Raw genomic sequence first — 54,691 nt, forward strand, 5'->3', positions numbered from 1 at the left:
TTACCGCTTCCGCGGCTGCTTCACGCCATGCGCAGCGGTCCGCTTCGACGCCGGAGCTTCACTGCGCCACTGCGGGTGTCCGGGCATCTTCGGTGTCTTCTCGCCGTAGAGCCACGCCTTGAGGAACGCGGAGAGATCGCGGCCCGAGATGCGTGACGCCAGGGCGGTGAAGTCCGCCGTCGTCGCCGTGCCGTCCCGGTGTTCGGCGACCCAGGCCCGCTCCAGGGTTTCGAACTTGTCCTTCCCGATCTCCTGTCGCAGTGCGTACAGGACGAGGGCGCTGCCGTCGTAGACGATGGGCCGGAACAGGCCGAGCTGCTGCCCGGGCGCAGCGGGCTTCGGGGCGGCCGGCGGTCCTCCCGCCGCCCGCCAGCCGTCCGACTGCGCGTAGGCCTCGCGCATGTGCTTCTCCAGGGACCGCTTCGCATGCTCCTCCGCGTACAGCGACCCGTACCAGGTGGCGTGTCCCTCGTTCAGCCAGAGATCCGACCAGCTTCGGGGCGAGACGCTGTTCCCGAACCACTGGTGGGCCAGCTCGTGCACCATGACCGAGTCGACGTACCACTGTGGGAACTCGCCGCGGGTGAAGACCGACTTCTCGAACAGCGAGAGCGTCTGGGTCTCCAGCTCGAAACCGGTGTCGGCCTGCGCCACCAGCAGTCCGTAGGTCTCGAACGGATAGCGCCCGACCTTGCTCTCCATCCAGGCCATCTGCGCCGGGGTCTTCTTGAGCCAGGGCTCGAGCAGCGCACGGTCGGCGGTCGGCACGACGTCGCGCAGCGGCAGCCCGTGCGGCCCCTCACGGTGGACGACGGTCGACTTGCCGATGCTGACCTGGGCGAGTTCGGTCGCCATGGGGTGCCGGGTGCGGTACAGCCAGGTCGTGGACCCGCCGGTCCGGGCGGTCGCCACCGGAAGACCGTTGGCCACCGCCGTCAGTCCGGCCGGAGCCGTGATCCGGAAGGTGAAGAGGGCCTTGTCGGCCGGGTGGTCGTTGCAGGGAAAGACACGGTGGGCGGCGTCGGCCTGGTTGGCCATCGCCAGACCGTCGGTGGTACGCACCCAGCCGCCGGCCTCGCCGTTCGGGTCGCTGGTGTGGGTGACGGCGATGGTCAGCGGCTCACCCGTGTCGACGGCTTGCCGGGGGGTGATCACCAGGTCCTCGCCGGCGGCCGCGAACTCGGCACTGCTGCCGTTCACCTCGACGGTCCGTACGGTGCCGTCGGTGAAGTCGAGGTTGATCCGTTCCAGGCGCTCGGTCGCCCGCGCGTCGATCTTCGTGACGGCGTCCAGCGGCTTGGTGTTCGGGCCGCGATAGGTGAAGGCGATGTCGTACGTGAGGACGTCGTACCCGGGATTGCCGAGGTGGGGGAAGAGCGGGTCTCCGATGCCGAGCGGTTCGGGAGCGGGAAGTACGGCCGCGACGAGAGTGGCCGAGGCGGCGACGAGCAGTGCGGCCCGGAGGCGTCGAGAGGTGAGCAGCATGCATCACCGCTATCAGCGCGACGATCGCGGAGCGTGACGGCTCGCTCCGCGCACACCCGAACGGCGTCAGAGGGATGGGGCGAGCCCGGACGCGGGGCCCGAGTCGGAGCGATCACGCCGCGACGCAGCGGCCGGATCGGTCGGCCGGTCCGGGACGCCGCGATCGGTGGAGACGACCGGGACAGACCCGGCCGCGGAGCCCGTGCCCGGGTCGCGGATCAGATGGTGCCGACCGGGTGCTGGGCCCGGCTCACGTCGTACACCCCTGCCACATCGCGCATCGCCCGCATCAGCGCGGGAAGTCCGGCGGCGTCCGGTAGCTGCAGCGTGTACGTGTGCCGTACGCGCTGCTCGCTCGGTGGTTCCACGGTGGCGGAGACGATCGCCGCGCCTGCCGTCGCGATGGTCTCGGTGAGATCGGCGAGGAGACGGGTCCTGCCGAACGACTCGGCGACCAGGGTGACCCGGCAGGCGGCCGCCCGGCCCCACCGCACCTCGACCGGCTCCCGTCCCATGGCACGCATGCGGGACACGGCGGGGCACTCCTCGCGGTGCACGGTGACGACTCCCCCGCGCACCGCGAATCCGGTGATCGCGTCCGGCGGCACCGGGGTGCAGCAGCCGGCGAGGCGGGCGGTCGCCTCGGGGAGGCCGGGCAGCTCGGCCACCGCGTTCGCCGCGGCCCGGCGGCCCGCGGTCGAGGCGACGGGTGCGCGCGGCGCGGCGGCCGGCGGTTTGACCCCTTCGGGATGCTCGGCGAGCCAGCTGGTGATCGCGATCCGCGCGGCGGGGGTGCGGGCATGGTCGAGCCACTCGGGCGACGGCCCCGACGCGGCGTCCTGGGCGAGCAGCAGTTGCACCGTGTCGCCGTCGCCGAGCCGGGTGCCGAGCGCGGCGAGCCGGCCGTTGACGCGCGCGCCGATGCAGGCGTGCGCCTCGTCCCCGTACTGGGCGTAGGCGGCGTCCACACAGCTCGCTCCCGCCGGAAGTCCGAGGGCGGTGCCGTCGGCGCGGAAGACGGTGATCTCACGATCCGCGGCGAGATCGGCGCGCAGCGACGTCCAGAAGGTGTCGGGGTCGGGGGCGGACTCCTGCCATTCGAGCAGCCGGGAGAGCCAGCCGGGCCGGGTCGGATCGGCCCGTTCGCCGTCACGGTGACGCTCGCCGTCCGCCGCTTCGGGAGCCGCGGCCGCGCCGGATCCGTCCGGTGCGTCCACCGCCGTGTAGGGATTGCCGAGGGCGATGACGCCGGCCTCGGCGAAGTTGTGCATCTGGTGCGTGCGGATCAGGATCTCTGCCACGGCCCCGTCGGCGCCGGCCACCGCCGTGTGCAGTGACTGGTACAGGTTGAACTTGGGTGCGGCGATGAAGTCCTTGAACTCGGAGATCAACGGGGTGAAGCAGGTGTGCAGTTCACCGAGGACGGCGTAGCAGTCGGCGTCCTCGCCGACGAGGACGAGGAGACGCCCGAAGTCCGTTCCGGACAGCTCGCCCCGCTTGATCCGGACGCGGTGGACGGAGACGAAGTGCCGTGGCCGGATGAGGACTTCGGCGTGGATCCCCGCCTCCCGCAGCACCGCTCTGACCCTGTCGGCGACGGCGGCGAGTGCGTCCACGGCGTCGGCGTTGTCCGCGATGAGCGCACGGGTGCGCTCGTACTCCTCGGGGTGGAGGATCGCGAAGACCAGGTCCTCCAGCTCGGTCTTGAGCGCCTGGACGCCGAGCCTCTCGGCGAGCGGGATCAGCACGTCGCGGGTGACCTTGGCGATCCGGACCTGTTTCTCGGGGCGCATCACGCCGAGCGTGCGCATGTTGTGCAGCCGGTCGGCGAGTTTGATCGACATGACCCGGACGTCGTTGCCGGTGGCGACGAGCATCTTGCGGAAGGTCTCGGGCTCCGCGGCCGCGCCGTAGTCGACCTTCTCCAGTTTGGTGACGCCGTCGACGAGGTAGCAGACCTCCTCGCCGAACTCCGCCCGCACCTGTTCAAGCGTCACCTCGGTGTCCTCGACGGTGTCGTGGAGCAGGGCGGCGGTCAAGGTCGTGGTCTCCGCGCCGAGTTCGGCGAGGATCAGCGTCACGGCGAGCGGGTGGGTGATGTACGGCTCACCGCTCTTGCGGAACTGTCCGCGGTGCGAGTACTCGGCCAGGACGTACGCCCTGCGCAGGATGGCGAGATCGGCGTCCGGGTGGTGGGCGCGGTGCGCCTCCGAGACATGGCCGATCGCGTCGGGGACCCGGTCCCGTGCGGTGGGGCCGAGAAGCGCGACCCTGCCCAGCCGACGGAGGTCGATCCTGGCGCGGGCGCGTCGGCGGCTGGGAGCACCAGGGTTGGTGGCCTCTGCACTCATGGGGCACCTCCGGCAGCGTCGACCGGCGGTGGGAAGAGCAGGCGTGCCCTCCCGGCCGGTGCTTGATGCTACCGAGCCCACCACGTGCCGGAGTTCACCTCTCGCTCAGCGTGAATCGGATCACCCATTCGAGCGATGGTTCAGGCGATGCCTGTTCCCCTCGGCCCTGCGGCACCTCTCCGGACGAGTCCGGAGAGGGAGTGGGAGCGGGTGGGCGAGGAGTCCTTGACTAGGACGGTGCCGTCGCGAGCCAGGCGGGGTCGAGGTGTCCCTCGGCGACGATCACGGCCGGGCCGGTCATCTCGATCTCGCCGTCGGGGTGTTCGGTGATCACCAGCCGACCTCCCGGGAGGTACACCGTGTACGTCACCGGAGCACCGGTGACGCCCGGGTCGGCACCGTCCCTGCGCGCCGCAGCGACGGCCACGGCGCAGGCGCCGGTGCCGCACGAGCGGGTCTCGCCCGAGCCGCGCTCGTGCACCCGCATGGCGACATGGCGCGGGCCGCGGTCGACGACGAACTCGACATTCACGCCGTCGGGGTACACGGACGAGGGGGAGAACGGCGGGACGGACAGCAGATCGCCCGCGTGGTCCAGATCCTCGACGAACGCGACCGCGTGCGGGTTCCCCATGTTCACATTGCGGGCGGGCCAGCTGTGGCCGCCCACGGTGACGGTGACGCCGTCCTCGGGGAGGACGGCGCGGCCCATGGCGACCGTGATGTCGCCCTCCTTGTCGATGTGGACCCGCTTGACGCCGCCTCGCGTCGCCACCGCGACATCGCCCGTGTCGACCAGACCGGCGCGCTGCAGGTAGTGGGCGAACACCCGCACCCCGTTGCCGCACATCTCGGCGATCGAGCCGTCCGCGTTGCGGTAGTCCATGAACCACTCGGCCTCGCCGGCCAGGGAGCGCGCCTCGGGGTGCGCGGCGGAGCGCACGACGTGCAGCAGCCCGTCACCGCCGATGCCCGCGCGGCGGTCGCAGAGCGTCGCGACGACGGAGGCCGGCAGCTCGATCGTGTTGTCCGGGTCGGGGATGATCACGAAGTCGTTCTGGGTCCCGTGGCCCTTGAGGAAAGCGATCGGCGAGGTTGCGGAGATGGTCACGCGACCATCGTACGGGGCCGTTCGGACACTCACCCGGGCCGCCGGCCGAGCCGCACCTCCGGCGGTCAGCGGAGCCGCGCCACCCGCCACACGGCGAGCGCGACCAGGGCCGCGGCCACGGCGACGTAGAGGGCGATCACGCGCCAGTCGGGGCGCTCACCGGAGCCGCGCTCGGGCAGGCCCGGCCAGGTGTGGCCGACGCGCCGGGCGGCCATCATGCCCCAGCCGGCGGCGCAGCAGCTGATCAGCAGCCCGAGCATGGCGACGACCGCGCCGCCGTCCCCGGAGCCGAAGGCGAGGGGGAACGCGAACATCAGCGAGCCGACCGCGGCGAGCCCCACGATGGGGGCGAGCTGCCAGATCCTGAGCCGCCGCTGCGGGCGCAGCTCGACCTCGACCTCGGCCGCCCCGCCCGACTCGTCCGCGAGCAGGTCGGGGGTCTCGTCAGGGCCGTCGGGGCTCAGACGGGGCAGGTCGTTCCCTGCCTGCTGTTCTCTGTCACGAGGGCCGGCCTCCATCGCCACGCGCCCTCCCAACTCGGACTCCGCTTGTCGATCGATGCTCGATGATGGCACGGTCCCGGGCACCGGAATGACGGGCAGGGCGTCCCGATGCCATCACGTGATCAGGCTGTAACCGGTCGTTCGACCAACGTGAGGGCACGCCGCGGCAGTTCCGCGCGGTCGGCGAGGGCGCCGCTCAGCCAGTGGACGCGCGGGTCGCGACGAAACCATGAGTCCTGGCGGCGCGCGAAGCGTTTGGTGGCGCGCACGGTCTCGGCGCGCGCCTCCTCCTGCGTGCATTCGCCCGCGAGCGCCGAGAGCACCTGCTGGTAGCCGAGTGCGCGGGAGGCCGTGCGCCCCTCGCGCAGTCCCCGTTCCTCCAGGGCGCGCACCTCGTCGACGAGGCCCGCTTCCCACATGCGGTCGACGCGGAGCGCGATGCGCTCGTCGAGTTCGGGGCGTGCGACGTCGACGCCGATCTGAACGGTGTCGTACACGGCGTCGTGACCGGGCAGGTTCGCGGTGAAGGGCTTGCCGGTGATCTCGATCACCTCCAGCGCGCGGACGATGCGGCGGCCGTTGCTGGGCAGGATCGCGCGGGCGGCGTCGGGGTCGGCGGCGGCCAGCCGGGCGTGCAGCACGCCGGAGCCGCGCTCCTCCAGCTCGGCCTCCAGCCGGGCGCGCACGCCGGGATCGGTGCCGGGGAACTCCAGGGCGTCGATCGCGCCGCGCACGTACAGTCCCGATCCGCCGACGAGGACGGGCGTGCGGCCCTGGGCGAGGAGCCGGTCGATCTCCGCGCGGGCCAGCTTCTGGTACTCGGCCACACTCGCCGTCTCGGTGACGTCCCAGATGTCGAGGAGATGGTGCGGGACACCTCCGCGCTCCTCGGACGTCAGCTTGGCGGTACCGATGTCCATCCCCCGGTAGAGCTGCATCGAGTCGGCGTTGACGACCTCGCCGCCGAGCTGCTGGGCCAGGTGGACGCCCAGATCGGACTTTCCGGCCGCGGTGGGGCCGACGACGGCGATGACCCGCGGTGCGGGGGATGCGCTTCTCACCGACCCAGTCTCCCAAACGTCACGGGTGGTCCCCGAACGAGCTACGTGACGGCACCTCGGCGGGGTCGTTGCCTGTTGCGAGGTTCCGGCCGCCGGTTTTTGAACCGGCGCCCCCGGGCGGCGCAATGGGACGCCCCCGGGCGGCGCGGAATTTCGCCCACACGAGTACGCTATGGAGTAGATATGGGCGTTTTTGCAAGGTTTCGCCGGAAGGTCAAGGGAACTGCCGAGGCGTCTGCCGAGGAGAGCACGGCCGGCACCACCGAGGCCGCATCCGCCGAGGAAGGCGTTACGGAGGGCGTTGCCGAGGGACCTGCGGAGGGCGCCGTGAAGGGGCCTGTGGAGGTGTCTGCGGACGGTTCCGCCGGCCCTGCGGAGTTCCTGGAGGCCGGCGCGGACGACGGTGAGGCCACGGGTGACGCCGAGGCCGAGTCGGGGTCCGGTTCCGGATCCGAGTTGCCGGAGGCTCCCGCTGCTGCCGTACCCACGGCGTCCGGTCCGTCGGACGAATCCGGACCTTCGGATTCGCCGGATTCCGCGGATTCCCCGGTCGCGTCGGGCACGGAGTGCGTGGAGATCCCCAAGCAGCAGTCCGCCGAGGAGGCCGCGGACAGCGAGGCCGGTGAGGGCGCCCGTAAGTAGATCCGCACGAGCGAAGGTGGCCCATGAGCATCCTGGAGACTCTGAAGGCAAAGCTCGCCCCTGCCAGGGAGAAGGTCTCTGACCTCGCGCATCAGCACGGGCACAAGATCGAACACGGTCTGGACAAGGCCGCGCGTACGGTCGACGAGAAGACCAAGGGCAAGTACAGCGACAAGATCGAGTCGGGAACCGGCAAGGCCAAGGGCGCCCTGGACCGCCTCGCCCACAAGGACGACGGCACACCGAAGGGCGAGGCCGCCCCAAAGGACGAGGGCACCCCGCCTCCGGCCTCCTGAGACTCAACGGCGGACGGCCGCGGAGCAGACGCTCCGCGGCCGTCCGCCGTGTCAGGACCAGGCGGCGACGAAGTAGCCGACTCCGTACGGAGCGTCCTCGTAGAGCAGCTGCCCACCCAGGTCGGCGCCTTCGGCGGCGCCGGCGAGGACCTGCCAGGGCGCGCGGCCGGCCGCCTTCAGCTCCTCCGCCAGGGACACGTCGAGCGCGGCGAGCGCCGCAATGTCCGCCGCGCCGAGGGCCCGGGCGGCCTCGGCGTCGAACGGCGCGGCGCGCTCGTCCAGATAGCCGGGTGCCTTCAGGGTGCGGCAGGCGCTGCCGTCGCCCATCACCAGCATCGCGACCCGCCCCGCGCGGGCGGCGAGCTGTCTGCCGCTCTCCGCGCAGCGCTCGGCGGACAGGGACGTGTCGACGCCGAGGCCTTCGACCGGGGCATCGGCCCAGCCTGCGCGGTCGAGAATCCAGGCGGCGACGGCGAGCGAGACGGGCAGGGCCCGTCCCGACGCGGGGCCTTCGGACGCCGCCAGACGCACGCCGATGCCCACGCCGAAGCCCGCGAACGAGCCGGGCGTCCCCTGGGCGTAGGGACCGGGCAGTTCATCGGCCCCGGCCGGGCCCACCACGATCAGCACGTCGGGGCGGGACGCGGCGAGCACGCCGAGCGCGTCCGCGCAGGCGGTCCGTGCGGCGTCCAGCTCGGGGGCGGCGCCGGCCGCCACGTCGGGCACGAGAAGCGGAGGGCTGGGGCAGACGGCGGCGGCGACAAGCATGATCGCAGCCTAGTGCGTGAACCGTCGGCGCGAGGGTCCTGCCCGCACGCCGACGGCTTCGCGGCTCAGCCGACCGCCGAGCAGCCGCCCGTCGGGGCCGGCAGCGGGGCGGGGACGCCCACGGTGGGGAGGCCGAGCATGACACCGGCCGGCTGCTGGGGGGCGGCGTTGCGCTTCTCCCAGGCGTCGCCGGCACGGGTGCGGCGGACGGAGGTCGTCTCGCCCTCGGCGAGAAGGTGGTGCGGCGCGGCGTAGGTGATCTCGACGGTCACCACGTCACCCGGCCGAACGTCCTCGGCGGGCTTGGTGAAGTGGACCAGACGGTTGTCCGGTGCCCGCCCGGACAGCCGGTGCGTCGCGCCGTCCTTGCGGCCCTCGCCCTCGGCGACCATGACCTCCAGGACCCGGCCGACCTGCTTCTTGTTCTCCTCCCAGGAGATCTCCTCCTGGAGGGCCACCAGACGCTCGTACCGCGCCTGGACGACCTCCTTGGGGATCTGCCCGTCCATCTCCGCGGCCGGAGTGCCGGGCCGCTTCGAGTACTGGAAGGTGAAGGCGTTCGCGAAGCGGGCCTCGCGGACCGCGTGCATCGTCTGCTCGAAGTCCACCTCGGTCTCGCCGGGGAAGCCCACGATGATGTCGGTGGAGATGGCGGCGTGCGGGATGGCGGCGCGGACCTTCTCGATGATCCCGAGGAAGCGCTCCTGCCGGTACGAGCGGCGCATCGCCTTCAGCACCGTGTCGGAGCCGGACTGCAGCGGCATGTGCAGCTGCGGCATCACGTTCGACGTCTCGGCCATGGCGGCGATCACGTCGTCCGTGAAGTCGCGCGGGTGCGGCGAGGTGAACCGGACGCGCTCCAGCCCCTCGACCGACCCGCAGGCGCGCAGCAGCTTCGAGAACGCCTCACGGTCGCCGATGTCGGACCCGTACGCGTTGACGTTCTGGCCGAGCAGTGTGATCTCGGAGACGCCCTCCGCGACCAGGGCCTCGACCTCGGCGAGGATGTCACCGGGCCGGCGGTCCTTCTCCTTGCCGCGCAGCGCGGGCACGATGCAGAACGTGCAGGTGTTGTTGCACCCGACGGAGATGGAGACCCAGGCCGCGTAGGCGCTCTCGCGGCGGGTGGGCAGCGTGGAGGGGAAGGCCTCCAGCGACTCGGCGATCTCGACCTGCGCCTCTTCCTGGATGCGGGCGCGCTCCAGGAGCACCGGCAGCTTGCCGATGTTGTGCGTTCCGAAGACCACGTCGACCCACGGCGCCTTCTTGACGATGGTGTCGCGGTCCTTCTGCGCCAGGCAGCCGCCGACGGCGATCTGCATCCCCGGCCGCTGGGCCTTCATGGGGGCGAGCCGGCCGAGATTGCCGTACAGCCTGTTGTCGGCGTTCTCCCGCACCGCGCAGGTGTTGAAGACGACGACATCGGCCTCGCCCTCGCCCGTGCCCTCGGGCGCGCGGACGTACCCCGCGTCCTCCAGCAGTCCGGAAAGCCGCTCGGAGTCATGGACGTTCATCTGGCACCCGTAGGTGCGCACCTCGTAAGTCTTCGCGCTCATCTCGCACACCAGGGTACGGGGTGGTGAGCCCCGGCCGCCCCGGTGTTCCCGGGCCGGGCCTGGCCATCACCGGGAGTGAACTGGCAGGATCGCGCCATGCTGTCCGCCCTGTCCCGAATCAGTCGTCGCCGTGCCCTCCAGGGAGCCACGGCGCTGGCTGTCGTGTGCGGGCTCCTGCTCTGGTGGCTGCTGCCGATCGGCGAGAGCGCCCCGAGCGGGCGCCTCACGTTCAGCACGGGCGTGAACTCCGGCGTGTACCAGCGGTACGGCGAACTCCTCAAGGGTGCGCTCGCCCGTGATCTGCCGAAGGTCTCGATAGACCTCAGGACCAGCGAGGGGTCGCAGCAGAACCTCGCCCGGGTGGCGAGCGGCGAGGCCGATTTCACCGTCGCCACCGCCGACGCGGTGGCGAAGTACCAGCGGGACGCGAGGCCGGGCGCGGACCGGCTGCGGGGCTGTGCGCGGTTGTACGACGACTACGTGCAGCTGGTGGTGCCGCGGGGCTCCCCCGTGCGTACCCCGGCCGATCTGCGCGGCAAGCGGGTGGGCGTCGGTCAGGAGGGCTCGGGGGTACGGCTCATCGCCGACCGGGTGCTCACGGCGGCGGGCCTGGACGCGGTGCGCGACATCGACCCCGTCTCCGCGGGCATCGACACGATGCCCGGCCTGCTGGAGCGGGACGAGCTGGATGCCTTCTTCTGGTCGGGCGGTCTCCCCACGGGCGCGGTCCAGAATCTGTCGGATCGCTTTCCGGTCCGGCTGGTGCCGGTCGACGACGAGCTGATCCGCCGGGTCCATGCCACGGGTGAGGCGACGCGCTACTACCACTCGGCGGTGATCCCCTCGGACGCCTATCCGAAGACGAGCGCCAGGGCGCCGGTGCAGACCGTGGCCGTGGCGAATCTCCTCGTCACCACCGATCGCGCGGACCCGGAGCTGACCGAGCGGTTCACCCGCACCGTGATCAACAGCCGGGACCGGATCGGACGCGAGGTGCATCCGGCACAGCTGGTGGATCTGCGGACGGCGATCTACACGGACCCGCTGCCGCTGCACGAGGGGGCGCGGCGCTACTACGCGTCGGTCAAGCCCTAGGGTCGAAGGCCGGCGGGGCCGCCGGGGGTGTGCGCGGCAGTGTGACCGTCACCCGCAGGCCGTGCGGCTCGTGGTGCGCGTACGCGATCGAGCCGCCGCCCGCGAAGAGCAGCGCACGGGTGATGGAGAGGCCGAGTCCCGAACCCTTCACGTTCTGATGGCGGCCGCTGCGCCAGAAGCGGTCGCCGATGCGGGTGAGCTCCTCCTCGGTGAGCCCGGGGCCACCGTCGGTGATCTCGATCGTGGAGGTCTCCCCGCCCGCGGAGGCGGTGACGGTGACCGTCTCTCCTCGCGGGGTGAACTTCAGGGCGTTGTCGATCACGGCGTCCAGTGCGCTGGACAGCGCGATCGGGTCGGCCCAGGCGGTGACCGCGGGGCCGTCCCCGGTGAGCCGGACGCCCTTCTCCTCCGCGAGGGGGCGCCAGGCGGACACCCGCTCCGCCGCCAGCTCGCCGATGTCGGTGAGCCGGATGTCGGCCGAGGCATGCTCGGCCAGCGCCAGGTCCAGCAGGTCGTCGAGGACCTGGGCGAGGCGCTTGCCCTCGGTGCGGACGGAGGCGATCTCCTCGTTTCCCTCGGGCAGTTCGAGGGCGAGGAGCTCGATCCGCAGCAGCAGGGCGGCGAGTGGGTTGCGGAGCTGGTGCGAGGCGTCGGCGACGAAGGCGCGCTGCTGCTCCAGCACTTCCTCGACGTTGTCGGCCATCTCGTTGAACGAACGGGCCAGGCGCCTGAGTTCCGGTGGCCCGCCGGCCGGCGCGACCCGGGAGTTGAGCCGGCCGGTCGCGATGTCGTGGGTGGCGGCGTCGAGGACGCGTACGGGCCTCAGCACCCAGCCGGTGAGCCGGACCGCCGCGCCGACGGCGAGCAGCATCGCCGCGGACTCGCCGGCCGCTATGAGCAGCCAGCCCTGCAGAATGCGGGAACGCAGCTGTCCCGTGGGCGAGTCGGTGACGACGACGGCGACGACGTCGCCGTCGCGCACCACCGGCGAGGCCACGACGATCCGGCCGTCCTGCTGCCAGGGCCACACCTGCTGCGGATCGTGGCTGCGACGCCCCAGCAGCGCCTCGGCGAACGCCTGCCGGCCCTGACCGGCCGGCGGGACCTCCCAGTACCAGGGTGCTTGGGCCATGGGGACGTCACCGCGGTAGAAGACGCCGGCGTGGATCCCGTACACGTCGTTGTAGCGGGTCAGCTCCTCTTCGAGGGCGGCGCGGCGCTCGTCCTGCCCGGGGACGCCATCGGTGACGAACTGCGCCTGGGCCGCGAACCGTGCGGCGTCGTCCAGCCGGTCGACCACGACATTCTGCTGCTCCGCGGCCGCCAGACTCACCGCGAGGGGGAAGCCCAGGGCGAGCAGCACGCCCGCCATGAGGACGATGAGGAGCGGGAGGAGACGGGTACTCAACGGGAGCGGTGGCCTTTACGCGGCGGACGCGACCAGGCGGTAGCCGACGCCGCGCACGGTCTCGATGAGGTCGGGCATGCGGAGCTTGGAGCGCAGCGACGCGACATGCACTTCGAGTGTCCGTCCCGTGCCCTCCCAGCTCGTGCGCCACACCTCGCTGATGATCTGCTCGCGGCGGAAGACGACACCGGGGCGCTGCGCGAGCAGCGCCAGCAGGTCGAACTCCTTGCGGGTCAGCTGGACGTCCGCGCCGTCGACGCTGACGCGGCGCGTGGGAAGTTCGATGGTGACCGCGCCGATCCTGAGCGCGCTGTCGGCTGCCTGGGCCGACTCCTCACCGGGCGCGGTGCGGCGGCTGACGGCGTGGATACGGGCGAGGAGCTCGCCTGTGTCGTACGGCTTCACGACGTAGTCGTCGGCGCCGAGGTTCAGCCCGTGGATCCGGGAGCGTACGTCGCTCCGCGCCGTGACCATGATCACCGGTGTGGCGGTCAGCTTCCGGATCTTTCCGCACACCTGATAGCCGTCCTGGTCGGGCAGACCCAGATCGAGCAGGATCACACCGAAGGGTGGTTTTCCCTCGGTGACCGCGGGGAGCACGGCGTGGAGCGCCTCCTCGCCGCTGCGGGCGTGGGTGACCTGGAAGCCGTGCCGGGCGAGCACCGCGGACAGGGCCGCGGCGACGTGGTCGTCGTCCTCGACGAGCAGTAGTCTCATGGCCCCCCTCCGGGCGTAGCTCTCGCGTTGTTACCTGGGCATAAAGACCGATCCTCGCAGGGCGCGTCAAGAGGGTTCCTGTTAACCCGGGGTTTCCGTTACCCACCCGGTACGGCGACGACCACCCCGTTCACCCTGAGTGTCCGGTTGAAGCCGGATCGTTATGCTCAAATTCGGCTCAGATGTAATGACGCTGGTCGCACTCCGTCATTAAGGTCCTCCCAACCGAGGAGGACGGAGCAAGAAGCCGATGAGCGGAGTTTCAGTGACCAAGGGTGCCGAGGACGCCGTACCGGCTGCGACGGACCTGGTCGTACTGAGCAACGTCAACAAGCACTTCGGCGCGCTGCATGTGCTCCAGGACATCGACCTGACGATCGCGCGCGGCGAGGTCGTGGTCGTCATCGGGCCCTCCGGGTCCGGTAAGTCCACGTTGTGCCGCACGATCAACCGGCTGGAGACGATCGACTCCGGCTCGATCTCGATCGACGGGAAGCCGCTGCCCGAGGAGGGCAGGGAGCTGGCACGGCTGCGCGCCGACGTCGGCATGGTCTTCCAGTCGTTCAACCTCTTCGCACACAAGACGGTGCTGGAGAACGTCATGCTGGGCCAGCTCAAGGTCCGCAGGACGGACAAGAAGGCCGCGGAGGAGAAGGCGCGCACGCTGCTCGACCGGGTGGGCGTCGGCTCACAGGCCGACAAGTACCCGGCGCAGCTCTCCGGCGGTCAGCAGCAGCGCGTCGCGATCGCGCGGGCCCTGGCGATGAACCCCAAGGTCATGCTGTTCGACGAGCCCACATCCGCGCTCGACCCCGAGATGATCAACGAGGTGCTGGAGGTCATGCAGCAGCTCGCGCGGGACGGCATGACGATGGTCGTCGTCACCCACGAGATGGGCTTCGCCCGCTCGGCCGCCAACCGCGTCGTGTTCATGGCGGACGGCAAGATCGTCGAAGAGGCAACGCCCGAGGAGTTCTTCAGCAATCCGCGCAGCGACCGGGCCAAGGACTTCCTTTCGAAGATCCTGCACCACTGAACCCATTCGCACCTGGGCATCGTTGGCCCGGGGCAGGGTTCTGCTGATCGCCCACATCACGTCTAACCAAGGGAAGTTCACCATGAAGCTCCGTAAGGCCTCCGCCGCCGCAGCCGCTGCCGTCGCGCTCGCCCTCACCGTCTCCGCCTGTGGTTCCGGCAAGAAGGACGACGCGGCCGGCGGCGGCTCCGCGGGCGGCGGCGGCAAGATCACGATCGGCATCAAGATCGACCAGCCGGGCATCGGCCTGAAGACGCCGGACGGCAAGTACGAGGGCTTCGACGTGGACGTGGCCCGCTACGTGGCCAAGGAGCTCGGTTACGAAGAGGGCGACATCGTCTTCAAGGAGACCAAGAGCGCCGACCGCGAGACGGCGATCGAGCGGGGTGACGTCAAGTTCATCGTCGCCTCCTACTCGATCAACGACAAGCGCCTGGCCAAGGTGGACTTCGCCGGCCCGTACCTGCTCGCCCACCAGGACATCCTGGTCCGCGCCGACGACGACTCGATCAAGTCCCCGGAGGACCTGAACAACAAGAAGCTCTGCTCGGTCACCGGCTCGACCTCCGCGCAGAACGTCAAGGACAAGCTCGCCCCCAAGGCGCAGCTCCAGGAGTACGGCGGCTACTCCGAGTGCCTCACCGGCCTGGAGAACAAGGTCATCGACGCGCTCACCACCGACGACTCGATCCTCGCCGGCTACGCCTCGCAGGAGTCGTTCAAGGGCAAGTTCAAGCTCGCCGGCTTCAAGATGAGCAACGAGAACTACGGCATCGGCCTGAAGAAGGGCGACGCCGAGCTCAAGGACAAGATCAACAAGGCGCTGGAGAAGATGGTCCAGGACAAGTCCTGGGACAAGGCCGTCGAGGCTCACTTCGGCCCGGCCGGCTACAAGAACGAGCCCGCGCCGAAGATCGGCAACATCGTCAAGTGACGCTCGGCTGACCGGGCGCGCCGCCGCTGACGGCGGCGGCGCGCCGAGTCCTTCCCACACGCAGACGCGGAAGCGCGGGAGATCGTGTTCGACTTTCTGAATATGGACGCCCTGCTGGGCGCCTTCTGGGTGACGGTGAAGCTCACCGTCTACTCGGCCATCGGCTCCCTGATATGGGGAACGCTGCTGGCCGGCATGCGGGTCAGCCCGGTGCCGCTGATGCGAGCCGTCGGCACCGCGTACGTGAACGTCGTGCGTAACATCCCGCTCACCGTCGTCATCCTCTTCGCCTCGCTGGGTCTCTACTCGACTCTCGGGGTCACCCTGGGCGGCGACGTCATCTCGGTGATCAACTTCCGGCTGGCGGTGCTGGGGCTGATCGCCTACACCGCGTCCTTCGTGTGCGAGGCGCTGAGGTCCGGCATCAACACCGTGCCCGTCGGGCAGGCGGAGGCCGCGCGGGCCCTAGGGCTAAGCTTCACCCAGGTGCTGACGCTCATCGTCCTTCCGCAGGCCTTCCGGTCGGTCGTCAACCCGCTGGCCAACGTGCTGATCGCACTGACCAAGAACACCACCGTCGCTTCGGTGATCGGTGTGGCGGAGGCCTCGCTCCTCATGAAGTCCTGGATCGAGACGTACGCCGCCCTCATTCCGATCGTCGCGGTCTTCGCGTTCGGCTTCATCTGCCTCACGCTGCCGACCGGACTGGTGCTCGGATGGGTGAGCAAGAAGGTGGCGGTGAAGCGATGACCTCCGTTCTCTACGACGCCCCGGGCACCCGTGCCAAGCGGCGCAACATCGGGTACACCATCCTGTTCACGGCCGTGCTCGGCCTGATCGTGTGGTGGGTGTACGACGGTCTCAGCTCCAAGGGCCAGCTCGACTGGATCAAGTGGGAGCCGTTCTTCACGAGTTCCCAGCCGTACACCACCTACATCTGGCCCGGTTTGCAGAACACTCTGATCGCGGCGTCCCTCGCCCTCGTGATCGCGCTGCCGCTCGGTGCCGTCTTCGGCATCGCCCGGCTCTCCGACCACCGGTCGGTCCGCGCTGTCGCCGGCACGGTCGTGGAGTTCTTCCGCGCCATCCCCGTGCTGATCCTGATGCTGTTCGCCAACCAGGCGTACGCCGACTTCACGAACATCAGCAGCGACGTGCGCCCGCTCTACGCGGTCGTCACCGGTCTGGTGCTGTACAACGCCTCGGTGCTCGCGGAGATCGTCCGGGCCGGCATCCAGTCCCTTCCGAGCGGCCAGACGGACGCCGCGAAGGCGATCGGCATGCGCAAGGGACAGACGATGCGGCACGTGCTGCTTCCGCAGTCCGTGACGGCCATGCTCCCCGCGATCGTCAGCCAGATGGTGGTCATCGTGAAGGACACCGCGCTCGGTGGCGCGATGCTCTCCTTCTCCGAGCTGCTGGCCTCCGTCCGCCCGATGAGCGCCAACTACGGTGCGAACACGATCGCCAGCTTCACGGTCGTCGCCGTCATCTTCGTCGCTCTGAACTTCGCCCTCACCTCGGTCGCGGGCTGGCTGGAGCGCAAGCTGCGGCGCGGCAAGAAGAGCACGGGCACGGTGGTGCACGCCGGGCCCGGCGGCGGGCTGGAGGCCGTAGGCCCCGGCGACAGTATCTCGACGTAAGGCGACTTCACGTCGGGCGCCAGAGGCGGCGACATCTGACCCGACGACAGTCGAGGCTCACCGAGGGGCGACGGCGCGAAGGCGCCGTCGCCCCTTCGTCGCTTGACGGGGGCACCGGCAGTGGGTTGCATACGTTCTGTGATCGCGCACCGGGCCCCAACCGGCCCAACCCCACTGTTCGCTCTGTCCCTGCGGGTCTCGGGAGCAACGCCGTGGACCCGGTGATCGTCGTCGGCGCGGGCCCCGTGGGGCTCGCGCTCTCGCTGGCCCTGGCCGCGCAGGGCGTTCCCTCCGTCGTCCTCGACGAGGGCGCGGGGAAGGACGAGCCGCGCACCGCGCGTACGGTCGTCCTGCGCGCCGACACGGCGGCCCTGATGGAACGGCTCGGCTGCGCCACGATCCGTGACGAGGGTGCCCGCTGGGTCGGCTGGCGGTCACTGAGGCGCAAGCAGGAGTTGCGTACGCTGCGGCTCGGCGGAAACGATCTGCCTGCCCCGGTGCACATTCCGCAGCACGCTCTGACGCGGGGGCTGCGGGACGCCGCCGCCGCCGTCGATCTGGTGCAGATCGCCACGCACAGCCGGCTCGACGCACTGGAGCAGGACGTCGGCGGGGTCACCGCGCACACCCGCGGACCGGGGGCGACCTGGTGGCGGGGGAGCTATCTGGTCGGCTGCGACGGGGCACGGTCGACCGTGCGGAAACTGCTCGGCATCCGCTTCGCCGGCCGTACCGCGGTGGAGCGCCATGCCGTCGCCGCTCTGCGTACCGAACTGCCCTGGCCGGACGAGGCCGTGCTGCACCGGATGCCGCCGTGGCGCGCGGTCGGCGAGGAGGTGACCGCCAGGGCGCTGCCGGACGGCGCCTGGCGGCTGGACTGGCTGCTGCCGGCCCGCGGCGAACTGGTGACGCCCGACGCGCTGGTGTCCCGGGTACGGGACACGCTGTCCGGCTGGTGCGACGGGCCGCCGCAGTACGACCTCATCGACACCGGCGTCTACACCCTGCACCACCGGCTCGCCCGGCGGTGGCGCGTGGACCGCGCGTTCCTCGCCGGGGACGCCGCCCATCTCCTCGGTGCCGTCGGCACCCAAGGGCTGGACGAGGGGCTGCGTGACGCCGAGAACCTGGCGTGGAAGCTGGCCCAGGCCTGGCACCACGGAGCCTCGGACACCCTGCTCGACAGCTACCAGGCCGAGCGGCGCACAGCGGTGGCCGCACGGCTGCGCGCCGCCGACCAGTCGCTGCCGATACTGCGCGGAAGCGGAGGGCTGCGGGCATGCCTGCCGGGTGCGGCACGCGGCCACGACACCCTCCTGACCGACGGGCACCTGGGGCTCGGCGCGCTGGGTGCGCCCCCGGCGTACCGGCACTCCCCCCTCGCGCCTCCACACGCCGAGGCGCACGCGGCTGTCGGGACCCCGATCGGCGCACCGGTCGCCGATGTGCTCGTCATGGCGCCGGACGGCACGACCGTACGGCTCTGGGACCGGCTGGGGCGGGGCCGGATGCTGGTGGTGCTGGTCGCTCCGGGCACGGGGGTGTGGGACCGACGGCACTGGATGACGGCGGGTGTGATGCCCCGGCTCGCCTCCGCCGTGTCGGCGCTGCCCGCTCCGGCGGAGCTGCTCGTCGCCGAGTCCTATCCGGGGGCCTCGGCACACACGGTGCTGCTGGTTCGGCCGGACGGGCATCTGGTCACGGCTTTCGGGGGCGTGCGCCCTGCCGAGCTGTACGCGGCGGCGGACGCGGTGCGGGGCGGTGCGCCAGGGTCCTCGCCGCGGCGCGAGGAGAACGCCTCCGGCCTGTCGGGGCGGGCCTTCGACCGTACTGCGGACATCAATTGACCGACGCGGGCGCACATGGTGTACTCCGGGCATGACCGACACCGATGTGCGCCTGTGGCGGAGGGTCCATATGGATCTGCTCCGCTATGCGGGCTGCGTGTGTCGCCCGTCCTGCTGACTTCGCCTTCCTTCTCCTCCTCGCGGCCACGTCCGTGCGCGATGCGTACGCGCATGCGTACATACGCACTCACGTCGGCGCATCCACGCCTGCGTGCCTGCGTACGCCGGGGCCGCGCGCACCACTGCGAACTCCCAGGACGGTTCTCGTGCCCCAGTCTGTTCCTGTACGTACGGAAGAGGCCGCGCCCACCGCGGCCGAGCTGCTCGACTTCGTGCGGCACACCGCCGCCGACACCGAACTGATCGCCTCGCTTCCCCTCGACCCCGAGGGCCGCACATGGGTGCGGCTGAACGGGCCTGGCGGCAGTGAGGCGTGGTTGATCGCCTGGCCGCCGGGCACCGGCACCGGCTGGCACGACCACGCGGAATCGGTCGGTGCCTTCGCCACGGCGTCGGGCGAACTCAAGGAGAGCTCCCTCGCCGTACGGCTCCCGGCGAGCGGCTGGAGGACCCTGGAGCTGGCCGAGGACGTGGACCGCGAACGGCGGCTCGGCCCGGGGCAGGGGCGGGCGTTCGGCCGGCACCATGTGCACGAGGTGCTCAACGCGTCCACGGCCGAGCACGCGGTCTCGGTCCACGCGTACTATCCGCCGCTGCCGCTGATCCGCCGTTTCAGCAGGACCGGCGCGGTGCTGCGTCTTGAGCAGGTCGAGCGTCCGGAGGACTGGCAGTGAGCGAACGATCCCTGGGCATCGACGAGTTGCTGGAGCGGGTGCGGGAGGGACTGGACCGTGTCGGGCCGCGCGAGGCGTTCGAGGCGGCGGCGGACGGGGCGCTGCTGGTGGACATCCGCTATGCGGCGCTGCGCAACCGGGACGGGCTGATCCCCGGGGCGCTCGTCGTCGAACGCAATGAACTGGAGTGGCGGCTGGACCCGCTGGGCAGCCATCGCGCACCGGAAGCCACCAGCCACGATCTGCGGGTCGTGGTCGTCTGCAACGAGGGGTACGCCTCGTCGCTCGCAGCGGCTTCGCTCAAGCAGCTCGGACTGCACCGCGCGACGGATCTCGCGGGCGGCTTCCAGGCATGGCGGGCGGAAGGGCTGCCGATCCGGGTGCCGGGCGCAGTGGCGTAGGCGGCCCCGGACCGCGGGCCCGTGCACCGGACAGGCCTCGGTTGAGACCCCTCAGCCGGGCAGGCCTTGGCGATCGGTCCCCAGCAACTGGCTTTGTGCACGAGTTTGGGTCCTTGCTCAACTTCTGTGACGCGGCCACGCTGACTGGACGGCTGAGCTTCTCCGGGCAGTAGGAGAAGTCGCCCGAAAATGAGCCCCCGGCCTGACCCGTCGGCACGGTCAGCGGACCGAGCGGCTGCGCGCGACGCTGGCAGCGGTCGGTCACGCCCTGGCCGGCCGGGCCGGCGTCCGCCTGAGCTCCGCGCTCGGGGTCTGCGTCAGCCGGAGCACCGTCCTGCGCCTGGTCGACGCGCTGCCCGAGCCGGAAGTGCCCGCCCTGCGTGTGGTCGGCGTTGACGAGTACGCCACCCGCAACGGCCGCCACTACGGCACCGTTCTTGTCGACGTCGAGACCCGCCGCCCTGTCGACCTGCTGCCCGACCGGGAGGCATCGAGCCTGGCGGCCTGGCTCGCCGATCGGTCCGGCGTCGAGGTTGTATGCCGGGACCGGGCGCCGTTCTTCGCCGAGGGCGCCACCGCCGGTGCACCGCAGGACGTCCAGGTCGCGGACCGGCGGCATCTCTGGCACAACCTCAGCGAGACCGCCGAGCGGAGCGTCGCCCAGCACCGTCGCTGCCTCCGCACTCTGGTCCCCGCGGTCCCGATCCCGATCCCGGTCCCGGTCCCGGTCCCGGTCCCGAGGCTGTTCCGGCCGCGGACTCGTCCGGTTCTCCTTGGCCGCGCGGGCACCGATTCGCCGATCGGCCCCCGGGCCCGGCATGCCGCCGTCCATGCACTGCTGACGGCGGGACACAGCCGGCGCTCGGTCCAGCGTCAGCTCGGGATGACCTACCGCACCGTCAAGCAGCTCGCCGACGCCGCGACGGCGGAGGGGCTGTTTGCCGGTCAGTGGCAGAACCGGCCCTCCGTCCTCGACGACTACAAGACCTACCTGGACGACCGCGGGAGCGAGGGCTGCACCACCGCCTGGAAGCTGTGGGAGGAGACCGTGCCACTCGGCTACAAGGGCAGCTACCAGCGCGTTCGCGCCTACCTGCACGATAGGCGCACCTCACCGCAGCCGGTGACCGCCCGGCCGCCCTCGCCCCGGACCGTCGCCGGATGGATCCTCCGCCGTCGCCGGCTTGCCCCTGCCCTGGAGCTCGGGCGTTGTCGAAGGCCATGTCAACCGGTTGTCAGGCAGTCTGCTGCGGGTTCAGGTCGAGTGCGATGTGCGGGATGAGCGCGTGCAGGAAGTCAGAGGCGTCGAAGATCTCGCCGGCGGCGGCAACGCCAGAGGTCTTGATGCGGCCGGTCAGGACGCGCTCGAGGGCCTCGGCGACAAGGGGCGCGGTGACGGCGTAGATGTCCTGGCCGCCGGCCGTGGCCCGGCGTTCGGCTCCGCCTGAGCGCACGACGACGTCGACGAGGAAGGTCTGGTCGGAGCGCCCGCTCTTGTCGGCGGCGGTCGGGGCTGGCGTGTGTGTGGCGGCAACGTCGCGGACCGCCTCGGCGGTCATATAGGTGGTCACGTCGGGGATGGACAGGTGCTGGGGAACGGTGACGACGTCCGCCATCGTGAACTCCCCGATCACCGGCCGGGGTCCCATCGGATCCGGGAATCTCCACTCCAGGGTGGGCGCCTCATCGGTGCGACGTTCCCACTGTCCGCCGCTGAAGCGCAGGCGGCTGGCGCCGCGACGCTCGCGGGAGACCGCGCCCGAGAGCCGGGTGCCGGCGGTGGGATGCCAGCTGCTGAGCGCGTAGGCGATGTGCGCCTCGTCGGCTTCGGTCCAGTCGCCCATCGCCGCGGTGGCGAGCAGGTCGCCGAGACCGCCGAAGAAGGCCATGGCCGGGACGATCACCGCTCCCGCGTCCCGGGCCCGCTCGCGGTAGTGGGCGAAGGTGTCGAGGTTTGCCTCGAGTTCGGCGGCCACGTCCAGGTACGGGATGCCCGCGCGCAGCGCGGCCTCGATCACGGGGCCGGTGGTCGAGGCGAAGGGGCCGGCGCAGTTGATGACCGCTGCCGTTCCCGCCAGGGCCCGGTCCAGGGAGGCCGGGTCCTCGACCGACGCCACCCGGGCCTCCAGCAGGTGCTCGTCGGCCAGTTCCTCCAAAGCCTGCGCGTTGCGCCCGGATGACACCGGGACGAACCCCCGCGCGGCCAGCTCCGCCACCACGAACCGCCCGGTGTGACCGTACGCACCGAACACCGTCACCAACTGGCCTGACCCCATGAGACTCCTCCCGTGCACGTGAAACGCCTGCTGCGATGTCGATCCGCTGCGGCCTGACACCCGCATCCTGTCCTCACGGCAGCACCCCGCACGAGTGTCGGAAACGACGTGACACGTACAGTTCCGGACATGCCCACTGTCGCGCTGGCCGTCACCGACGGCATGCTCCACTACGAACTCTCCGTGGCTGTCGAGGTCTTCGGGGCTGACCTGGCCCACATCGTGGACCCTTGGTACGACTTCTCCCTCTGTGGGAGCGGTCCGGTGCGCCTCGACCGCTTCCGTCTGGAACCCGACCACGGACTCGACCACCTCGCGCACGCGGACACGGTGATCGTCCCCGGCTGGGCCGACACGGATCGTGAACCGCCCGCCGAGCTGGTCAAGGCAGTGCGCGCCGCTCACGCGGCCGGCGCCCGCCTGGCCTCACTGTGCACGGGCGCCTTCGTCCTGGGCGCGGCAGGACTGCTCGACGGCAGGCGTGCCACCACACACTGGGCCCACACTCGGGAACTGGCTCGGCGCCACCCAGCGGCCACCGTCGATCCAGACGTCCTCTACGTCGACAACGGCGACGTCCTCACCTCCGCGGGCAAGGCCGCCGCCATGGACCTGTGCCTGCATCTGGTCCGCCTCGACCACGGCTCGGCCATAGCGAACAAGATCGCCCGCCGTCTCGTCATCCCGCCACACCGCGACGGTGGCCAGGCTCAGTTCATCGCAACTCCCGTACCCGCCCCGGGCAACCACCCTCTGGGCGAGCTCTTTCCCTGGGCGATGGAGCGACTGGACCAGCCGCTCACTGTTGAGGATCTGGCCCGCCAGGCCCGAATGAGTTCACGCAACCTCGGCCGCCACTTCAAGCACCTCACCGGGACCACGCCCCTGCAGTGGCTCCACACCCAGCGCATCCGCCACGCCCAGGAACTGTTGGAGACCACCAACGCCACCGTGGACACCATCGCCGTGGCCACCGGCATGGGCACCGCCACCACCCTGCGTCGACACTTCCACCGCAGCGTCGGCGTCCCACCCGACACCTACCGCCGCACCTTCCGCTCCTGAGGAGTAGTCCCAAGGCCCCACCAGGCAATCGAACAGGGCCATAGCACGGTGCTGTCCGACGTGCTGAACAACCGCTGCCCAAACTCGTGAACCAAGCCAAGCAGCGGTACAGAGCGGCTTGCGGCCTGAGCACGGAAGCGGGCCGGTGTCCCGGGGCGCGGTCTCCCTCGCCCCGTCCCCTCCGGGGACACCGGTCCGCTCCTGTGGGTCTTTTCGATCCGCCCCCACGGGCCGGGCGGGCCGGGCCCTCTGGGCTGTGTCTGACACGTCCCGCCTGACGCGCTGCGGGCGGACGGTGCCATTCCGTCAGTTCTGAACCTAGGACAGACCGTCCTCCAGGCCGTCCAGTCCTTCGGTGTCCTCGCCCTCTTCTTCCAGGGCCCGACGGACCACCCGCAGGGCCATACCCTCCGGGTATCCCTTGCGGGCGAGCATGCCCGCGAGACGGCGGAGCCGGCGGTCCCGGTCGAGGCCGCGGGTGGAGCGGAGCTTGCGGGCGACCAGCTCGCGGGCCGTCTCCTCCTCCTGATCGGAGTCGAGCTGCCCGACCGCTTCGTCGATCAGCGCCGAGTCGACGCCCTTGGTGCGCAACTCGCGGGCAAGGGCGCGGCGGGCCAGGCCCCGCCCATGGTGCCGGGACTCCACCCAGGCGTCCGCGAACGCGGCGTCGTCGATGAGGCCGACGTCCTCGAATCGGGACAGGACCTCCTCGGCGACCTCCTCCGGGATCTCGCGCTTGCGCAGCGCGTCGGCGAGCTGCTTGCGGGTGCGCGGGGTGCCGGTGAGCAGGCGCAGGCAGATCGCCCGCGCCCGCTCGCCGGGATCCTGGGGCGGCAGCTCGTTGTCGGCCCTCGACGATGCGGAGCTGCCGCCCGGCCTGTCCGCGGTACGCCGCGTGCTGGGGTCGGGCACGGTACCGGTCAGCTCTTGGTCGCCGTAGCCGCCTTGGTGGCCTTGGTCGCCTTGACGGCGGGCGCGGGCACCGACTTCGCGGGCGCGTCGGTCGGGCTCGCCGCCGCGTCCGCAGCCGGCTCGGCCGCCGGGGCCTCGGGGCTCACTCCGACGCCCAGCTTCTCCTTGATCTTCTTCTCGATCTCATCGGCGAGATCGGGGTTGTCCTTCAGGAAGTTGCGCGCGTTCTCCTTGCCCTGGCCGAGCTGGTCACCCTCGTACGTGTACCAGGCGCCGGCCTTGCGGACGAAGCCGTGCTCCACGCCCATGTCGATCAGGCCGCCCTCGCGGCTGATGCCCTGGCCGTAGAGGATGTCGAACTCTGCCTGCTTGAAGGGCGGCGCCACCTTGTTCTTGACGACCTTGCAGCGGGTGCGGTTGCCGACGGCCTCCGTGCCGTCCTTCAGGGTCTCGATGCGGCGGATGTCGATACGCACCGAGGCGTAGAACTTCAGCGCGCGGCCACCGGTCGTGGTCTCCGGCGAGCCGAACATCACGCCGATCTTCTCGCGGAGCTGGTTGATGAAGATCGCCGTGGTCTTGGACTGGTTGAGCGCGCTGGTGATCTTCCGCAGCGCCTGGCTCATCAGCCGGGCCTGAAGACCGACGTGGGAGTCACCCATCTCGCCCTCGATCTCCGCACGCGGCACGAGCGCGGCGACGGAGTCGATGACGATCAGGTCGAGCGCGCCGGAGCGGACGAGCATGTCGACGATCTCGAGCGCCTGCTCGCCGTTGTCCGGCTGGGAGAGGATCAGATTGTCGATGTCGACACCGAGCTTCTTCGCGTACTCGGGGTCGAGGGCGTGCTCGGCGTCGACGAAGGCGACCTGGCCGCCGGCCTTCTGCGCGTTGGCCACGGCGTGCAGCGTCAGGGTCGTCTTACCGGAGGACTCCGGCCCGTACACCTCCACCACGCGGCCACGCGGCAGGCCGCCGACGCCGAGCGCGACGTCGAGCGCGGTCGACCCGGTGGGGATGACCTCGATGGGCTCGTTCGGCCGCTCGCCCAGGCGCATCACGGCGCCCTTGCCGAATTGTCGTTCAATCTGTGCGAGCGCGGCGTCGAGCGCCTTCTCGCGGTCGGTTCCTGCCATGGGTTCCACCCGATTTGCTTGAGTCGATCGCTTCACGTCAAAGACGCTATCCCGTGCCACTGACAATGCGCCCCGGCGTCCCTCCAGCCTGCGGATAACCCGGCGAAAACCCCGGGATTCCAAGGCCGGACTCCCATCAGAATGGATGTTCGATTTTGGTGTCAAGCGCACCACACGCACCAGGGCGGAGGTGCCGTGGCCGAGCGTCGTGGTCGGCCAGTGAGCGTGGTGGCCGGCCACTCTGAGCACCGACGCTCGTTCAGGTCAGGGACGCCCGCACAGCCGTGCCCGCACCATGGAGGACACGGCGTCACCCTTGCCCCCGACGCGCCGGAACAGGCATATCCGCAGGTCAGACGGTGTCCGGCGGATCACGCTCCGTAGGCTCGGGTCCATGCATGCCACCCTGACGGATCGCGCCCGATGCGTTCTCGGGGAGGCCCCCTTGTCCTAGCGAGTGGCAACGGCCCGGCGGCCTGCCTGACGGTGGACTGGGAGTTCGTACATGCCGCCCGATGCTGATGGCGAACATGCGGTGGTTGTCGCGCTACCGCAGGCCTCGGTGTCCGTGCCGGGACGCCGCTCGATGGCAATCGGTCGAAGTCCAGAGCAGGACGGCAGGCGCGCCGCGGACGGGGAGCCTCAGGCGCCGCTCTGCTCCGGAGGAGGCGTCTCGTCCCGCTTGGTGCGCAGCGCGCGCTGGAGGCGGGCGAGGACCGCCTCGCCGTGGCGCCGGTGGCCGTGGACGCGCGGGTCCTCCGTCACGGCGTACCGCTTCACATACGCGCCGAGGAAGGCCTGCAGCGTGGCGACCGCGGGAATCGCGATCAGCGCGCCGACGGCGCCCAGCAGCGCGGTGCCGGCGATGACCGAGCCGAACGCGACCGCAGGGTGGATGTCCACCGTCTTGGAAGTGAGCTTGGGCTGCAGCACGTAGTTCTCGAACTGCTGGTAGATCAGGACGAAGCCCAGCACCCACAGCGCGTACCAGGGCTCGATCGTGAACGCGATCAGCATCGGCAAAGCGCCCGCGAGGTAGGTGCCGATCGTGGGGATGAACTGCGACACCAGTCCGACCCACACGGCCAGCGCCGGGGCGTACGGCACGCCCAGGAGCGCCAGCAGGATGTAGTGGGCGACGCCGGAGATCAGCGCCATGAGCCCGCGCGAGTAGATGTAGCCGCCGGTCTTGTCGACCGCGATCTCCCAGGCCCGCAGCACCTCGGCCTGCTTGGACGGCGGCAGCACCGAGCAGAGCGCGCGCCGCAGGCGGGGTCCGTCGGCCGCGAAGTAGAAGGAGAACAGGAAGATCGTCAGCAGCTTGAACAGTCCGCCGAGCACGGTCGCCGAGACGTCGAGCACCCCGCTCGCGCTGTTCTGCACGTACTTCTGCAGCCAGTCGGAGCGCAGCAGACTGTCCTGGATCGCGACCCGGGACAGTTCGCTGTGGAACGTCTTGTTGATCCAGTTGATCACCTGGTCGAGGTACTGGGGGAATTCCTCGACCATCTCGACGATCTGGCCGGCCAGCATCGAGCCGAGCAGCACGACGAAGCCGACGCCGGCGATCAGCACGGCGATGAAGACGAGGAAGGTGGCGACGCCGCGGCGCATGCCGCGGGCCGCCATCCGGCCCACGGCGGGCTCGATCGCCAGCGCGAGGAAGAACGCGATCAGCACGTTGATCAGCAGGCCGATGAGCTGGTGGAAGGCCCAGCTCCCGAGCTGGAAGCAGCCGTAGAGCGCCAGCGCCAGCACCATGGCGCGGGGCAGCCAGCGCGGCATCCGCCCCGGCCCGCCGGCCGTGACGGCACGCCCGCCGGTCCCGGCCCCGCCGTCCGGAGCGGTGGCGGGCGCGGGGACCCTGGCCGGTGCCTCGGGCCCGGCAGCCGGGCGGCCTGCGTCGTCGTCGAGCCGCCCGGCCTCCGCGTACTGGGTGGTCGGGCGGTTCTCGTCCTGGGCGGTGTCGTCAGTCGGTGCCACGGAGCCAGTCTCGCCTACCGCGGCGGCAACCGGCGCGGGCCTGTGGACAACTTCCGGATACGGGCGCTCAACGCTTGTCCGCGGGGATGCCGACCGCGGCGCAGACCCCGCGCCAGACGTCCTTCGTCTCCCAGCCGGCGGCCAGCGCCTCGTGGACCGTGCGGCCCCCGAGTTCGGCCATCACATGGTCACGCGCGAAGGATTCGGCGTACGCCGCGCCGAAGTGCTCTTCCATCCGTTCCCAGAAAATCGTCAACCGCATGACACCAGTATCCGCCCCCTGAGAGTGCAGCCTTGCCCGTACGCCTTGCCGAAACCCGTTTCCGCCCTACCGTCGGAGCATGGCTGGAACACCTCTGGCGCGGGCCGAGCACTTCGTCTGGCTGACGGCCCGCGTGCTGGAACAGCGGCGGTTCGCGTACCACTTCCTGGGTGCGGCGGCGGACCCGGTCGAGGCGGCGCTGACCGCGTACCTCAACGAGGACGGCGGCTACGGCCACGCCCTCGAGCCCGATCTGCGCGGCCCCGTGAGCCAGCCGCTGCACACGGCGCAGGCCCTGCGCGTCCTGGACTCCGTGGGGCGCTGCGGCGGGCTGCGCGTGGAGCGGATGTGCCGCTACTTCACGGACGTGGCCACCCGGGACGGGGCACTGCCCGTGATCCATCCCTCGCAGCGGGGCTACCCGACGGCTCCGTTCATCCCGATCGTCTCGGAGCCGCCGAGCGAGCTGCTGGCCACCGGGCCGGTGGTCGGCCTGCTGCACCGCAACCAGGTGTGGCACGCGTGGCTGTTCCGCGCGACCGACTTCTGCTGGGCCGCGGTGGAGGGGCTGAAGAAGTCGCATCCGTACGAGATCCAGGCGGCGATCGCGTTCCTGGACGGTGTCCCGGACCGGTCGCGCGCCGAGGCGGTGGCGGACCGGCTCGGGCGGCTCGTCCGCGAGCAGCGGCTCGTGGTGCTGGACCCGCGCCGGTCGGACGACTACCCGGTGGCGGCCGGGTACGCGCCGGGCGAACACCACTTCGCGTACGACTACGCGCGCGTGCCGGATTCGCTGGCGCGCCGCTGGTTCACGGACGAGGAGATGGAACGGTCCCTGGACCATCTCGCCCGTGAGCAGCAGGAGGACGGCGGCTGGCCGGTCCGGTGGCGCCAGTGGGCGCCGAGCACCGCCCTGGAGTGGCGTCCCATCGTGACGATCGAGGCGCTGCGGACGTTGCGGGCGCACGGACGCGTGCTGCGCTGAGGCACGGGCGGTGCGGCGCCTCAGCCTCCGAGCGCCCGTACCCCGGCCGTGACGAGCACGGCGGCCGCGACGACAAGGAGGAAAGGCGCTCGCAGGACCAGCGCGATCGCGGCTGCGCCCAGACCCGCGGCCCTGGCGTCGAGCACCAGCGCGTTCCCGGCGCTGAAGGTCTGCTGGGCGGTGAGCGCGGCCAGCAGGGCCACCGGCAGCAGGGCGGCGAGCCGCTGGACGAGCGGGCGCTCCAGCGCCCCCGCAGGGACCAGTAGCCCGACCAGTTTGACCAGGTAGCACGCGACGGCGGTCACGCCGATCGCGATCCAGACGTTCAACGGTCCGCTCCCTTCCGCTTGTTCATGATCGTGCGGCCCTGCCACCACAGCACGGCCGGTGCGGCGAGTGCCGCGACGAGCACCGGAACTCCGGCGGGGAGCACGGGCAGCAGTCCGAGGCCCAGGACGACGGCGATGCCCGCTACCGCCCGCTCGGTCGTCGTGCGCAGCATGGGGGCCAGCAGGGCGAGGAACACGGCGGGCCCGGCCGCGTCCAGGCCCCAGGCGTTCGTGTCGCCGATCGCCTCGGCGCCGAGCGCGCCGAGCAGCGTGGTGAGGTTCCACAGCACGTAGAGGGTGAGGCCGGTGGCGGTGAATCCGAGGCGTGCGGCCCGGCGGGTGGGCTGGGCCAGGGCGACGGCGGTGGTCTCGTCGATGACCCAGTGGGCGGCGAAGGGACGTACGGACCGGGGCAGGGCGAGGAGCTGGGACAGCCTGAGGCCGTAGAAGGCGTTGCGGGTGCCGAGGAAGAAGGCGCCGGCAGCGGCGGTGAACGGGTTGCCGCCCGCCGCGAGCGCGCCGACCAGCGCGAACTGAGAGGCGCCGGTGAACACGAGCAGGCTGAGGGCGCAGATCTGCAGGACGTCGAGACCGGCGCCTGCGCCCGTCACCCCGAAAGCGAAGCCGGACAGGCCGACGGCGACGCCGACGCCCAGGGCGTCCCGTACGACGGCGGAATCCGCCTTCAGCGGTGCGCCGTGGGCCGCGTCCCGGCCGGGCTCACCGGCCACTGCACGGGGTTCGCCTTCCCGGGGTATCTCTGCTGATGCTGTCTGTTCTGCCACGCCCTGGACGTTACGGGGGCGGCGCGTCCCGGGTCTTGTACGTTCTTGCACCCAAGCGGGGTCGAGGCCCAGGCGGCGTCGAGGTCCTGGGTGGCTCGGCTCGTTTCAGCGGGCCCTGCCGACTCCGCGTCCCCGCTGGTACGCGCCGGGCGGCACACCCACGATCCGCGTGAAGTGCCGGTTGAGATGAGGCTGATCGGCGAATCCCACGGCGACGGCGGTCTGTGCCGGGGCCGTGCCCAGGTCCAGCAGCCGACGGGCCCGGCGGACCCGCGCGTCGGTGAGCCAGGCGTGCGGAGGCATGCCGTAGCTGTTGCGGAAGGCCCGCAGCAGGGCGAACGGACTGGTGCCCAGCTCCGCGGCCAGGACCTGGAGGGTGGGCGGATCGTCCATCCGCTCCTCCAGCAGTGCACGGGCGCGTGCCGCGTCGCGCGCGCCCGACGTGCGCGGTTCGCGCGTCGGCAGGGTGCTTCCGTAGTGGCGCAGCATGCGGGCGACCATGATCCGCAGGACGCTGTCGGCGGCCAGCGCGTTGCCCTCCTCGGCCGCGCGGTGGACCTCCCGGATCAGCCGGGCCGCCTGGTGATCGACCACATCCGTCTCGGCGAAGCCCGCGGTGCCACGGATGGTCGTGGTCTCCTCGGCGATCTCGGCGACCACCTGCGCCGACGGATAGAGGGTCGAGTACACCCAGCCCTCGGGGGTCCCGGCCCTGGCGCTGTGCGGGACCTCCGGATTGATCATGACGACGGTGCCGGGGCCGGCGTGCACGACGCCGCCGGGCAGTCCGACCTCCTCGACACCGCCGGTGATGGTGGCGAAGACGTAACCCTCGTGGCTGTGACGGGGGAAGGTGTGCCGGACGTAACGGGCTCGCAGCAGATCGATGCCCGGCAGCAGTTCGGGCTGCCAGTACCGCGCCCACTCACCCTCCGCCATGAGGTCATTCTCGCAGGTCCGGGCGATTGTCAGTGGGGCGGTGCACGATGGGGGCATGTCCAGGACGGCACTCGATTCCTTCTCGCCCGCGACCCGTGGCTGGTTCACGGGGGCGTTCAGCGCGCCCACCGCGGCCCAGGAAGGCGCCTGGCAGGCGATCGGGCGGGGGTCGGACGTGCTGGTCGTGGCACCGACCGGTTCCGGCAAGACCCTCGCGGCGTTCCTCGCGGCGCTCGACCGTCTCGCGTCCGCTCCGCCGCCCGCGGACGCGAAGCAGCGCTGCCGTGTGCTGTACGTGTCGCCGCTCAAGGCGCTGGCGGTCGACGTCGAGCGGAATCTGCGCAGCCCGCTGACCGGAATCCGCCAGGAGTCCGTCCGGCTCGGGCTGCCCGAGCCCGAGGTGCGGGTCGGGATCCGGTCCGGTGACACCCCGGCCGCCGAGCGGCGGGCGCTGGCGACCCGCCCGCCGGACATTCTGATCACCACTCCCGAGTCGCTGTTCCTGATGCTGACGTCGTCCACCCGCGAGGCGCTGACCGGTGTCGAAACGGTGATCCTGGACGAGGTGCACGCGGTGGCGGGCACCAAGCGGGGTGCGCATCTCGCCCTTTCACTGGAGCGGCTGGACGAGCTGCTCCCCCGCCCCGCGCGCCGGATCGGGCTGTCGGCGACCGTCCGGCCGGTGGACGAGGTGGCGCGCTATCTGTCGCCGCAGCGAAAGGTGGAGATCGTCCAGCCGCCGTCCGGCAAGGAGTTCGACCTCTCCGTCGTCGTTCCGGTCGAGGACCTGGGCGAGCTCGGGGGTTCCCCGGCCGCCGAGGCGGACGGCCCCGGTGAGAAGCCGTCGATCTGGCCGCATGTGGAGGAGCGGATCGCCGATCTGGTGCAGGCCCACCGTTCGACGATCGTCTTCGCCAACTCCCGTCGGCTGGCCGAGCGGTTGTGCAACCGGCTCAACGAGATCGCGTACGAACGGGCGGTCGGCGAACCGCTTCCCGAAGGCGCTCCGCCCGCCGAGATCATGGCGCAGTCGGGCGCCGCGCAGGGCGCACCGGCGCTGCTCGCCCGTGCGCACCACGGCTCGGTCTCCAAGGAGCAGCGCGCGCTCGTCGAGGAGGATCTGAAGGCGGGCCGGCTGCCCGCGGTCGTCGCGACGTCGAGCCTGGAGCTGGGCATCGACATGGGCGCGGTGGACCTGGTCGTCCAGGTCGAGTCGCCACCGTCGGTCGCCTCCGGTCTTCAGCGCGTCGGCCGCGCTGGACACCAGGTGGGCGCTGTGTCCACAGGCGTGGTCTTCCCCAAGTACCGGGGCGATCTCGTCCAGGCCGCCGTGGTCACCGAGCGGATGCGCACCGGCTCGATCGAGTCGCTCCGTATCCCGGCCAATCCGCTGGACGTGCTGGCCCAGCAGCTCGTCGCCATGGTCGCCCTCGACACCTGGCAGGTCGACGATCTGCTCACCGTGGTGCGGCGCGCCGCTCCTTTCGCCTCGCTCCCCGAGTCTGCCTTCACGGCCGTGCTGGACATGCTGGCGGGCCGCTATCCCTCCGACGCCTTCGCGGAACTGCGCCCGCGCGTGGTGTGGGACCGAGTCGCCGGGACGGTCACGGGGCGTCCCGGCGCCCAGCGGCTCGCCGTCACCTCGGGCGGCACGATCCCGGACCGGGGTCTCTTCGGCGTCTTTCTCGCCGGGGCCGACCCGAAGAAGGGAGGCGGCCGGGTCGGCGAGCTCGACGAGGAGATGGTCTACGAGTCCCGCGTCGGCGACGTCTTCACCCTGGGCACCACCTCCTGGCGGATCGAGGACATCACCCGCGACCGGGTGCTGGTCTCCCCCGCGCCCGGCGTGCCCGGCCGGCTGCCGTTCTGGAAGGGCGACCAGCTCGGCCGGCCGCTCGAACTGGGCCGTGCGGTCGGCGCGTTCCTCCGCGAGGTCGGTTCGCTGCCCGAGGAGGACGCCCGGCTGCGGCTGATGACCGCCGGTCTCGACGCATGGGCGGCCGGCAATGTGCTCTCGTATCTCGACGAGCAGCGCCGCGCCTGCGGTCATGTGCCCGACGACCGCACGATCCTCGTCGAGCGGTTCCGTGACGAGCTGGGCGACTGGCGGGTCGTGGTGCACTCACCGTTCGGAGCCCAGGTGCATGCCCCGTGGGCGCTCGCACTGGGCGCGCGTCTCGCCGAGCGGTACGGCATGGACGCACAGGTCATGCACGCGGACGACGGAATCGTGCTGCGGCTGCCCGACGCCGATCTGATGGGCCTGGACCTGCTCGACCAGGACCCGGTGCACCTGGACACGGCGTACGACAGCGACCAGGCCCCGATCGGTGCCGCCGACGCCCTCTTCGACAAGGGGGAGATCCGTCAGATCGTCACCGACCAGGTGGGCGGCTCCGCGCTGTTCGCGTCCCGCTTCCGCGAGTGCGCGGCGCGTGCTCTGCTGCTGCCGCGCCGCAGCCCCGGCAAGCGCACCCCTCTCTGGCAGCAGCGTCAGCGCGCGGCCCAGCTGCTCCAGGTGGCAAGCGAGTTCGGCTCGTTCCCGATCGTCCTGGAGGCCGTGCGGGAGTGCCTTCAGGACGTCTTCGACGTCCCCGGGCTCGAAGAGCTGATGGGCGACATCGAGGCCCGCCGGGTCCGGCTGGTGGAGGTCACCACACCGGAGCCGTCCCCGTTCGCCCGCTCCCTCCTCTTCGGCTACGTGGCGCAGTTCCTGTACGAGGGCGACTCACCACTGGCCGAGCGCCGCGCCGCCGCGCTCTCCCTGGACTCCCGGCTGCTCGCCGAGTTGCTCGGCCAGGCGGAGCTGCGGGAGCTGCTCGACGCGGATGTCCTCGGGGAGCTGGAGCAGGAGCTCCGGTGGCTCACGGAGGACCGCAGACTCAAGGACGCGGAAGGCGTCGCCGACGCGCTGCGTGTCCTCGGGCCGCTCACCACGGCCGAGCTGACCGAGCGGGGCGCGGACCCCCGCTGGCCGGAGGAGCTCGCCGGGGCCCGCCGTGCCATCCGGGTACGCATCGCGGGCGCCGACCACTGGGCGGCCATCGAGGACGCCGGACGGCTGCGGGACGCGCTGGGCACGGCGCTCCCCGTGGGCGTCCCCGAGGCGTTCATGGAGCCGGTGAAGGATCCGCTGGGCGACCTGCTGGCTCGCTTCGCCCGTACGCACGGCCCGTTCACCTCGTCCCAGGCCGCCGCACGGTTCGGGCTCGGCGCGGCCGTCACGGACGGGGCGTTGCAGCGCCTCGCGGCAGGCGGGCGCGTGGTGCAGGGCGAGTTCCACCCGTCCGGCATCGGCCAGGAGTGGTGCGACGCGGCCGTGCTGCGGCGGCTGCGCCGCCGCTCCCTCGCCGCGCTCCGCCAGGAGCTGGAGCCGGTCCCGCCAGCCGCGCTCGCGACCTTCCTCCCCCAGTGGCAGCACCTGGGGAACAACAGCCTGCGCGGCATCGACGGACTGGCCCGCGCCGTCGAGCAGTTGCAGGGCGCACCCGTCCCCGCCTCCGCGCTGGAGAAGCTGATCCTCCCGTCCCGGGTCGGCGGCTACGCACCGGGCCTGCTCGACGAGCTGACGACGGCCGGCGAGGTGGTGTGGGCAGGAGCGGGCGCGCTGCCCGGCAAGGACGGCTGGATCTCCCTCTATCTCGCCGACGCGGTCCCGCTGCTGCTCCCGCAGCCGCACCCACTGGAGCCGACGGCCCTGCACGAGTCGGTCCTCACGGCCCTCTCCGGTGGATACGGCCTGTTCTTCCGCCAGATCGCCGACCAGGTCCGCACCACCACCCATCCCGACGTCACCGATCCCCAACTGGCCGACGCGCTCTGGGACCTGGCGTGGTCGGGGCGCCTGACCAACGACACCCTGGGGCCGCTGCGCTCGCTCCTCGGCTCGGGCCGTACCGCCGGCTCCACGGCGCACCGCGCCAAACGCACGGTCCCGCGCGGGCGTTACGGGTCGCTGACGGCAGCCGCGCGCCCCGCGTCCCGGAGCGGCCCCCCCACCGTCTCCGGTCGCTGGTCCCTGCTCCCCGCTCCGGAGCCCGACCCCACGCACCGCGCGCATGCCCTGGCCCGCACGCTGCTGGATCGTCACGGCGTGGTCACCCGGGGCGCGGTCGCCGCCGAAGGGGTCGAGGGCGGGTTCTCGGCGACGTACCGCATCCTGTCCGCCTTCGAGGACAGCGGGCAGGCCCGTCGGGGCTATGTCGTCGAAGGCCTGGGTGCCGCGCAGTTCGCCATGGACGGTGCGGTGGACCGGCTTCGAGCAGCGTCGACCGCCCGTGATCGTGCCGACGCGCACACCGCACCCCGCGCCGTGGTCCTCGCGGCCGCCGATCCGGCGAACGCGTACGGGGCGGCGCTGCCCTGGCCGGAGCCACCGACCGGCGCAGGCCACAAGCCCGGACGCAAGGCCGGCTCCCTGGTCGTCCTCGTCGACGGCGAGCTCACGCTCTACATGGAGCGCGGCGGGAAGACCTTGCTGTCGTGGCCGACCGAGCCGGATGCCCCGCCGCTGCGGGCGGCGGCCGAGGCGCTCGCCGCGGCGGCCCGGGCGGGCACGCTCGGCACGGTCACGGTCGAGCGGATCAACGGCACCGCGGCTCTGACCTCACCACTCGCTCGCCCGCTGGAGGAATCCGGCTTCCACGCCACCCCTCGGGGCCTGCGCATCCGGGCCTGACGGAGCGGGCCCACCCCACCCCGTCCCGAAACGTCGCCCGTCGCGCATGATGGATGCATGCCCGAAGGAGACACCGTCTGGCTGACCGCCCGGAAGCTGCACACCGCCCTGGCCGGACGGACCCTCACACTCTCCGACCTGCGGGTTCCGCGGTTCGCCACCGCCGATCTCACCGGCCGGGAGGTTCTCGACGTCACGGCGCGGGGCAAGCACCTCCTCACCCGCGTCGAGGGCGGGCTCACCCTCCACTCCCATCTCCGGATGGACGGCGCCTGGCGGGTGTACGCGGCCGGTGAGCGATGGCGCGGCGGCCCGGACCACCAGATCCGGGCGGTGCTCGGCAACAGCGAGCACACGGCCGTCGGCTACCGCCTCCCGGTCCTCGAACTGCTCCGCAGCAAGGACGAGGACAAGGCCGTGGGACACCTCGGGCCCGATCTGCTGGGACCGGACTGGGATGCGGGCACCGCCGTACGCAACCTCCTGGCCGACCCCGCGCGCCCCCTCGGCGAAGCCCTGCTCGACCAGCGCAATCTGGCCGGCATCGGCAATGTCTACAAATCGGAGCTGGCCTTCATGGCCCGGGTCACGCCCTGGCTGCCGATCGGCGAACTGCCCTCCGGTGTCCCCGAGCGCCTGGTGGCCACGGCGCATCGCCTTCTGGAGGTGAACAAGAACCGCTTCGACCGCCGCACCACCCCCGCCGCCCGCGGCGGCGACCAGCGCATGGGCGGACAGCGCCCGGGTGAGCAGCACCTGTTCGTGTACGGACGCGAGGGCCGCCCCTGCCTGCGCTGCGGCACCGCGCTCCGCAAAGCGGGCCAGGACGACCGTGTCACCTACTGGTGCCCGGGCTGCCAGTCCGGCCCGACGCCGTAGGAACCCGACCACCGCAGGAAGCCGACCACCGCAGGAGCCCGGCTAGTTGACGATCCGTCAGATCCGGTCGTACGGTCACCGGCATGCCCCTCACCGCGTACGACCTGACCGGCCGCGCCGCGTTCGTCACCGGCGCGGCGAGCGGCATCGGCCGCGCCACCGCCGTACTGCTCGCCGAGGCGGGCGCCACCGTCCACTGCGCGGACGTGTCCGAGAAGCTCCTCCATGAGACCCGGACCCTGATCGACGACGCCGGTGGCACCGCGCACACCCACGTCGTCGACGTGAGCGACCGCGACCGCCTCCACGCCGCGGTCGCGGCGGCCGTATCCGCCTCCGGCCCGCTGCACATCATGGCCGCGATCGCCGGAATCATGCACTCCAGCCCGGTTCTGGAGACACGCGACGAGGACCTCGACCGCGTCCTCGCGGTCAACTTCAAGGGCGTGCTGTACGCCTGCCAGGCCGCGGCCCGCTCGATGATCGACGCGGGCGTCCGGGGCTCGATCATCACCATGGCGTCCGGGGCGGTGGACGCCGCGAACCCCGGCCTGCTCTGCTACGGCGCGGCCAAGGCGGCCGTCGTCCAGCTCACCAAGACGCTGGCCGCCGAACTCGGCCCGTATGCGATCCGGGTCAACGCGGTCGCCCCGGGCTGGATCCGTACACCCATGACCGACCGCCATGACGCGGGGCTGCAACAGAAGGCGGAGGCCGCCATGGTCAGGCTGTCACCGCTCGGCCGGGTCGGCGAGCCCGGGGACATCGCTCACGCGGTCCTCCATCTCGCCTCCGACGCGTCGTCGTTCACGACGGGTCAGATCCTCCGGCCGAACGGGGGCGTCGCGATGCCCTGGTAGCCGTGGTCGTTCCCCCGGCCGTACCGGCATCCCCGGCACGCGACGCAACGTGCACCGGCAGCAGACTGAGCCCCCACCCACCTGCCGCCACTGCCCCCTCGACGAGCCCCGCGTGCTCCGGCACCAGCGCCAGCCGCAGAACGGCCCACCACCACACCGCGCCCAGTGCGAGCGCCGGCAGCAGGACCCATCGCCTCACCATGGCCGCCTCCTCCGGTCGACGCTAGACCGGACCGATCACTCGGCGGCAGGGCGCACCGGATGCACACCCGGCGCGCCCGCAGCGTATGCGCCAGGCGCCCCAGAGGTTCGTGCTCCGGGCCATGCGCCCGCGCGCGGCACCGGGCGCGAGGCCTCGTGCCCCGGGCGGGTCCCCGGCCGGGAGGGCCACTACACGCTCTCGGCCTGGAACATCCAGGCGTGCTTCTCGAGGTCGGCCGTGAGCCCGATCAGGATGTCCTGGCTCACCGGGTCCGGCTCGGCCGTGACCTCGATGCGCTCCCGCATCCCCTCGATCACCGCGCGCAGCGCCTTCACCATCGTGCTCACGACGTCGGAGTCCTGGATCCAGCCGTCCGGCACCTTCCCGATGGCGCTCGCCGAGGCGACCGTCGAGGCCCGTCCGTCGGGCGTCACACCGATCGCCGAAGCCCGTTCGGCCACGGTGTCGGAATGCGTCCGAGCCGTCGTGACGACTTCGTCCAGCTGGAGGTGCACCGAGCGGAACCGCGGCCCGACCACGTTCCAATGGACCTGCTTGGCCACCAGTGCCAGATCGATCAGATCCACCAGTGCGCCCTGGAGGGCCTCACCGGTGACTTTGCGCGCCTGTTCGGGCAGCGGGCTCTTCACCACGGACATCGTGACCTCCGTTCAAACGACACCGTTCTCCACCATGGCATAAATGGCACAAAACGGTTATTCGAGGGAAAAGTAAAGCCCCGGTCGGGTACCCACCCGGCCGGGGCTCATACGTCGAGAGTCGAGATCACGCAGCGACGACGTCCACCGCTTCCGCAGGCGCCTTGATCGTCACCCGTTCCGTCGGCACGCCCGCGACCGATGTCACGGACACGGAATTGAGCGGACGCACCGGCGCGGACACCGGATCGCTCGCCGCTGCCGACGCGGCCAGCTCGGCCAGCGACAGCTCGTCGCTCACTTCCCGCATGAGCTCGGACATCCGTACGTCAAGCGCGTCGCAGATCGCGGAGAGCAGCTCGGAGGAAGCCTCCTTCTGCCCCCGCTCCACCTCGGAGAGATAGCCGAGAGAGACTCGGGCGGACGAGGAGACTTCGCGCAGAGTACGGCCCTGGCGCTGGCGCTGCCGACGCAGCACGTCACCCAGCAGGCGACGGAGCAGAATCATCGGTGGCTCCCTCCTCGGACCGCGTAGCCGCATCCTTCACGCCCCACCGTACCGCCTCGCGCTGCGGCCGTGCGGGGAGCGATGTCGTGTTCACTCAGGGCTGCAAACATCAATTCCCCCCGTTCTGTTCCGTATCCTGTGCTCGCTCATTCGCCGAGAGTTCGCCGGCGAGCAGTTCCAGCACGCTCCGTACGCTCTCTCTACGGATTTCCGCGCGGTCGCCGTTCAATCTCAGCGCGGTCACTTTCCGCGTACCGTCGGGTCCCGCGACCGCGACGAAGACCGTTCCGACGGGCTGTCCGTCCTGGGGCTCGGGCCCCGCGACACCGGTGGTGGCGATGCCCCAGCCGGCCGCCATCCGGGCCCTCGCACCGGCCGCCATCTGCGCCGCGACGTCCGGGTGAACCGCGCCGCACTCGGCCAGCAGGGCCTCGTCGACCCCCAGGAGATCGCGCTTGAGTGCCGTTGCGTACGCCGTCACGGAGCCGCGGAAGGATTTCGAGGCGCCCGGTACGGAGGTCAGCTCCGCGGCCACGAGACCACCCGTGAGGGATTCCGCGACGGCCAGGGTCTCGCCACGCTCCGCGAGGAGGGCGAGCACCCCGGCCGCGTCACTCATCGCGGGGACTCCGCCGCGTCCCGGGCGGCCCGGCGTTCGGCGGCGAGCCCCCTGCGGCGCAGGACGACCGCCTGTCGCACGTAGTCGAGCCCGGTGACCACCGTCAGCACGACGGCCACGGCCATGACCCACCAGCGCAGCGTGGCCAGCGGGCCGGTCAGCGCCAGCACGTACATACCGACCGCCGTGCCCTGCGCCAGCGTCTTCATCTTGCCGCCGCGGCTGGCGGGGATCACCCCGTGCCGGATCACCCAGAAGCGCATCAGCGTGATGCCCAGCTCACGGAAGAGAATCACTCCGGTCACCCACCAGGGCAGGTCGCCGAGCGCCGAGAGGCAGATCAGCCCGGCCGCCATGATCGCCTTGTCCGCGATCGGGTCCGCGATCTTCCCGAAGTCCGTGACCAGGTTGTAGGCACGCGCCAGATGCCCGTCGAAGATGTCCGTGATCATGGCGACGGCGAACGCCGCCCAGGCCCACGCGCGCCAGACCGGGTCGTATCCCCCGTCCATGAGCAGCAGCACCACGAAGGCGGGCACGAGCACCAGCCGCATCATGGTGAGGATGTTGGCGATGTTCCACAGACTGGCCTGGTTGACGGCCGCAGCGCCCAGCTTGCCACCGGGCGCCGGCCTGCCGGTCCCGCCCGCAGCGGATGCCGGGACTCCGGTCATCTGCGCGCCTCCTCACGACACTCGGATACGGCTTCGGCCACGAGGTCGACACCTTCCGTACCGACGACCTTCGCTTCGACGATACGTCCGGGCACCAGGCCGTCGGCACCCGTGAAGATCACCTGACCGTCGGTCTCGGGCGCCTGGTGCGCCGCCCGGCCCACGGCGCCGCCGTCCTCGCCCTCGTCGTCCACGGACTCGACCAGCACGTGCAGCGTCTCCCCGAGGCGCTCCTCCGCGCGCTGGGCGGTCAGCTCCTCGGCGAGCCGGGACAGCTGGGCGAGGCGCTCGTCGACAACGTCCTGGTCCAGCTTGCGGTCGTAACCGGCGGCCTCGGTGCCCTCCTCGTCGGAGTAGCCGAAGACCCCGATGGCGTCCAGTCGGGCCTCGTTGAGGAAGCGCTCCAGCTCGGCGAAGTCCGCCTCGCTCTCGCCGGGGAAGCCGACGATGAAGTTGGACCGCACACCGGCCAGCGGGGCCTTGCCGCGGATCGTCTCCAGCAGGTCCAGGAACCGCTCGGTGTCGCCGAAGCGCCGCATCGCGCGCAGCACACCGGGCGCGCTGTGCTGGAACGAGAGATCGAAGTAGGGAGCGACCTTCTCCGTCGACGTCAGGACGTCGATCAGACCGGGGCGCATCTCCGCCGGCTGCAGATAGCTGACCCGCACCCGCTCGATGCCGTCGACGGCCGCCAGCTCGGGGAGCAGCGTCTCCAGCAGGCGGATGTCACCGAGGTCCTTGCCGTACGAGGTGTTGTTCTCGGAGACCAGCATGATCTCCTTCACGCCCTGCTCGGCCAGCCAGCGGGTCTCGCCGAGCACATCGCTCGGCCGCCGCGAGATGAACGAGCCCCGGAAGGACGGGATGGCGCAGAACGAGCAGCGGCGGTCGCAGCCTGAGGCCAGCTTGACCGACGCGACGGGGCTGGTGTCGAGCCTGCGGCGCAGCGGAGCGCGCGGCCCGGAGGCGGGCGCGAGACCGTCCGGCAGATCGGCGGGCACGTTCTCCGGAGCCAGGACCGGAGCCGGAGCCGGGGCCTGGGCGTGGCCGGGGAGGGCCACGTCGGCCTTGTGCCGTTCCGCCGGGCTGACCGGCAGCAGCTTGCGCCGGTCGCGCGGGGTGTGCGAGGCGTGGATGCCGCCGCTCAGAATGGTCTGGAGCCGGTCGGAGATGTCGGCGTAGTCGTCGAAACCCAGCACGCCGTCCGCTTCGGGAAGCGCGTCGGCGAGCTCCTTGCCGTACCGCTCGGCCATGCAGCCGACGGCGACCACGGCCTGGGTCCGGCCGTGGTCCTTGAGGTCGTTGGCTTCGAGCAGCGCGTCGACGGAGTCCTTCTTGGCGGCCTCGACGAATCCACAGGTGTTGACGACCGCGACATCCGCATCGGCGGCTTCCTCGACGAGCTCCCAGCCATCCGCTGCCAAGCGGCCTGCGAGCTCCTCCGAGTCCACCTCGTTACGGGCGCAGCCAAGAGTGACAAGGGCGACGGTACGGCGTTCGGGCATGGGCTCAAGACTACTTTGTCCCGGCCCACGCCCGATCCGCGAGGCCCACCGCCCGCGGTGCGGGCGATGGGCCGACGATTTTCGGTCGTGACGGGTCAGCCGGCCTCGGGGTCACCCTTCGAGTAGGACAGCCGCTCGACCTGTCCGTTCTCGAACCGGTCCTCGATCTTCTTGCCGTTCACGAACAGCTCGATCGCGCCGGCGTTGCCCAGGATGAGGTCGAGGCGCTCGTCGTCCTGGAAGGTCTTGGACTCGCCCGCGAGGAGCAGTCCGTCGAAGAGCAGCTTGCCGTTGGCGGACTTGGCGGAGATCCAGCTCTTGTCGTCGGCCGCGGTCAGCTTCACCGTCACCTTGTCCTGCGGTACGGCGGCGATGGCGCTCTCGGAGGGTTCGGGCTTGGGTGCGACCGGCTTGACCGGGGCCGGCTTGTGGCTGGCCTTCTCGGGTGTCGAGCCCTCGGCGACCTGCTTGGTGCCGTTGCCGTCGCTGCCGCCGTCGAAGAGCGTGAAGCCGACGAATCCGATCACGGCGACGATCGCCGCGACCATCGCGGCGGTCCAGTTGGGGCGCCTGGGCTCGGGGCGGATCCGTTCCGCCTCGAAGAGGGGGGCGGCGGGCGTCGGAGAGGGACGCCCACCGTGCTCCGCGTCGTACTCCGCGATCAGCGGGGCCGGATCCAGCCCCACGGCGCGCGCGAGCGTCCTGATGTGCCCGCGGGCGTAGACATCGCCACCACAGCGGGAGAAGTCGTCCTGCTCGATCGCGTGCACGATGGGCACACGTACGCGGGTGGACGTACTGACCTCGTCGACGGTCAGACCTGCGTCGGCGCGAGCCTGCTGGAGTGAACGACCGATCGAAGGCTGGTCGTCCTCGATGGAAGGCCGGTCGTCTTCGGGGGAGTTGCCGATGGACACGGGGGCGCCTTTCGAGCGTGTAGCCACCTGCTGGAGGTTCAGTCTATGGGTGGTACGAAAGGGTGGGGCAACCGGGCGGTGCAGTTTGTACGCCATCAGAATGGTCGGACAGCGTGAGGATCGGACACATGGTGTCCCTCCATCCAACTGGACGTACGACCAAGGGAAACGGTTGCCTCGCCCTCCCTTACGAATCAGACTCCCCACGGATCACGGCGAGCACTCCATCCAGCTCATCGGGTTTCACCAAAACGTCACGCGCCTTGGAGCCCTCGCTGGGTCCCACGATGTTCCTCGACTCCATCAGGTCCATCAGCCGGCCGGCCTTCGCGAAGCCGACCCGGAGCTTGCGCTGGAGCATGGACGTCGACCCGAACTGGGTGGAAACCACCAGCTCAGCGGCCTGACAGAGCAGGTCGAGGTCGTCGCCGATGTCCTCGTCGATCTCCTTCTTCTGCTTGGTGCCGACCACCACGTCGTCCCGGAAGACAGGGGCCATCTGATCCTTGCAGTGCCGGACGACGGCCGCGACCTCCTCCTCGGTCACGAAGGCGCCCTGCATACGGGTGGGCTTGTTGGCGCCCATCGGGAGGAACAGGCCGTCGCCCTTGCCGATGAGCTTCTCCGCACCCGGCTGGTCGAGGATGACCCGGCTGTCGGCGAGGGAGGAGGTGGCGAAGGCGAGCCGCGAGGGCACGTTCGCCTTGATCAGGCCCGTGACGACGTCGACGGAGGGCCGCTGGGTGGCCAGTACCAGATGGATGCCCGCGGCGCGCGCCAGCTGGGTGATCCGGACGATGGCGTCCTCGACGTCGCGCGGCGCGACCATCATCAGGTCCGCCAGCTCGTCGACGATCACCAGCAGATACGGGTAGGGCTGCAGCTCGCGCTCGCTGCCCTCGGGCGGTGTGACCTTGCCGTTGCGCACGGCCTGGTTGAAGTCGTCGATGTGCCGGTAGCCGTAGGCCGCGAGGTCGTCGTAGCGCAGGTCCATCTCACGGACGACCCACTGCAGCGCCTCGGCGGCCCGCTTGGGGTTCGTGATGATGGGGGTGATCAGGTGCGGAACGCCCTCGTAGGCGGTCAGCTCGACCCGCTTCGGGTCGACGAGGACCATCCGGACGTCCTCCGGGGTCGCCCGCATCATGACCGAGGTGATCAGGCAGTTGATGCAGGAGGACTTTCCGGAGCCGGTGGCACCGGCGACCAGGACGTGCGGCATCTTCGCCAGATTGGCCATGACGTAGCCGCCCTCGACGTCCTTGCCGAGCGCCACGAGCATCGGGTGCTCGTCCCCGGCCGCCTCGGCCAGCCTCAGCACGTCGCCGAGGTTGACCATCTCGCGGTCGGAGTTCGGGATCTCGATGCCGACGGCGGACTTTCCGGGGATCGGCGAGATGATCCGCACGTCCGGGCTGGCGACGGCGTAGGCGATGTTCTTGGTCAGCGCGGTGATCCGCTCGACCTTCACGGCGGGGCCGAGCTCGACCTCGTAGCGGGTGACCGTCGGTCCGCGGGTGAAGCCGGTGACGGCGGCGTCCACCTTGAACTCCGCGAAGACGTTCGTCAGTGAGGCGACGATCGCATCGTTGGCGGCGCTGCGGGTCTTGCCCGGCCCGCCGCGCTCCAGCAGGTCCAGGGACGGCAGTGCGTAGGTGATGTCGCCGGAGAGCTGGAGCTGCTCTGCGCGCGGCGGCAGGGGCTGCGAGTCCTCGGGCGCGGGCTTGGTGAGGTCGGGCACGGCGGTCTTGGCGGCGGGCGCGGGCTGCTCGGTACGCGCGCCGGGTACGGGGCCGACGGCGCGCTCCCGGTCGGCGGTGAGGTCGCGGGTCAGGCCGGCGACGACCGGGGAGGGCGGCATCCCGTTGAGGACGGCGCCGTCGAGGGCCGCGGCGGCGGCCGCGGCGACGTCGACCGCGTCCAGGGGACGGCTGCCGGCGGGCTGTGCGGAGGAGCCGCGCCGCCGTCGCCGGGAGAGCGCCTCCTGTTCCGCCTTCTCGGCGTCGTACACCTCGGAGGCACCGGCAGCCGGGCCGCGGCGCCGCGAGGGCCGCGCCTCGCGCCAGCCGTCGTCGTACTGCCCGTCCTCGGCCTCGTCGGTCGCGCCGGGCTCGTACGGGGCGTCGAGGAGGCCGAGCCGGACACCGAGCATGCGCAGCCGCTGCGGGATCGCGTTGACGGGGGTGGCGGTGACGACCAGCAGTCCGAAGACGGTGAGCAGCACCAGCAGCGGTACGGCGAGGACCTCGCCCATCATGAAGATCAGCGGCTGGGAGGCGGCCCAGCCGATCAGCCCTCCCGCGTCCTGCATCGCCTCGGCGCCCGAGTCGCGCCCCGGCGAACCGCAGGCGATGTGGACCTGGCCGAGCACACCGACGACCAGGGCGGAGAGCCCGATGACGATGCGGCCGTTGGCCTCGGGCCGTTCGGGGTAGAGGATCAGCCGTACGGCGATCGCCACGAGCAGTATCGGCACGAGCAGATCGAGCCGGCCGAAGGCGCCGGTGACGAGCATCTCGACGAGATCGCCGACGGGGCCGCGGAGGCTGGACCAGGTGCCCGCGGCGACGATGAGTCCGAGGGCGAGCAGCAGGAGCGCGAGCCCGTCCTTGCGGTGCACCGGGTCGAGGCCCTTGGCGCCGCGTCCTATGCCGCGGAGCATGGCGCCGAGGGCGTGTGCGACGCCGAGCCACAGGGCGCGCATCAGCCAGATCACGCCCCCGGTGGGATTGGGCGCGGGCTTGGGCACGGCCTTCTTCGCCGCCGCCTTCTTCGCGGGTGCGCTCTTCTTGGCCGCGGTCTTCTTCGCCGCGGGCTTCCTGGCGGGCGCCGCCTTCTTCGCGGCGCCGGTCGTACGGCCGGCGCGCGGCTTCGCGGTGCCCGCCGCGCCCTGTGAACCCTTGCCGGACGTACGTGAGGCCATGGTGGTGAGGTTACCGGTGTGACCGGCGGGGGACACGTGTGCCCACCGGTTCACCCGTTCGTGTCGTCCTTGCCGGGTCCGGAGACTGACGTCCCATCAGCGTCCGGAGCTCCGGTCCGGCGGCACGGCGGGATCCGGAGGACAGCCCCTAGCTCTGTGACGGCAGCGAGGGCGTGCCGGTGCCGGCTCCGGGCTCCAGGGCGTCCAGCGCCCTGCGCAGACCGGTGAGTTTGCGTTCGAGATGGGCTGCGGTGGCGACGGCCGCGGCGTCCGCGGACTCGTCGTCGAGCTGCTTGGAGAGTGCCTCGGCCTGCTCCTCAACTGCCGCGAGCCGCGCGGAGAGTTCGGCGAGGAGACCGGCCGGCTCCTTGGTGTCTCCCGTGCCGTGTCCCCCGCCCTCCAGCTGGAGGCGGAGCAGCGCGGCCTGCTCGCGCAGCTGGCAGTTCTTCATGTAGAGCTCGACGAAGACGGAGACCTTCGCGCGCAGCACCCAGGGGTCGAACGGCTTGGAGATGTAGTCCACCGCGCCCGCGGCGTATCCGCGGAAGGTGTGGTGCGGTCCGTGGTTGATCGCGGTCAGGAAGATGATGGGGATGTCTCTGGTCCGTTCGCGGCGCTTGATGTGCGCCGCGGTCTCGAATCCGTCCATTCCTGGCATCTGAACGTCCAGCAGAATGACCGCGAAGTCGTCCGTCAGCAGCGCTTTGAGCGCTTCCTCCCCTGACGATGCCCGTACCAGTGTCTGATCGAGCGCAGAGAGGATGGCCTCCAGCGCCAACAGATTCTCCGGCCGGTCATCGACCAGGAGGATCTTGGCCTTCTGCACCATGCCTCGCCCTCCTCGCCCCGGCTTGGGGTCTCCCCAGCTCGAAGAGCCGGGAGAAGCACCGGGCGCCGCCCCGAGGGACGACTCCCTAGCGCCGCCCGTCCTTGTGCCGGTCATGGTAGCCGCACCCCGCCCGTCGCCACACCCTGTCACCGCGATGTCACTGTGCACGTAGCAGAAACGCGGTGGGAGACCAGAAGGTTCCCCGGATACCGCCCTCTCACACGCCTTCGAGCACAGTCAGTCAGCAACACGCGAGAATCCGCACAGTCCGCAATCAGACTGTGATGCCCCCGCGACCAACCATCGTCACTATCCGCGCATCCACTGCTCCATGACGGACAGCAGATGGTCGGGGTCGACCGGCTTGGTGACGTAGTCGGACGCACCCGACTCGATCGCCTTCTCCCGGTCGCCCTTCATCGCCTTCGCGGTGAGCGCGATGATCGGCAGCCCGGCGAACTGCGGCATCCTGCGGATGGCCGTCGTCGTCGCGTACCCGTCCATCTCCGGCATCATGATGTCCATCAGTACGACCGTCACATCGTCGTGCTGTTCCAGGACTTCGATGCCCTCCCGCCCGTTCTCCGCGTACAGCACGGACAGTCCGTGCTGCTCCAGCACGCTGGTGAGCGCGAAGACGTTGCGGATGTCGTCGTCGACGATGAGCACCTTCTCGCTGTGGAACGTGAAGGTGGGGCGAGGCTCCGACGCGCCCTCCTGCGGGTGCTGTCCCGCCCAGGCCTCCAGCGACCCGCCCGGCGACCCGGCGGGCTGACCGGGCAGCGCGTGCCGCAGGTCCATGGCGCCCAGTGCTTTACGACGGCGACGGAAGAGCGTCCCGGGGGCGTTGTGCGCGTCCGGGGCCGCCGACGGCGCCTGCGGGCCCGCCTCGGCGATCCCCGCGTCGTCCATGGCGGCCATCGGCATCTCGGGCCCCGGAACGAGCTGCGGGTAGCCCTGCGGCGGCAGTTCGCTCGGGTGGAGCGGCAGGTACAGCGTGAACGTGGAACCGCGGCCCGGTTCGCTCGCGGCATGGATCTCGCCACCGAGCAGCCGGGCGATCTCCCGGCTGATCGACAGCCCCAGGCCCGTACCGCCGTACTTACGGCTCGTCGTGCCGTCGGCCTGCTTGAACGCCTCGAAGATGACCCGCATCTTGCTCGCCGCGATCCCGATACCGGTGTCGGTGACCGAGAAGGCGATCAGATCGCCGTCCGCGTCGCGCAGCGACCCCGCCTCCAGCAACTGCTCACGGATCGACTGCGGCACGTCGGCGTTCGCCGGCCGGATCACCAGCTCCACCGCACCGGTGTCGGTGAACTTCACCGCGTTCGACAGCAGATTGCGCAGCACCTGGAGCAGCCGCTGCTCGTCCGTGTGGAGCGTGGCCGGCAGCTCGGGCGAGACCCGCACCGAGAAGTCGAGCCCCTTCTCCGCCGTGAGCGGCCGGAACGTCGCCTCCACGTAGTCGACGAGCTGCACCAGCGCGATACGGGTCGGGCTGACGTCCATCTTGCCCGCCTCGACCTTGGACAGATCGAGGATGTCGTTGATGAGCTGCAGCAGATCCGAGCCCGCGCCGTGGATCGTCTCGGCGAACTCGACCTGCTTCGGTGTGAGGTTGGTGTCGGCGTTGTCCGCGAGCAGCTTGGCGAGGATCAGCAGCGAGTTGAGCGGGGTGCGCAGCTCGTGCGACATGTTCGCCAGGAACTCGGACTTGTAGCGCATGGAGACGGCGAGCTGCTCGGCCCGCTCCTCCAGGACCTGCCGGGCCTCCTCGATCTCGGTGTTCTTCACCTCGATGTCGCGGTTCTGCTGGGCCAGCAGCTCGGCCTTGTCCTCCAGCTCGGCGTTGGACGACTGCAGCGCCTTCTGCCGGTTCTCCAGCTCCTCCGAGCGCTCACGCAGCTGCTCGGTCAGCTCCTGCGACTGCTTCAGCAGCACCTCGGTCTTGGTGTTGACGCTGATCGTGTTGACGCTCGTCGCGATCATCTCGGCGATCTGGTTGAGGAAGTCCCGCTGGATCTGGGTGAAGGGCTGGAAGGACGCCAGCTCGATCACGCCGAGGACCTTCCCCTCGAACAGCACCGGCAGCACGATCACATGCGCCGGCGAGGCCTCGCCCAGCCCCGACGAGATCTTCAGATAGCCCGGCGGAACGTTGACCTGGATGGTCCGCTTCTCCTCGGCCGCCGTGCCGATCAGGGTCTCCCCCGGCCGGAACGACGTGGGCATCAGGCCGGCCGAGTAGCCGTAGCTGCCGCGCATCACCAGCTCGTACGAACCCTCGCTGCCCGTGCCGAGCTCGCCCCCGCCGCCCGTGGGCATCGCCAGGAAGAACGCGCCGTGCTGTGCGGAGACCACCGGCGTCAGCTCGCTCATGATGAGCGAGGCGACGTCGTCCAGGTCCCGTCGGCCCTGCATCAGACCGGAGATACGGGCCAGGTTGCCCTTGAGCCAGTCCTGCTCCTCGTTGGCGAGGGTGGTGTCGCGCAGGTTGGCGATCATCGTGTTGATGTTGTCCTGCAGGACCTGGATCTCGCCCGCTGCGTCCACATCGATCTTGAGGTTGAGGTCGCCGCGGGTCACCGCCGTGGCGACCGCGGCGATCGCGCGCACCTGCCGGGTCAGGTTCCCGGCCATCTCGTTCACGGACTCCGTCAGGTCCCGCCAGGTGCCGTCGACGTCGCGGACCCGGGCCTGGCCGCCCAGCATGCCGTCCGTACCCACCTCGCGGGCCACCCGCGTCACCTGCTCGGCGAACGAGGACAGCTGGTCGACCATCGTGTTGATGGTGTCCTTCAGCTCGAGGATCTCGCCGCGCGCGTCGATGTCGATCTTCTTGGTGAGATCACCCTTGGCGATCGCGGTGGTGACCGTGGCGATCTGGCGCACCTGCCCGGTCAGGTTGGACGCCATCGAGTTCACGGACTCGGTGAGGTCCTTCCAGGTACCCGCGACGCCCGGCACCCGGGCTTGGCCGCCGAGGATGCCCTCCGTACCCACCTCACGGGCGACCCTCGTCACCTCTGCCGCGAACGACGACAGGGTCGTCACCATCGTGTTGACGGTGTCGGCCAGTTCGGCGACCTCGCCGCGCGCCTCGACCGTCACCTTCTTCGTCAGATCACCGTTGGCCACCGCGGACGACACCCGGGAGATGTTCCGCACCTGACTGGTCAGGTTGTTGGCCATCAGGTTGACGTTGTCGCTGAGGTCCTTCCAGATGCCGGTGACACCGCGGACCCGGGCCTGGCCGCCGAGGATGCCCTCCGTACCCACCTCACGGGCGACCCTGGTCACCTCGTCGGCGAAGTTGGACAGCTGGTCGACCATCGTGTTGACGGTCGTCACCAGCTCCAGGATCTCGCCCTTCGCGTCGACGGTGATCTTCTTCGACAGATCGCCCTTGGCGACCGCCGTCGTCACCTCGGCGATGTTGCGCACTTGCGAGGTCAGGTTGTTCGCCATGAAGTTGACGGACTGCGTGAGGTCCTTCCAGGTGCCGGAGACGCCCTGCACCTCCGCCTGGCCGCCCAGGATGCCCTCGGTGCCCACCTCGCGGGCCACCCGGGTCACCTGCTCGGCGAAGTTGGACAGCTGGTCCACCATCGTGTTGAGGGTGTTCTTCAGCTCCAGGATCTCGCCGCGCGCGTCCACGTCGATCTTCTGCGACAGGTCACCGCGCGCCACCGCCGTGGCGACCTGCGCGATGTTGCGCACCTGGGCCGTGAGGTTCCCGGCCATGCCGTTCACGGAGTCCGTCAGATCGCGCCACACACCGGCGACGCCGGGCACCTGCGCCTGGCCGCCGAGCCGCCCGTCCGTACCCACTTCGCGGGCCACCCGCGTCACCTGCTCGGCGAACGCCGACAGCTGGTCGACCATCGTGTTGATGGTGTTCTTCAGCTCCAGGATCTCGCCGCGCGCGTCCACGTCGATCTTCTGCGACAGGTCACCGCGCGCCACCGCCGTGGTCACCTGGGCGATCTGCCGCACCTGAGAGGTCAGGTTCCCCGCCATGAAGTTGACGGAGTCGGTGAGTTCCTTCCACGTACCGGACACTCCGTCGACCCGGGCCTGGCCGCCGAGCCGGCCCTCCGTACCCACGTCCCGCGCCATCCGCGTCACCTGGTCGGCGAACGACGACAGCTGCGCCACCATCGTGTTGACGGTGTTCTTCAGCTCCAGCATCTCGCCGGCCACGTCGACGGTGACCTTCTGCGACAGGTCACCGTTGGCGACTGCGGTCGTCACCTGGGCGATGTCCCGCACCTGACCGGTGAGGTTGCGGAACGCCGTGTTCACCGAATCGGTGAGGTCCTTCCAGGTTCCCGCCGCGCCCGGCACCTCGGCCTGGCCGCCGAGCCGGCCCTCGACGCCGACCTCCCGGGCCACCCGGGTCACTTCGGAACCGAACGACTGGAGCTGCTCCACCATCGTGTTGACGGTCTTCTTCAACTCCAGCATCTCGCCCGCGACATCGACGGTGACCTTCTGCGACAGGTCACCGTTGGCGACCGCGGTGGTCACCTGGGCGATGTCCCGCACCTGCGTGGTGAGGTTGCGGAAGACGGTGTTGACCGAGTCGGTGAGGTCCTTCCACGTACCGGCCGCGCCGGGCACCTGCGCCTGACCGCCGAGCAGACCCTCGGCTCCGACCTCACTCGCCACACGCGTCACTTCGTCCGCGAAGGTGCGAAGAGTTTCGGTCATCTGGTTGATGGTCTCGGCGAGCTGTGCGACCTCGCCGCGCGCGCTGACCGTGACCTTCTGCGACAGGTCGCCGTTCGCGACCGCGGTGGTGACCTCGGCGATCCCCCGCACCTGCGAGGTCAGATTGCCCGCCATCGTGTTGACGGAGTCGGTCAGGTCCTTCCACACACCGGCGACGCCCGGCACCGCCGCCTGACCGCCCAGCTCGCCCTCCGTGCCCACCTCGCGGGCCACCCGGGTCACCTCGGAGGAGAACGAGGACAGCTGGTCCACCATGGTGTTCACGGTGTTCTTCAGCTGGAGCATCTCACCGGCGACATGCACGGTGACCTTCCGCGACAGATCGCCCTTGGCGACCGCCGTCGTCACGAGAGCAATGTCACGTACCTGAGCCGTCAGCCGGTACGCCATCGTGTTGACGGAATCCGTGAGGTCCTTCCACGAACCGGACATTCCTCGCACCTGGGCCTGGCCGCCGAGTTTGCCCTCGGTGCCCACCTCCAGTGCGACCCGCGTCACCTCGTCGGTGAACGCCGACAGCTGGTCGACCAGGTTGTTGACGGTACGCGCGACCTTAAGGAACTCGCCGCGCAGCGGACGCACGGTCCCGTCGGAACCCTCGGCCGCGTGCGAACGGAGCTCCATGCGCTGCTCCAGATCGCCCTCGGCGACCGCCGACAGCACCCGGCCGACCTCGGACACCGGCCGCGCCAGATCGTCCACCAGCTCGTTCGAGGCGTCGATCGCGGCGGCCCAGGACCCCTCGCAGGCTCCGGGCTCCAGCCGCTCCGTGAGTTTTCCCTCACGACCGACGACACGCCGAACCCGCGCGAGTTCTCCGGTCAGATGCAGATTGCGGTCCGCGACCTCGTTGAAGACGGCCGCGATCTCCGCCATGACGCCGTCGCCCGACACGGTCAGCCGCTTGCGGAAGTTCCCGTCCCGCATGGCCACAAGGGCCGCCATCAGCCGGTTCAGAGCCGCGGTGTCCACCGCTGTCGTCCCCCCGCGTGACTGATTTCTCCGGGACTGTCCGCCTTGTGCGCGCGTGCCAGTGCCACGCGACGCTGCACCAGACTCCACCGTGTCCCTCCCGCAGGGGTTGACCATCTTGATCGAGCTGTCTCAGAAGCTTTCCCAGTGTTTCACCACAGCCGAACCAGGCCATAACAGTTCGGCAGCTTCGCATAGCGTCCCCGCCCCTGGAAGGCGGAAACAGCGGTGACCGGCATCCGCTCGGACAGCGAAGGTAAGTAACCTGGCATCCGGCTGTCCAACCGCCCCGGTCGCCCGGCGGGGGCGGCATGGCGCGAGGAACTACCAACGGGCACCGGGAGGGGCGGGCACCGACCATGTCAGAGCCGGGCGTCGAGACGCGTATGAGGAACTCTGTGATCACCGCGCGGGCGGCTGCCAGCTTCGACCCCGTCGGGCGGTCCGTAGCGACGGCCCGCGCCTTCGTCCGCGACACACTCCAGGGCTGGGGACACTCCGACGTCGTCGACGACGCCGTCGTCCTCACGAGCGAACTCGTCACCAACGCGGTGATCCACGCCGGCACCGCCGCCGACGTGCTCTGCCTGCGGACCGAGGAGGGCGTACGGGTCGAGGTCGCCGACCACTACCCGGAACGCGAGATCCCCATCCAGGGCGGCAGCAGAGCCTTCGCCCACCCCGACCGGGAGAACGGCCGGGGGCTGCTGCTGTGCGCGGCGCTGGCCACCCGCTGGGGCGTCGAGTACACCCCGACCCACAAGCACGTCTGGTTCCAACTCGACCTGCCGCAGCGCACGGTGGGCACCCGCTCGGCCGGCCCGGTCCTGCCCGTCGACCTCCTCCCCGTCGCCGACGAGCGCGTCCGTGTCGCCGTCCTCCAGATCGACCGCAACGAAGCCATCACCTCCTGGAACGACGACGCCGAGCACCTCTTCGGCTACGCGGCGGACCAGGTCCTCGGCAAGCCCCTCGGCGAGTTCGCGGCCTGGCCCCACACACCGGGCATCGGCACCGGCATCGCCGAGGCCCTGCGACTCTCCCGCTGGGAGGGCAGCTACGGCATCCGCGGCACCGACGGCCGCGTCATCCCCGTCTACGCCTCGCACCTGCGCGTGCGCGACACCCAGGGCGAGGCGTCCACCGTCTGCCTCCTCGTACGGGACTACGAGCGCGCCGTGCTGCAGACCCCCATGCGGGCCCCCGCCACCGACGGCGCCAACCACGAGAGCCGCAACGCCGACCCCTTCGAGGTCTTCATCGGCTCCCCGGCGCCGGACGACCTCGACGGTCTCCTCCAGCGCACGGTCGAACGCGCCCGCGACATGCTCGACGGCGACTCGGCCTTCCTCCTGCTGGCCACCGACGACGAGACGGAGCTGGAGGTACGGGCCACCACCGGGCTCCCGTCCGCCCGGCAGCGCTTCGCCCGCGTCCCCGTCGAGGCGGGAACCGGGCGCTACGGCTCGGCGCGCATGCCCGCCGTCCACGAGGACCTCACCGCCGTCCCCGGCGCCGTCCCGCTCCTCAGCGGCACCGGCATGCGCTCCGTCGTCACCGTCCCGCTCAAGGTCGAGGGCCGGCTCACCGGCTCCCTCGGCGTCGCCGCGGAAGCCCCCGGCCGATACGCCAACGAGGAAGCGCTGCGTCTGCAGTTCGCCGCCGACCGCATCGCGCTCGCCGTCGAGTCCGCCCGCCTCGGCGAGCTGGAACGCCTCCGGCGCGGCTCCCTCAGCTTCCTCGTCGAGGCCTCCGACCTGCTTGCGGGCACACTGGACCGGGACCAGACGCTGGCCCTCATGGCCCAGATGACGGTCCCGACGCTCGCCACCTGGTGCGCCGTCTACACGATCGCCGATCAGTCCTCCGAGCCGTACCTCTCGTACGTGCTGCACGAGGACGAGGAGCGCATCGACGGCCTCAAGGCCCTTCTGTCGAAGATCGACCCGCCGGACCCGGTGCCGACGCCCGGCGCCCGCACCTGGCACGCCCCGGCCGAAGCAGCGCACCAGGCAGCCTTGCGCACCTCGATGCGTGAACTGGGCCTGGGCGCCACGCATGTGTCGTCCGGCATCGGCACGACCCTGGCCACGGCCTCCGCGGTCGGCGGCGAGACGGTCGTTCTGCCGCTCGTCGCCCGCAACCGCGTCATCGGCATGCTCACTCTCGGCAAGCCCTCCGACGACCACTTCCGCCAGGAGATCCTCGAACTCGCCGAGGACCTCTCCCGACGGGCCGCTCTCGCGCTCGACAACGCCCGCCTGTACTCGGAGCGCACGGCCATCAGCCAGGCCCTCCAGCGCAGCCTGCTCCCGCCCGGCCTCCCCCAGGTCCCCGGCGTCGAGGTCGAGGTGATCTACCGCGCCGCCGGCGAGGGCAACGAGGTCGGCGGCGACTTCTACGACCTCTTCCCCATCCGCGACGGCGCCTACGGCTTCGCCATCGGCGACGTCTGCGGCACGGGGCCGGAGGCGGCCGCCGTCACCGGCCTGGCCCGCCATGCCCTGCGCCTCCTCGCCCGCGAGGGCTTCGGCGGCCCGGCGGTACTGGAGCGCCTCAACGCGGCGATCCTCGATGAGGGCGCCCGCAGCCGCTTCCTCACGCTGCTGTACGGCGAGCTGTGGCCCCAGGAGGACGGCTCGGCGCTCCTCAAGGTCGTCTGCGCCGGCCATCCGCTCCCGCTGCGTCTGCGCCAGGACGGCTCCGTCGAGCCGGCGGCCGAACCGCAGCCGCTGCTCGGGGTGATGGAGGACCTGGAGCTGTACGAGCAGACCGTGACTCTCGACCCGGGCGATGTCCTGCTTTGCGTCACCGACGGCGTCACGGAACGCCGTGAGGGCACGCGCATGCTCGGTGACGACGGCCTCACCGACGTTCTGACGACGTGTACGGGCCTCACGGCCGGAGCGGTCGCGGCGCGCGTCCTCCGCGCGGTCGAGCGCTTCGCCGCGGAGCCCGCCTCCGACGACATGGCGATCCTCGCGATGCGCGTCCCGGAGCCGCACCAGGGCTGAGCCGACGCCGGCGAAACGAAGAAAGGCCCCCGCCGCGAGGCGAGGGCCTTTCTTCCGTTCGGAGCCCCCAAACGGAATCGAACCGTTGACCTTCTCCTTACCATGGAGACGCTCTACCGACTGAGCTATAGGGGCCAGTTACCCTGTCGCGGTCTCCCGCGCGGCAACAAGACAGATCCTAGCGCGAACTCACGCGTGCTCCTAATCGGCCGGGACACCAGCTTTCTGACGTCACGTCAGCCCGAAGGACGCAGAAATGCCTCAACCCCCGGACAGGGTCCGGGGGTTGAGGCTCAATGATTGTTCGGCGGTGTCCTACTCTCCCACAGGGTCCCCCCTGCAGTACCATCGGCGCTGAAAGGCTTAGCTTCCGGGTTCGGAATGTAACCGGGCGT

At 70.8% G+C, this 54,691-nt stretch carries 44 protein-coding genes, 1 tRNA gene, 1 rRNA gene and 1 pseudogene; 18 read left to right on the forward strand and 29 right to left on the reverse strand.

The genetic code is table 11. From position 1 onward, the window contains the following. The 5 genes from ACIQMR_RS28555 to miaA all read right to left on the reverse strand — a co-directional run bounded on the left by ACIQMR_RS28555 (position 1) and on the right by miaA (position 6,511). Complete coding sequence (locus ACIQMR_RS28555) at positions 1-1,485, reverse strand: M1 family metallopeptidase (protein ID WP_401393124.1); 1,485 nt, start codon at positions 1,483-1,485, stop codon at positions 1-3. A gap of 218 nt (positions 1,486-1,703) precedes the next feature. Further along, the gene (locus tag ACIQMR_RS28560) at positions 1,704-3,836 is read right to left on the reverse strand and encodes a RelA/SpoT family protein (protein ID WP_401393127.1); all 2,133 of its coding nucleotides are present in this window, start codon (positions 3,834-3,836) and stop codon (positions 1,704-1,706) included. 229 nt (positions 3,837-4,065) lie between these two features. After that, positions 4,066-4,947: a diaminopimelate epimerase gene (dapF, locus tag ACIQMR_RS28565; RefSeq protein ID WP_401393130.1), complete on the reverse strand. Its 882-nt coding sequence runs from the start codon at positions 4,945-4,947 to the stop codon at positions 4,066-4,068. Between the two features lie 65 nt (positions 4,948-5,012). Further along, entirely contained in the window at positions 5,013-5,465 is a 453-nt protein-coding gene (locus ACIQMR_RS28570; RefSeq protein WP_401393240.1) for a hypothetical protein, read from the reverse strand. A 107-nt stretch (positions 5,466-5,572) separates the two neighbouring features. Next, positions 5,573-6,511 (reverse strand): tRNA (adenosine(37)-N6)-dimethylallyltransferase MiaA, encoded by a 939-nt coding sequence (gene miaA / locus ACIQMR_RS28575; RefSeq protein WP_401393133.1) that lies wholly within the window; start codon positions 6,509-6,511, stop codon positions 5,573-5,575. 345 nt (positions 6,512-6,856) lie between these two features. Between miaA and ACIQMR_RS28580 the strand changes: the two genes are divergently transcribed. Beyond that, positions 6,857-7,153: a hypothetical protein gene (locus ACIQMR_RS28580; RefSeq protein ID WP_401393136.1), complete on the forward strand. Its 297-nt coding sequence runs from the start codon at positions 6,857-6,859 to the stop codon at positions 7,151-7,153. A gap of 23 nt (positions 7,154-7,176) precedes the next feature. Next, complete coding sequence (locus tag ACIQMR_RS28585; RefSeq protein ID WP_340370325.1) at positions 7,177-7,449, forward strand: Rv0909 family putative TA system antitoxin; 273 nt, start codon at positions 7,177-7,179, stop codon at positions 7,447-7,449. A 51-nt stretch (positions 7,450-7,500) separates the two neighbouring features. Here ACIQMR_RS28585 and ACIQMR_RS28590 read toward each other — a convergent pair whose 3' ends face one another. Together ACIQMR_RS28590 and miaB are read right to left on the reverse strand one after the other, a co-directional pair. Beyond that, positions 7,501-8,217 carry a class III extradiol dioxygenase subunit B-like domain-containing protein gene (locus tag ACIQMR_RS28590; RefSeq protein WP_401393139.1) on the reverse strand — a complete coding sequence of 239 codons (717 nt, stop codon included), beginning with the start codon at positions 8,215-8,217 and terminating at the stop codon, positions 7,501-7,503. A 65-nt stretch (positions 8,218-8,282) separates the two neighbouring features. Continuing rightward, positions 8,283-9,773: a tRNA (N6-isopentenyl adenosine(37)-C2)-methylthiotransferase MiaB gene (gene miaB / locus ACIQMR_RS28595; protein WP_401393142.1), complete on the reverse strand. Its 1,491-nt coding sequence runs from the start codon at positions 9,771-9,773 to the stop codon at positions 8,283-8,285. Positions 9,774-9,869: 96 nt separating this feature from the next. On the opposite strand from miaB, the gene ACIQMR_RS28600 reads away from it, so the two are divergent. Next, positions 9,870-10,868, forward strand: coding sequence for a TAXI family TRAP transporter solute-binding subunit (locus ACIQMR_RS28600; protein WP_401393144.1), 999 nt, complete (start codon positions 9,870-9,872; stop codon positions 10,866-10,868). On the opposite strand, the gene ACIQMR_RS28605 is transcribed toward ACIQMR_RS28600, so the two are convergent. Further along, positions 10,858-12,276: an ATP-binding protein gene (locus ACIQMR_RS28605; protein ID WP_401393147.1), complete on the reverse strand. Its 1,419-nt coding sequence runs from the start codon at positions 12,274-12,276 to the stop codon at positions 10,858-10,860. The genes ACIQMR_RS28600 and ACIQMR_RS28605 overlap by 11 nt on opposite strands. A 15-nt stretch (positions 12,277-12,291) precedes the next feature. Next, positions 12,292-12,993 carry a response regulator transcription factor gene (locus ACIQMR_RS28610; RefSeq protein ID WP_401393150.1) on the reverse strand — a complete coding sequence of 234 codons (702 nt, stop codon included), beginning with the start codon at positions 12,991-12,993 and terminating at the stop codon, positions 12,292-12,294. A gap of 250 nt (positions 12,994-13,243) precedes the next feature. Here ACIQMR_RS28610 and ACIQMR_RS28615 point away from each other — a divergent pair, with 250 nt between their 5' ends. The 9 genes from ACIQMR_RS28615 (at position 13,244) to ACIQMR_RS28655 (ending at position 20,930) form a co-directional block, all read left to right on the forward strand. Beyond that, positions 13,244-14,029 carry an amino acid ABC transporter ATP-binding protein gene (locus tag ACIQMR_RS28615; RefSeq protein WP_401393153.1) on the forward strand — a complete coding sequence of 262 codons (786 nt, stop codon included), beginning with the start codon at positions 13,244-13,246 and terminating at the stop codon, positions 14,027-14,029. A gap of 82 nt (positions 14,030-14,111) precedes the next feature. Next, positions 14,112-14,963 carry a glutamate ABC transporter substrate-binding protein gene (locus ACIQMR_RS28620; protein WP_401393156.1) on the forward strand — a complete coding sequence of 284 codons (852 nt, stop codon included), beginning with the start codon at positions 14,112-14,114 and terminating at the stop codon, positions 14,961-14,963. An 84-nt stretch (positions 14,964-15,047) separates the two neighbouring features. Then, positions 15,048-15,713, forward strand: coding sequence for an amino acid ABC transporter permease (locus ACIQMR_RS28625; protein WP_323137363.1), 666 nt, complete (start codon positions 15,048-15,050; stop codon positions 15,711-15,713). Continuing rightward, positions 15,710-16,606 carry an amino acid ABC transporter permease gene (locus tag ACIQMR_RS28630; RefSeq protein ID WP_401393159.1) on the forward strand — a complete coding sequence of 299 codons (897 nt, stop codon included), beginning with the start codon at positions 15,710-15,712 and terminating at the stop codon, positions 16,604-16,606. The genes ACIQMR_RS28625 and ACIQMR_RS28630 overlap by 4 nt, the downstream gene beginning before the upstream one ends. A gap of 212 nt (positions 16,607-16,818) precedes the next feature. Further along, complete coding sequence (locus ACIQMR_RS28635) at positions 16,819-18,453, forward strand: FAD-dependent monooxygenase (protein ID WP_401393162.1); 1,635 nt, start codon at positions 16,819-16,821, stop codon at positions 18,451-18,453. Between the two features lie 70 nt (positions 18,454-18,523). Continuing rightward, a complete protein-coding gene (locus tag ACIQMR_RS28640) occupies positions 18,524-18,571 on the forward strand; it encodes a hypothetical protein (RefSeq protein WP_311314449.1) in 48 nt (15 codons plus the stop codon). A 148-nt stretch (positions 18,572-18,719) separates the two neighbouring features. Next, complete coding sequence (locus tag ACIQMR_RS28645; protein WP_401393165.1) at positions 18,720-19,247, forward strand: cysteine dioxygenase; 528 nt, start codon at positions 18,720-18,722, stop codon at positions 19,245-19,247. Then, complete coding sequence (locus ACIQMR_RS28650; RefSeq protein ID WP_401393168.1) at positions 19,244-19,648, forward strand: rhodanese-like domain-containing protein; 405 nt, start codon at positions 19,244-19,246, stop codon at positions 19,646-19,648. Before ACIQMR_RS28645 ends, ACIQMR_RS28650 begins: the two co-directional genes overlap by 4 nt. Before the next feature lie 367 nt (positions 19,649-20,015). Continuing rightward, positions 20,016-20,930: a transposase gene (locus tag ACIQMR_RS28655; protein WP_401393171.1), complete on the forward strand. Its 915-nt coding sequence runs from the start codon at positions 20,016-20,018 to the stop codon at positions 20,928-20,930. Here the strand turns inward: ACIQMR_RS28655 and ACIQMR_RS28660 are convergent. Continuing rightward, complete coding sequence (locus ACIQMR_RS28660) at positions 20,884-21,924, reverse strand: saccharopine dehydrogenase family protein (RefSeq protein ID WP_401393173.1); 1,041 nt, start codon at positions 21,922-21,924, stop codon at positions 20,884-20,886. The genes ACIQMR_RS28655 and ACIQMR_RS28660 overlap by 47 nt on opposite strands. Positions 21,925-22,053: 129 nt before the next feature. Between ACIQMR_RS28660 and ACIQMR_RS28665 the strand changes: the two genes are divergently transcribed. Next, complete coding sequence (locus ACIQMR_RS28665) at positions 22,054-22,989, forward strand: helix-turn-helix domain-containing protein (protein ID WP_401393175.1); 936 nt, start codon at positions 22,054-22,056, stop codon at positions 22,987-22,989. 318 nt (positions 22,990-23,307) lie between these two features. Here the strand turns inward: ACIQMR_RS28665 and recX are convergent. The 4 genes and pseudogenes from recX to ACIQMR_RS28685 all read right to left on the reverse strand — a co-directional run. Then, positions 23,308-24,027 (reverse strand): annotated as a pseudogene (recX, locus tag ACIQMR_RS28670) (recombination regulator RecX); the annotation flags it as partial. Further along, complete coding sequence (recA, locus tag ACIQMR_RS28675; protein WP_401393178.1) at positions 23,910-25,037, reverse strand: recombinase RecA; 1,128 nt, start codon at positions 25,035-25,037, stop codon at positions 23,910-23,912. The gene recA and the pseudogene recX, both read right to left, overlap by 118 nt. Positions 25,038-25,679: 642 nt before the next feature. Further along, positions 25,680-26,822: an AI-2E family transporter gene (locus tag ACIQMR_RS28680; RefSeq protein WP_401393243.1), complete on the reverse strand. Its 1,143-nt coding sequence runs from the start codon at positions 26,820-26,822 to the stop codon at positions 25,680-25,682. 265 nt (positions 26,823-27,087) lie between these two features. Beyond that, positions 27,088-27,282 (reverse strand): DUF3046 domain-containing protein, encoded by a 195-nt coding sequence (locus tag ACIQMR_RS28685; protein ID WP_401393180.1) that lies wholly within the window; start codon positions 27,280-27,282, stop codon positions 27,088-27,090. Positions 27,283-27,361: 79 nt separating this feature from the next. Here ACIQMR_RS28685 and ACIQMR_RS28690 point away from each other — a divergent pair, with 79 nt between their 5' ends. Beyond that, positions 27,362-28,267 (forward strand): hypothetical protein, encoded by a 906-nt coding sequence (locus tag ACIQMR_RS28690; RefSeq protein WP_401393183.1) that lies wholly within the window; start codon positions 27,362-27,364, stop codon positions 28,265-28,267. Positions 28,268-28,287: 20 nt separating this feature from the next. On the opposite strand, the gene ACIQMR_RS28695 is transcribed toward ACIQMR_RS28690, so the two are convergent. The 3 genes from ACIQMR_RS28695 to ACIQMR_RS28705 form a co-directional block, all read right to left on the reverse strand. Beyond that, positions 28,288-28,596 carry an AzlD domain-containing protein gene (locus tag ACIQMR_RS28695; protein WP_266388512.1) on the reverse strand — a complete coding sequence of 103 codons (309 nt, stop codon included), beginning with the start codon at positions 28,594-28,596 and terminating at the stop codon, positions 28,288-28,290. Beyond that, complete coding sequence (locus ACIQMR_RS28700; RefSeq protein ID WP_401393246.1) at positions 28,593-29,327, reverse strand: AzlC family ABC transporter permease; 735 nt, start codon at positions 29,325-29,327, stop codon at positions 28,593-28,595. Before ACIQMR_RS28700 ends, ACIQMR_RS28695 begins: the two co-directional genes overlap by 4 nt. A 159-nt stretch (positions 29,328-29,486) precedes the next feature. After that, positions 29,487-30,320 carry an AraC family ligand binding domain-containing protein gene (locus tag ACIQMR_RS28705; protein WP_401393186.1) on the reverse strand — a complete coding sequence of 278 codons (834 nt, stop codon included), beginning with the start codon at positions 30,318-30,320 and terminating at the stop codon, positions 29,487-29,489. 55 nt (positions 30,321-30,375) lie between these two features. Here ACIQMR_RS28705 and ACIQMR_RS28710 point away from each other — a divergent pair, with 55 nt between their 5' ends. The 3 genes from ACIQMR_RS28710 (at position 30,376) to ACIQMR_RS28720 (ending at position 36,737) form a co-directional block, all read left to right on the forward strand. Beyond that, positions 30,376-34,998, forward strand: coding sequence for an ATP-dependent helicase (locus tag ACIQMR_RS28710; protein ID WP_401393189.1), 4,623 nt, complete (start codon positions 30,376-30,378; stop codon positions 34,996-34,998). A gap of 57 nt (positions 34,999-35,055) precedes the next feature. Next, complete coding sequence (locus ACIQMR_RS28715) at positions 35,056-35,877, forward strand: Fpg/Nei family DNA glycosylase (RefSeq protein WP_401393192.1); 822 nt, start codon at positions 35,056-35,058, stop codon at positions 35,875-35,877. An 83-nt stretch (positions 35,878-35,960) separates the two neighbouring features. Beyond that, the gene (locus tag ACIQMR_RS28720) at positions 35,961-36,737 is read left to right on the forward strand and encodes an SDR family NAD(P)-dependent oxidoreductase (protein ID WP_401393194.1); all 777 of its coding nucleotides are present in this window, start codon (positions 35,961-35,963) and stop codon (positions 36,735-36,737) included. Here ACIQMR_RS28720 and ACIQMR_RS28725 read toward each other — a convergent pair. From ACIQMR_RS28725 to ACIQMR_RS28770, 10 genes are all read right to left on the reverse strand, one after another. Beyond that, a complete protein-coding gene (locus ACIQMR_RS28725) occupies positions 36,685-36,939 on the reverse strand; it encodes a hypothetical protein (RefSeq protein WP_266388527.1) in 255 nt (84 codons plus the stop codon). The two genes, ACIQMR_RS28720 and ACIQMR_RS28725, sit on opposite strands and share 53 nt — an antisense overlap. Positions 36,940-37,127: 188 nt before the next feature. Then, on the reverse strand, positions 37,128-37,598 hold the full coding sequence (locus tag ACIQMR_RS28730; RefSeq protein WP_401393197.1) for a Dps family protein: 471 nt from the start codon (positions 37,596-37,598) through the stop codon (positions 37,128-37,130). 127 nt (positions 37,599-37,725) lie between these two features. Continuing rightward, positions 37,726-38,106: a helix-turn-helix transcriptional regulator gene (locus ACIQMR_RS28735; protein ID WP_358670773.1), complete on the reverse strand. Its 381-nt coding sequence runs from the start codon at positions 38,104-38,106 to the stop codon at positions 37,726-37,728. 109 nt (positions 38,107-38,215) lie between these two features. Beyond that, positions 38,216-38,725, reverse strand: coding sequence for a CinA family protein (locus tag ACIQMR_RS28740; protein ID WP_401393200.1), 510 nt, complete (start codon positions 38,723-38,725; stop codon positions 38,216-38,218). Further along, positions 38,722-39,399, reverse strand: coding sequence for a CDP-diacylglycerol--glycerol-3-phosphate 3-phosphatidyltransferase (pgsA, locus tag ACIQMR_RS28745; protein WP_401393203.1), 678 nt, complete (start codon positions 39,397-39,399; stop codon positions 38,722-38,724). The genes ACIQMR_RS28740 and pgsA overlap by 4 nt, the downstream gene beginning before the upstream one ends. Next, positions 39,396-40,904, reverse strand: coding sequence for a 30S ribosomal protein S12 methylthiotransferase RimO (rimO, locus tag ACIQMR_RS28750; protein ID WP_401393205.1), 1,509 nt, complete (start codon positions 40,902-40,904; stop codon positions 39,396-39,398). The genes pgsA and rimO overlap by 4 nt, the downstream gene beginning before the upstream one ends. A gap of 95 nt (positions 40,905-40,999) precedes the next feature. Further along, complete coding sequence (locus tag ACIQMR_RS28755; RefSeq protein ID WP_401393208.1) at positions 41,000-41,821, reverse strand: helix-turn-helix domain-containing protein; 822 nt, start codon at positions 41,819-41,821, stop codon at positions 41,000-41,002. A gap of 187 nt (positions 41,822-42,008) precedes the next feature. Continuing rightward, on the reverse strand, positions 42,009-44,744 hold the full coding sequence (locus ACIQMR_RS28760) for a DNA translocase FtsK (protein WP_401393211.1): 2,736 nt from the start codon (positions 44,742-44,744) through the stop codon (positions 42,009-42,011). Between the two features lie 148 nt (positions 44,745-44,892). Then, entirely contained in the window at positions 44,893-45,573 is a 681-nt protein-coding gene (locus tag ACIQMR_RS28765) for a two-component system response regulator (protein WP_266388550.1), read from the reverse strand. 309 nt (positions 45,574-45,882) lie between these two features. After that, entirely contained in the window at positions 45,883-51,372 is a 5,490-nt protein-coding gene (locus ACIQMR_RS28770) for a HAMP domain-containing protein (RefSeq protein ID WP_401393214.1), read from the reverse strand. Between the two features lie 269 nt (positions 51,373-51,641). On the opposite strand from ACIQMR_RS28770, the gene ACIQMR_RS28775 reads away from it, so the two are divergent. Next, the gene (locus ACIQMR_RS28775) at positions 51,642-54,296 is read left to right on the forward strand and encodes a SpoIIE family protein phosphatase (protein WP_401393217.1); all 2,655 of its coding nucleotides are present in this window, start codon (positions 51,642-51,644) and stop codon (positions 54,294-54,296) included. Between the two features lie 62 nt (positions 54,297-54,358). On the opposite strand, the gene ACIQMR_RS28780 is transcribed toward ACIQMR_RS28775, so the two are convergent. Next, positions 54,359-54,431: transfer RNA gene (locus tag ACIQMR_RS28780), tRNA-Thr, on the reverse strand. Positions 54,432-54,598: 167 nt separating this feature from the next. After that, a 5S ribosomal RNA gene (gene rrf, locus ACIQMR_RS28785) occupies positions 54,599-54,691 on the reverse strand; the annotation flags it as partial.

This window comes from Streptomyces sp. NPDC091376, from assembly GCF_044757085.1.
In the GTDB taxonomy this organism is placed as follows: Bacteria; Actinomycetota; Actinomycetes; order Streptomycetales; family Streptomycetaceae; genus Streptomyces; species Streptomyces pratisoli.

Bases quoted from the DNA above. Each gene is read 5' to 3' on its own strand.
- ACIQMR_RS28555 (WP_401393124.1), bottom strand. From the start codon at position 1,485: ATGCTGCTCACCTCTCGACGCCTCCGGGCCGCACTGCTCGTCGCCGCC.
- ACIQMR_RS28560 (WP_401393127.1), bottom strand. From the start codon at position 3,836: ATGAGTGCAGAGGCCACCAACCCTGGTGCTCCCAGCCGCCGACGCGCC.
- ACIQMR_RS28570 (WP_401393240.1), bottom strand. From the start codon at position 5,465: ATGGAGGCCGGCCCTCGTGACAGAGAACAGCAGGCAGGGAACGACCTG.
- ACIQMR_RS28585 (WP_340370325.1), top strand. From the start codon at position 7,177: ATGAGCATCCTGGAGACTCTGAAGGCAAAGCTCGCCCCTGCCAGGGAG.
- ACIQMR_RS28590 (WP_401393139.1), bottom strand. From the start codon at position 8,217: ATGCTTGTCGCCGCCGCCGTCTGCCCCAGCCCTCCGCTTCTCGTGCCC.
- miaB (WP_401393142.1), bottom strand. From the start codon at position 9,773: ATGAGCGCGAAGACTTACGAGGTGCGCACCTACGGGTGCCAGATGAAC.
- ACIQMR_RS28600 (WP_401393144.1), top strand. From the start codon at position 9,870: ATGCTGTCCGCCCTGTCCCGAATCAGTCGTCGCCGTGCCCTCCAGGGA.
- ACIQMR_RS28610 (WP_401393150.1), bottom strand. From the start codon at position 12,993: ATGAGACTACTGCTCGTCGAGGACGACGACCACGTCGCCGCGGCCCTG.
- ACIQMR_RS28615 (WP_401393153.1), top strand. From the start codon at position 13,244: ATGAGCGGAGTTTCAGTGACCAAGGGTGCCGAGGACGCCGTACCGGCT.
- ACIQMR_RS28620 (WP_401393156.1), top strand. From the start codon at position 14,112: ATGAAGCTCCGTAAGGCCTCCGCCGCCGCAGCCGCTGCCGTCGCGCTC.
- ACIQMR_RS28630 (WP_401393159.1), top strand. From the start codon at position 15,710: ATGACCTCCGTTCTCTACGACGCCCCGGGCACCCGTGCCAAGCGGCGC.
- ACIQMR_RS28660 (WP_401393173.1), bottom strand. From the start codon at position 21,924: ATGGGGTCAGGCCAGTTGGTGACGGTGTTCGGTGCGTACGGTCACACC.
- ACIQMR_RS28665 (WP_401393175.1), top strand. From the start codon at position 22,054: ATGCCCACTGTCGCGCTGGCCGTCACCGACGGCATGCTCCACTACGAA.
- recA (WP_401393178.1), bottom strand. From the start codon at position 25,037: ATGGCAGGAACCGACCGCGAGAAGGCGCTCGACGCCGCGCTCGCACAG.
- ACIQMR_RS28680 (WP_401393243.1), bottom strand. From the start codon at position 26,822: ATGCCGCGCTGGCTGCCCCGCGCCATGGTGCTGGCGCTGGCGCTCTAC.
- ACIQMR_RS28685 (WP_401393180.1), bottom strand. From the start codon at position 27,282: ATGCGGTTGACGATTTTCTGGGAACGGATGGAAGAGCACTTCGGCGCG.
- ACIQMR_RS28690 (WP_401393183.1), top strand. From the start codon at position 27,362: ATGGCTGGAACACCTCTGGCGCGGGCCGAGCACTTCGTCTGGCTGACG.
- ACIQMR_RS28705 (WP_401393186.1), bottom strand. From the start codon at position 30,320: ATGGCGGAGGGTGAGTGGGCGCGGTACTGGCAGCCCGAACTGCTGCCG.
- ACIQMR_RS28710 (WP_401393189.1), top strand. From the start codon at position 30,376: ATGTCCAGGACGGCACTCGATTCCTTCTCGCCCGCGACCCGTGGCTGG.
- ACIQMR_RS28715 (WP_401393192.1), top strand. From the start codon at position 35,056: ATGCCCGAAGGAGACACCGTCTGGCTGACCGCCCGGAAGCTGCACACC.
- ACIQMR_RS28720 (WP_401393194.1), top strand. From the start codon at position 35,961: ATGCCCCTCACCGCGTACGACCTGACCGGCCGCGCCGCGTTCGTCACC.
- ACIQMR_RS28725 (WP_266388527.1), bottom strand. From the start codon at position 36,939: ATGGTGAGGCGATGGGTCCTGCTGCCGGCGCTCGCACTGGGCGCGGTG.
- ACIQMR_RS28730 (WP_401393197.1), bottom strand. From the start codon at position 37,598: ATGTCCGTGGTGAAGAGCCCGCTGCCCGAACAGGCGCGCAAAGTCACC.
- ACIQMR_RS28735 (WP_358670773.1), bottom strand. From the start codon at position 38,106: ATGATTCTGCTCCGTCGCCTGCTGGGTGACGTGCTGCGTCGGCAGCGC.
- ACIQMR_RS28740 (WP_401393200.1), bottom strand. From the start codon at position 38,725: ATGAGTGACGCGGCCGGGGTGCTCGCCCTCCTCGCGGAGCGTGGCGAG.
- pgsA (WP_401393203.1), bottom strand. From the start codon at position 39,399: ATGACCGGAGTCCCGGCATCCGCTGCGGGCGGGACCGGCAGGCCGGCG.
- rimO (WP_401393205.1), bottom strand. From the start codon at position 40,904: ATGCCCGAACGCCGTACCGTCGCCCTTGTCACTCTTGGCTGCGCCCGT.
- ACIQMR_RS28760 (WP_401393211.1), bottom strand. From the start codon at position 44,744: ATGGCCTCACGTACGTCCGGCAAGGGTTCACAGGGCGCGGCGGGCACC.
- ACIQMR_RS28765 (WP_266388550.1), bottom strand. From the start codon at position 45,573: ATGGTGCAGAAGGCCAAGATCCTCCTGGTCGATGACCGGCCGGAGAAT.
- ACIQMR_RS28775 (WP_401393217.1), top strand. From the start codon at position 51,642: ATGTCAGAGCCGGGCGTCGAGACGCGTATGAGGAACTCTGTGATCACC.